This window comes from Micromonospora sp. AMSO31t (assembly GCF_008868175.1).
Classification (GTDB): domain Bacteria; phylum Actinomycetota; class Actinomycetes; order Mycobacteriales; family Micromonosporaceae; genus Micromonospora.
This window is the reverse complement of sequence record NZ_WBKT01000022.1, coordinates 1-52,875: the sequence shown is the minus strand read 5'-3', so window position 1 is coordinate 52,875 and position 52,875 is coordinate 1. Positions and strand designations below refer to the sequence as shown.

Below are 52,875 nucleotides of genomic sequence, written 5' to 3'. Positions count from 1 at the left end.
TGACGGCCGGCGCGGCGATGCCGCCGCTGCTGCTGGAGGACGACGAGGCGGTCGCCGTGGCCATCGGGTTGCGCACGGCGGCGGCGCAGCCGGTGACCGGCGTGGACGAGGCGGCGGTGCGGGCGATGGGCAAGCTGCTCCAGGTCCTGCCGGCCCGTCTGCGCCGTCGCGTCGACACCCTGACGTCCGCCACGGTGTCCCACCCGTTCTTCGTGGCCGGGGAGGCGGTGGACCCCGACGCGCTGGTCGTCGCCGCCGCGACGATCGCCAACCACGAGCGGCTGCGGTTGCGGTACCGCGACGAGGGCCGGCACGTCGAGCCGCGCGCCCTGGTGACGGCCGGGCGGCGCTGGTACCTGCTCGCGTTCGACCTCGACCGCGACGACTGGCGCACCTTCCGGCTGGACCGGGTCACGAAGCTCGCCGCGACGGGCGCCCGGGCGGCCACGAGGGAGGTACCCGGGGGAGACGTCGCCGCCTTCGTCGCCAGCCGGACCATGCGGATGGCCCCGACGTGTCCGGCCGACATCGTGATCCACGCGCCGGCCGCCCAGGTGGTGGACCGCCTGGGCGGGCCGCCGCCGGGCACCCTGACCGACCGGCCCGACGGCACCTGCCGGTGGCTCGCGCCGCCGGACACCCCCGAATGGCATGCCCTCCGGTTGGCGTCGATCGGGCTGCCGTTCGACGTCAGCGGCCCGGCGGAGCTGGCCGATCACCTCAGGTCGACGGCTGCGCTGTTCCAGGCGGCCACGGCCGGCCCCGGCCGGTCCGGGTAACGCGCCGGGTCGGTCCGGCGCCGGGTAGCTTTCTGGCATGAGTGAGGACACCGCCCGCTCGGTGGAGATCGAGCGCACCAGCGTGGGTCAGTACGTCGTGCGGAACGCCCGCGGCGGATCGATGTCGATGGGCACGGGGGAGGACGGCAGCTTCACGCCGGTGGAACTGCTGCTGGCGGCCATCGGCGGCTGCACCGCGGTCGACGTGGACCACATCACCAGCCGCCGCGCCGAGCCGACCCGGTTCGCCGTCGAGGTCACCGGCGACAAGATCCGGGACGAGACCGGAGGAAACCGGATGCGGAACCTGAAGGTCGAGTTCGCCGTGACGTTCCCGGCGGGTGCCGACGGCGACAAGGCCCGCGAGGCGCTGCCCCGGTCCCTGCGGCAGTCGCACGACCGGCTCTGCACCGTCTCCCGTACCGTCGAGAGCGGGACCCCCATCTCGATCATCGAGGCCGGTCGTTCCATCGGAGACTGAGGCCCCCCGGGGGTCAGCGGTGCCGACGGATGCGGTCCCAGGTGCCGGGGGGTTCGAGCCGTACGCCGGACTGGAGCGGGGTCGTGACCGGCTTGCCGCCGCCGGCGACGGCGCTGACCCGGCCGTGTGCGGCATTGGCGGGTAGCGCGGCCGGCACGGCCGGGATGTCGGTGGCCAGCTTGACGCGGAGGCCGGGCCAGCCGACCACGGAGAGGTCCTTCGCGGCGGTCAGCGTGGTCTCGGCGCCGAACGGCCCACGGACCGTGGCGACCGGGTCGCCGGCCCGGACGGCCGGGTGCAGCCTGATCGCGGCGTTGACGCTGCGGATCAGCGAGCGCGTCACCCGGAAGACCCGTTCCAGCTGGACCGGGGTGTCCGCGCCGGGCTGCCCGAGGACCGCGCCGACGACGGTGATCTTCCGGCCGCCCACGGTGACGACGAACGCGAAGGACAGGCACCCGCCGGCCTCGTCCGTGGACCCCGTCTTGATCCCCACGACGCCGTTCCTGCCGACGAGCGAGTTGTAGTTCTGCACCTCGCCGGCGACGGGCAGGGTCGCCTTCTTCTGGGCCACGATCTCCGCGAAGGCGGGCAGCGCCATCGCCTTGCGGGCGACGATCACCTGGTCGGCGGCCGTGCTGACGGTCTCGGGACTGAGCCCGGACGGGTCGGTGTAGCGGGTGTTCTTCATGCCGAGTTCGGCGGCGGTGTCGTTCATCTTGTCGACGAACGCGTCGATGCTGCCGGCGTCCCAGGCGGCGAGGATCCGGGCCATGTTGTTCGCCGACGGCAGCAGCACCGCCTGGAGGGCCTGGCGCTCGGTGTAGACGGCGCCCGCGGCGACCCGGATGAGGGACTCGCCGCGGGCGAGTTCGCTCGGGTAGGCGGCCGCCTGCGCCGCGCTGACCGTGAGCTTCGGCCCGTGCTCGCCCCGGTCGAGGGGATGCTCGGTCAGGATGACGTAGGCCGTCATCACCTTGGCCACGCTGCCGATCGGCAGCGGCTCGCTGCCGCCCGAGGTGCCCATGGACCCGACGCCCTCCACGAAGAGGGCGGCCTGCCCGGACTCCGGCCACGGCACCTTCAGCGCCGCGCCGGGGATGACCGTCGACGCGGCCAGCGTCCGCGTGACGGTCGGCGCCGGCAGCGGGTGGCGCAGCGGTTCGACCGCCACCAGCACGACGGCGGCCAGGAGCAGGGTCATCAGGAGGCTGACCAGCACCGGGAGTCGCCGCCGCCGACGGCGGGGCGGTGGCGGGACCGCGGGGATCACCTGCGTCGTCGCAGAGTCGAGCATGTTGATGTTCCCCCCGTGGGTGCTCCGAGCGGCTGGGCAGCCGCCGGCGTGCTGAACTCGGTATCACCAGCACGGTCACCCGGTCAAGGCGCCGACCTCACCCGGTCGACCGCCGTCACCGGCGGCGCGGCGTGATCAGCCCCGACTCGTACGCCCAGACGACCAGCTGGGCGCGGTCGCGGCAGTGCAGCTTGGTCATCGCCCGGTTGACGTGGGTCTTGGCGGTCAACGGGCTGATCACCATGCCCTCGGCGATCTCGTCGTTGCTCAGCCCCCGGGCGACGAGCGCGACGATCTCCTGCTCGCGGGCGGTCAGCACCTCGCGGCCGGCTGCCGGGTCGGCCGGCCGCGGGCCGGCGACGAACTCGCTGATGAGCGAACGCGTGACCGCCGGGGCGAGCAGCGCGTCGCCGCGCGCCACGACGTCGACGGCCTGCAGCAGGTCGGCGGGGTCGGCGTCCTTGAGGAGGAACCCGCTGGCGCCCGCGCGCAGGGCGGCGAAGACGTAGGAGTCGAGCCCGTAGTTGGTGAGGATGAGGACGCGGACCGCGGTGAGGTCGGGGTCGGCGGCGAGGCGCCGGGTGGCTTCGATGCCGTCGAGTCCCGGCATCTGGACGTCCATCAGTACGACGTCCGGCCGCAGGCGGCGCGCCAGCTGGACGGCCGAGGCGCCGTCGGCGGCCTCGCCGACGACCTCCAGGCCCTCCTCGGCGTCGAGCAACGCCCGGAATCCGGCCCGCATCAGGGCCTGGTCGTCGGCGAGCAGGACCCGGATCGGGCCGGCTGGATCGGTGGCGGACTGCGCCGCCGGAACCTCGCGGGAGCGCTCGGTCATGCCGGCTGCGCCCTCCGGTCGGCGCCGGCACGATCGGTGGCGGACCGCGCCGGCGGGACCGGTCCGCCCAGCGGGAAGGTGGCCCGGACCGCGAACCCGCCGCCGTCGCGGGCGGCGGCCCGCAGCGTGCCGCCCAGCCCGGTGACCCGTTCCCGCATGCCGCGCAGGCCCACACCCGGTGTCACGGGCCGGGCCGGCGACGCCTGACCGTCGTCGGTCACCGAGACGGTGAGCTGGGCCGGGGCGTACTCGACGTGGATCTCGGCGGTGGCCGGGCCGGCGTGGCGGGCCACGTTGGTCAGGGCCTCCTGGACGACGCGGTACCCGGCCTGGTCGACCTCGTCGGGCAGGTCCCCGGGCCGGCCGGTGACGGTCAGCCGCACCGGTACGCCGGCCGCGCGGGTCCGCCGGGCGAGCTCGTCCACCCGGGCCAGCCCGACGGGGTCGCCGTCGGAGGGTGCGCGCAGGACGTCCAGTGTCGCCCGCAGTTCCCGCATCGCGGCGCTGCTGGCCTCCTGGATGGCCAGGAGCGTGGCCGACGGTTCGTCGCCGTGTTTGCGGGCCAGGTGCACGGCGATGCCGGCCTGCACCTTGATCACCGAAATGTTGTGCGTCAGCGTGTCGTGCAGATCGCGGGCGATGCGCAGGCGCTCCTCGCCGGCGCGGCGCAACGCCACCTCCTCGCGGGTGCGTTCCGCCTCGACGGCCCGCTGCTCGACCTGTTCCAGGTACGCCCGGCGCTGCCGCGCGACGAGCCCGGCGACGTTGGCGGCGACGAACCAGCCCAGCAGCAGGGCGGTCCGCTCCGCGATGAGCTGGCTGGGCCGCCCGGCGGGCGCGACCGAGACGTCGCGGGCCAGGAAGCCGCCGAGGAAGACGAGGCTGGCCAGGGCGGCGGCCGCCCGGTGCCCCCGCCAGGCGGCGACGTAGACCACGCCGAGGACGGGGAACGCGGCGGACACCCCGGAGTGGACCCGGACGTGCAGGGCCAGCATGGCGGCGGTCACCAGGCCCACCGCCACCACGGGGTGCCGCCGGCACACGGCCAGGGCCGCCGCCATGACCAGGACCAGGGCGACGTCGGCCACCCCCACCGTCGCGGCGTCCGGCGCGAACGCGGCGTTGCCGAGCAGGAGGGCACCGAGGGCGAGTCCGCTGAGGGCGTACGGCAGGTCGCGGCGCATGGTCGCACTGTAGAACGGCGGTCCTCGGGGGAGCATCCCGCTTCCGTGGTAGCTGCGGCGTACCGCGGGCGTGGTATCGGCGGCCGCTCAAGTGCCTGCGCCGGCACGACGCTTTCCCAGCCCGCCGAGGCCAGCATCGAACCCATGACATACCGCTTCTTCACCCCCGCGAAAGCGTCGGCGGCGACGGGTCTCACCGCGGAGGTCTACCGCCAGCTGCGCGACGAGTTCCTCGGGCCGGTGCCCACCTTCCAGGCGCTGTCGGTCGCGCCGGACGTGCTGGCCGCGACCTGGGCGCTGATGCGCGAGGCCCTGCTCGCCGGCGACGCGTCCCGGGCCGACCGTGAGCTCGTGGCGTCGTCGGTGTCCCGGGCCAACCGCTGCCGGTTCTGCGTCGACGCGCACGTGATGCTGCTGCACGCGCTGGGCGAGCACGCGCTCGCCGAGGTCGTCGCCCGGGGCGGCACGCCACCGGAGCCGCGGCACGCCGAACTCGCCCGTTGGGCCGAGGCCAGCCGCCGTCCCGCGGCCGCCGACTGGACCGGCCGGTACCGTCCCGAGCTCACCGGCACCCTGCTCGCCTTCCACTTCGTCAACCGGGTGGTGTCGGCGCTGCTCGACCCGGATCTGCTGCCCGGCGGCCTGCAACGCTCCCCGGTGGTGCGGTCGGTCGGGGGCCGGCTCTACGCCCGGACGGCCCGCGCGGCGCGCGAGCCCGGCCGCGGTCTCCCGCTCGTCGACGCCGGCACGGCGGCGCCACCGGCCTGGGCCGGGGACAGCCCGGTCGGCGTGGCGTACGCGGCCCTGCGGAACGCCGCCCTGCGCGGCGGGGACCTCCTGGGGGACGTGGCCCGCCAGACCGTCGCGGCGACCGTGCGCTGGGAGGACGGGAGGTTCCCGGACCGGCCGGCGGACTGGGCCGTCGACCTGGTCCGGGACGTGCCCGGAGCGGACCGCGTCGGGACGCGGATCGCGCTGCTCACGGCGTTCGCGCCCAGCGCCGTCAGCCTGGGCGACGTCGCCCTCTGGCGGCTGTCCCATCCGGGCGACGCCGACCTCGTGCGGCTGGTCGCGTACGGCGCGATGACGGCCACCGACCACGTCGCCCGGTCACTGACCTCGGCTCGTCTTCAGGGGGATCACCATGCGTAAGGCCTTCGTCGTCACCAGCAGTCTGTTGCTCGTCGCGTTCGCCCTGCAGTTCGTCTTCGCCGCGGTGGGCGCGTTCACGAAACCCGGCGGTGAGGGCGCCTACGTGCTGCACAGCGTCACCGGGATGGCGGTCATCCCGCTGCTCACCCTGCTCACCATCCTGTTCGCGGTGCTGGCGAGGGCGCCGGGCCGGCTCGTCGGGTTGACGGTGCTGCCGCTCGGCCTCGTCCTCCTGCAGGCGCTCCTCGCCGGGCTCGCGAACGGCATCACCGACGCCGCGGGCGTCAGCAGGCCGTTCGGCCTGACCGTCGCCGGGCTGCACGCGGTCAACGGGATCGTCGCGGTGCACGTCGTCGTCGGCGTGGTCCGGGCGGCGCGACGGTTGGCCGGCCCGGCGCCGGCCGAGGTCGCCCCGGTGACCGTCCGGGAAGGGGAGCCGGCATGACCGTCGGCTCGTTGCTCGCGGCGGACCTCGTGATCGCGGTCCTCGCGGCCGCCGGGTGGCTGGGCGGCGGGGCCGCGTCGGCCGCCCGGCGCCGCCCGCTCGCCCTCGGGCTGGCGGCCGCCGGCCTGCTCGCCACGCTCGCCCGGGCCGTCACGATCACCGCGCTCGCCCGCGCCGGCTGGTGGTTCGCGGCGGAGAAGGTCCTCATCGCCGCGCCGCTGTCGCTCGCGGGGGTGGTCGTCGCCGGGCCCCGGCTGCTGCGCCTCCCGGGCGACATCCGCGCCGTCGCGGTCCCGCTCCTCTTCGCCGGGTACGCCGACAGCGCCGCCCTGCTCGTGACGGTCCTGCACGGCTATCCCGCGTCGGCCGGCGTGGGGCTGCTCGCGGTCGCCGGGGTCGTCGCGGCGACCGCGGTCTCGTGGCGTTTCCTCGGCGCACCCCCGTCGCGGACGGTCTCCCGGGTGGCCGTCGTGGTGGCGGTCGCGGCGCTGCTGACCGGAACCGGGCTGGCCGCCGCCCCGGGCGCCGCTCCCGCCGTACCCCATGATCACGGACCCGGGGATGCGCGGGCGGTGGGGGAACCGACCCGGCGGTTCACCCTGACGGCCGGGACGGCGACGGTGCGCGTGAGCGGTCGCGACGTCGCGGCGTGGGCGTTCGACGGGCAGGTGCCGGGGCCGGAGTTGACCGCCGTCGTCGGCGACGTGCTGGAGGTGACGCTGCGGAACCGGGACATCGCGCGCGGCGTCACGCTGCACTGGCACGGGTACGACGTGCCGAACAGCCAGGACGGGGTGCCCGGCGTGACGCAGGCGGCGGTGCTGCCCGGGCAGGAGTTCGTCTACCGGTTCCGCGCCGACCAGGCCGGGACCTACTGGTACCACACCCATGCGGTGTCCGACGTCGGCGTGCGGATGGGGCTCTACGGTGTCCTGGTGGTGCGCCCGGCGCCGGTGACCGGCGTGGACGTCACCGTGCCGGTGCACACCCTCTCCGGCCGTCCGCTGCCCGCGCCGAGGACGGAGTCGGTCCGGGCGGGGACGCCCGTGCGGCTGCGGTTGATCAACACCGACAGCACGACCCACCGGTACGCCCTGGCCGGCACCCCGTTCCGGGTCGCCGCCATCGACGGGTTCGACCTGCGGGGCCCGACGTCCCTCGTGGACACCGCCGTGCTGATCCCGGCCGGGGGCCGCTACGACCTGGTGTTCACCGCGCCCGCCACGCCGGTGGCGCTGTTCGTCGACGGGCGGGCCGTCTACTCGACCGGCGCGGTGCCGACGGCGACCGGCGCGTGGCCGGTGCTGGACCCGCTCGGCTACGGCGCGAGCGCCCCGGCGCCGTGGTCCCGCTTCGATCGGTCGTTCACCCTCGTGCTCGACCGTGGCCTGGACCTGCGCGGGCTGCTCCCGCGCTACGCCCACACCGTCAACGGCGCGGCCGACCCGGACATCCCGCCCCAGGTCGTCCGCCTCGGCGACACCGTCCGGTTCACCATCGTGAACCGGTCCCAGACCGTGCACCCGTGGCACCTGCACGGCCACCACGTCCTGGTGCTGTCCCGCAACGGTCGGCCGGCGACCGGGAGCCCGTTGTGGCTGGACTCCTTCGACGTGCGCCCCGGCGAAGTCTGGACGGTGGCGTTCCGGGCCGACAACCCCGGCATGTGGGCCAACCACTGCCACAACCTGGCGCACGCCGACGCCGGGATGACGCTGCACCTGATGTACGCGTGATCCGCCGCCGCGACGACCACGGCTCCCGCCGTGCGCCGGGGCGTACACTGGCGCTGGTTTCGCGACGGGTGGGCCCCGGTGCCGCGCCCGGGGCTGCCGGGGCATGCGGTCGGGGGCCTGCGGGAAGGGTGAGTGCCGTGCGTGGTCCCGCGATGACCGATGTGGCCCGCCTCGCGGGGGTTTCCCACCAGACCGTGTCGCGGGTGCTGAACGGGCACCCGAACGTGCGTGAGCAGACGCGCCTGCGGGTGCAGGCGGCGATCGCGGAGTTGGGCTACCGGCCGAACCGCGCGGCGCGCGCCCTGGTGACCGGCCGGTCGCAGGTGATCGGGGTGGTCGCCCAGAACACCACGCTGTACGGCCCGGCGTCGCTGCTGGCGGCACTGGAGCAGACCGCCGCCGAGGAGGGCTTCGCGGTCACCGTGGGCAGCGTGCGGGACCTCGACCGGGTCTCGATCTCGGCGGCCGTGGAGCGGCACCTGGCACACCGGGTGGCGGGCATCGTGGTGATCGCGCCGGTGGAGTCGGCCGGGGAGGCGTTGGAGCACCTGCCCAAGGACGTGCCGCTGGTGACCGTCGACGGTGACCCGCGCCGGCCGGTGCCGCTCGTGACCGTGGACCAGGTGGCCGGTGCGCGGGCGGCGACGCGGCACCTGCTGGACGCGGGCCACCGGACGGTCTGGCACGTCTCGGGGCCGGCCGACTGGTTCGACAGCGCCGGGCGCATCGAGGGGTGGCGGGACGCCCTGCGGGCGGCCGGCGCCGAGGTGCCGCCGCTGATCCCGGGGGACTGGTCGGCCGCCTCGGGCTACCGGTGCGGGCAGATGCTGGCGCGGATGCCCGAGGTGACGGCGGTCTTCACCGCCAACGACCACCTGGCGCTGGGTGTCCTGCGGGCGCTGCACGAGCACGGCCGCCGGGTGCCGGACGAGATCAGCGTGGTGGGCTTCGACGACGTGCCGGAGGCGGCGTACTTCATCCCGCCGCTGACCACCGTGCGGCCGGACTTCGTGGCGGTGGCCCGGGCCAGCCTGGACCTGCTGCTGGCGCAACTGGAGTCGGACCGCGGCGGTGAGCTGCGGCAGACCATCGCACCGACCCTGATCTCCCGGCAGAGCGTCGCCGGCCCGCCGGACTGACCGACCGCCGTGGGCCGGGCTCCGGTCAGCCGGCGCTGTTGGTGTGACCGCTAACAGACCTGACTCCGGTGGCAGTTGATCGCTCCTATCCGTCGTTCGGACATCTTGACCGTCCCCAATGTGAGCGTTAACAATGTGGGCCACGACACACGCGGGTGGAGGTGGTCGGAGTGGCCGGACCGGGGGACCGGTACGTCATCGGGGTCGACTTCGGAACGCTGTCGGGCCGGGCCCTGGTGGTCCGGGTCGGAGACGGCGCGGAGCTCGGCACCGCGGTCCACGAGTACCGGCACGGGGTGATCGAGTCCGCGCTCCCGGACGGGACGCCGCTCCCGCCGGACTGGGCGCTGCAGGACCCGCAGGACTACCGGGACGTGCTGCGGCGGGCGGTGCCGGCCGCCGTGGCCGCCGCCGGGATCGACCCGGGCCGCGTGATCGGGATCGCCACCGACTTCACCGCCTGCACCGTCCTGCCGACGCTCGACGACGGCACCCCGCTCTGCGAGGTGCCGGAGCTGCGCAGCCGGCCGCACGCCTGGGTGAAGCTGTGGAAGCACCACGCCGCCCAGCCGCACGCCGACCGGATCAACGCCCTCGCGCACGAGCGCCGCGAGCCCTGGCTCCACCGGTACGGCGGGAAGATCTCCGCCGAGTGGCAGTTCGCCAAGGGCCTGCAGATCCTCGACGAGGACCCGGAGATCTACCGTCGCGCCGCGCGGCTCGTCGAGGCCGCCGACTGGATCGTCTGGCAGCTCTGCGGCGCGGAGACCCGCAACATCTGCACGGCCGGCTACAAGGGCATCCGCCAGGACGGCCGGTACCCGTCCCGGGACTTCCTGGCGGCCCTCGACCCGGGGTTCGCGGGCTTCGTGGCCAAGCTGGACGGGCCGCTGCTTCCCCTGGGCGCCCGGGCCGGCGCCCTCACCGCCGAGGCCGCCGGCTGGACCGGCCTGCCCGAGGGCATCGCGGTCGCCGCCGGCAACGTCGACGCCCACGTCACGGCCGCCTCCGCCCGGGCGCTGGCGCCCGGCCACCTGGTCGCCATCATGGGCACCTCCACCTGCCACGTGGTCAACGGCGCCGAGCTGGCCGAGGTGCCGGGCATGTGCGGCGTCGTCGAGGGTGGACTCAGCCCCGGCGCGTGGGGCTACGAGGCCGGCCAGAGCGGCGTCGGCGACATCTTCGGCTGGTTCGTCGACCACGCCGCGCCGGCGGGCGCCGATTCGCACGAGCGGCTCTGCGAGCTGGCCGCGGCGCAGCCGGTCGGCGCCCACGGGCTCATCGCGCTGGACTGGTGGAACGGCAACCGGTCGCTGCTGGTCAACCACGACCTGAGCGGCCTCGTCCTGGGGCTGACCCTGGCCACCCGGCCCGCGGACGTCTACCGGGCGCTGCTGGAGTCCACCGCCTACGGCACCCGCATGATCATCGAGGCGTTCGTCGCGGCGGGGGTGCCGATCCGGCAGCTCGTGGTGGCCGGCGGCCTGACCGCCAACCCGCTGCTCATGCAGATCTACAGCGACGTCACCAACCGGCCGCTGAGCCTCATCGGTTCGGCGCAGGGGCCCGCGCTGGGCTCGGCGATCCACGCGGCGGTCGCCGCCGGCGCGTACCCGGACGTGCACGCGGCCTCGGCCGCGATGGGCCGGGTCGACCGCGACGCCTACCGGCCGGATCCCGAGCGGGCGCGGGCCTACGACGCGCTCTACGCCGAGTACCGGACCCTGCACGACCACTTCGGACGCGGCGGCAACGACGTCATGTCCCGCCTGCGCGCCATCCGCAACGCCGCCGTCGAACGACCGGCGGCGCAGGTCGGCACGCCGCTGGAGGTGGTCGCATGAGCGCCGAGATCCAACGGCTGCGCGAGAGCGTCGCCCGGCTGCACGCCGAACTCACCCGCTACGGGCTGGTCGCGTGGACGGCCGGGAACGCTTCGGCCCGGGTGCCCGGCCAGAACCTCATGGTGATCAAGCCGAGCGGCGTCGACTACGACGACCTCGCCCCGGAGAACATGGTCGTGTGCGACCTCGACGGCGTCGTGGTCGAGGGCGAGTTCGCGCCGTCGAGCGACACCGCCGCACACGCCTACGTCTACCGCGCCCTGCCCGAGGTGGGCGGGGTGGTGCACACCCACAGCGCGTACGCGACCGCCTGGGCGGCCCGCGGCGAGCCGATCCCGTGCCACCTCACCGCCCAGGCCGACGAGTTCGGCGGTGAGATCCCGATCGGCCCGTTCGCCCTGATCGGCGGCGACGACATCGGCAAGGGGATCGTGGCGACCCTCGCCGGGCACCGCTCGCCGGCCGTGCTCATGCGCAACCACGGCGTGTTCACCATCGGCCGGGACGCCCGCGCCGCGGTGAAGGCCGCGGTCATGTGTGAGGACGTCGCCCGTACGGCGCACCTGGCCCGGGCGCTCGGCGCGCCGCTGCCGATGGCGGCGGCCGACGTCGACGCCCTGCACGACCGCTACCAGACCGTCTACGGGCAGCGGCCCCCCTCACCGGCGAGCCCCTGAGGGCCCGCCCCGATCGCGCGGCCGTTCCCCGGACCGTCCGCGTCGCACCACCCACCACCCACCACCAGCGCAGGCCGTGCACCCACGGGGGCGCACGGCCTCCCGGAACGCTTACCCCGAGGAGATTTGCGGTGAAGAGAATGAGGACCCACCCGCCGTCCCGCAAGGTCATCGCGGTGCTCGCCGCCGCGCTGCTCGCCACCGGCGTGGCAGCCTGCGGCAACAGCGACACGGGCGGCAGCAGCGGCGCCGACGACGGCACGATCACGCTCGGCTTCTCCCAGGTCGGCGCGGAGAGCGGCTGGCGTACGGCGAACACCACCTCGATCAAGGAGGCCGCGACCGAGGCCGGGATCGACCTGAAGTTCGACGACGCGCAGCAGAAGCAGGAGAACCAGATCAAGGCCATCCGGAACTTCGTCCAGCAGAAGGTCGACGTGATCGCCTTCTCGCCGGTGGTGGAGTCCGGGTGGGACACCGTCCTCAAGGAGGCCCGGGACGCCAAGATCCCGGTCATCCTCACCGACCGGTCGGTCGACTCGGCCGACAAGTCCCTCTACAAGACCTTCCTCGGCTCGGACTTCGTGAAGGAAGGCCGGCTCGCGGGGGAGTGGCTGGTGGAGCAGAAGAAGGCCGCCACCGGCCCGGTCACCATCGTCGAGCTGCAGGGCACGACCGGCTCGGCGCCGGCCAACGACCGGAAGAAGGGCTTCGCGGAGGCGATCGCCGCCAACCCGAACCTCAAGATCGTCGCCTCCCAGTCCGGTGACTTCACGCGCGCCGGCGGCAAGCAGGTGATGGAGCAGTTCCTGAAGGCCAACCCGAAGATCGACGTGCTGTTCGCCCACAACGACGACATGGGCCTGGGCGCGCTCGAGGCGATCACCGCGGCCGGGAAGGTGCCCGGCAAGGACATCACCATCATCACCGTCGACGCGGTCAAGGACGGGATGCAGGCCCTGGCCGACGGCAAGTTCAACTTCATCGCCGAGTGCAGCCCGCTGCTGGGTCCCCAGCTGATGGACCTGGTCGAGAAGGTGCACAACGGCGAGGAGGTGCCGGCCCGGATCGAGACCCAGGAGACCACCTTCACCCAGGAGCAGGCGAAGGAAGCGCTGCCCAACCGCAAGTACTGACCGGACCACGGGGTCGCGACCCCGCATCCGACAGCGGCGGCCGGGCCTCGGGCCCGGCCGCCGCGCCCACCCCGCGCACCGCCTCATCGACCAGGAAAGGACCCGGTGGCATGACGGGTAGCCATCCAGTGCTGACAATGACCGGGATCAGCAAGTCCTTCCCGGGGGTACGGGCGCTCGACGGCGTGGACTTCCGCCTCCTCCCCGGCGAGGTGCACGCCCTGATGGGCGAGAACGGCGCCGGCAAGTCGACCCTCATCAAGGTGCTGACCGGCGTCTACAGCGCCGACCACGGCACCGTCACGCTCGGCGGCGAGGCGGTGTCCTTCACCGGCCCGATGCAGGCCACCGCCGCCGGGGTGAGCACCGTCTACCAGGAGGTCAACCTCTGCACCAACCTCTCGGTGGCGGAGAACATCTTCATCGGCCGGGAGCCCCGCCGGCTCGGCGCGGTGCGGTGGGCGGAGATGCGCCGCCGCGCCCGCTCTCTCCTGGCCCGGCTGGACCTCGACATCGACGTCAACGCGCAGCTCGGCAGCTACTCGCTGGCCGTGCAGCAGATGGTGGCGATCGCCCGCGCCATCGACATCGAGGCGCGGGTGCTGGTCCTCGACGAGCCCACCTCCAGCCTCGACGCCGTTGAGGTCGCCCAGCTGTTCCGGGTCATGCGGCAGCTGCGCGACGACGGCCTCGCGATCCTGTTCGTCACCCACTTCCTGGACCAGGTCTACGAGATCGCCGACCGGATCACGGTGCTGCGCAACGGCCAGCTCGTCGGCGAGTACCCGACGAGCCAGCTTCCCCAGCTCGGCCTGGTGGAGAAGATGATCGGCAAGGAACTGCGGGTGCTGGAGCGACTCGACGAGCAGTCCCGGCACGACGCCGCGCCGGCGGAGGGCGCACCGCTGCTGGACGTACGCGAGCTGGGGCGCCGCTCGGCGGTCGCGCGGTTCGACCTCACCATCCACGAGGGCGAGGTGGTCGGCCTCGCCGGGCTGCTCGGCTCGGGCCGTACCGAGGTGGCGCGGCTGCTGTTCGGCGCCGACCGTGCCGACCACGGCACCGTCCGGGTGCACGGCACACCCACGACACTGCGTACCCCGGTGACCGCCATCGGCCACGGCATCGGCTTCTGTTCCGAGAACCGGCGGGCCGAGGGCATCGTCGCCGAGCTGTCCGTGCGGGAGAACATCATCCTGGCCCTGCAGGCCGCCCGGGGCTGGCTCCGGCCCGTGCCCCGGCGCCGGCAGGACGAGCTGGTCGAACGGTACGTGCGGGCCCTGAGCATCCGCCCGGCCGACCCCGACATCCCGGTGGGCAACCTGTCCGGCGGCAACCAGCAGAAGGTCCTGCTCGCGCGCTGGCTCATCACGGAGCCGCGCCTGCTGATCCTCGACGAGCCGACGCGGGGCATCGACATCGGCGCCAAGACCGAGATCCAGCGGCTGGTCGCGCAGCTCTCCGACGGCGGTATGGCGGTGCTGTTCGTCTCCGCCGAGCTGGAGGAGGTGCTCCGCCTCAGCCACACCATCGCCGTCATGCGCGACCTGGAGATGGTCGCGCGACTCACCAACGACCCGAGCGTCGACGCCGACCGGATCATGCAGACCATCGCGGCCGGCACCGGGCACGAGGAGGTGCCGTCATGAGCAACCGCACGGCCGGCTACCGGGGGCTGACGACACACCGGCTCTTCTGGCCGGTCGTCGTCCTCGTCGGCATGCTGGCCGCCAACACCGTCTACCGTCCCGGCTTCCTGTCGGTGCAGATGCGCGACGGTCACCTGTACGGCAGCCTGATCGACATCCTCCGGCTGAGCGCGCCGCTGATCCTGGTCGCCCTCGGCATGACGCTGGTGATCGCCACCGGCGGCATCGACCTCTCGGTCGGCTCGCTCTGTGCCATCAGCGGCGCCATCGCCTGCCTGCACATCAGCCAGCAGCCCGACCAGAACAGCCTCGGCGCCGTGCTGACCGCCCTGGCCCTGGGTCTGGGGGTGGCCCTCGTGCTCGGCGCCTGGAACGGCGTGCTGGTCGCGGTCATCGGCATCCAGCCGATCATCGCCACCCTCATCCTCATGGTCGCCGGCCGGGGCCTGGCCCAGCTGATCACCGAGGGGCAGATCCTGACCATCAACTCGGACCCGTACAAGGCGATCGGCGTCGGTCACCTGCTGACCCTGCCGCTGGCCATCTTCCTCGCCCTCGCCGCGGCTCTCCTGGTCGCCGCGGTGACCCGGCGCACCGCCCTCGGCCTGATCATCGAGTCGGTCGGGGGCAACGCGCAGGCCAGCCGCCTGGCCGGCATCCGGTCCGCGCGGATCACGTTCCTCGTCTACGTGATCAGCGCGGCCTGCGCCGCGGTCGCCGGCTTCATGATGACGGCCAACGTGTCCAGCGCCGACGGCAACGCGGCGGGCCTCTGGGTCGAGCTGGACGCGATCCTCGCCGTGGTCATCGGCGGCACCTCCCTGGCGGGCGGCCGGTTCTCCCTCGGCGGCACCATCCTCGGCGCCCTGCTCATCCAGACCCTCACCACCACGGTGTACGCCATGAACATCTCGCCCCAGACCTCCCTGCTGTTCAAGGCGGTCGTGGTCATCGCGGTCTGCCTCATCCAGGCGCCCGGCTTCCGCGCCCGCTTCACCCGACGCCGAGCCCCGGCGGCCGGGCCCACCTCCGTCACCGAGCAGCCGAAGGAGCAGGTGCCGGCATGACGACGCTCTCCCTGCTGGCCGCCCGCACCCGGGCACGCCTTCCCCGGCGGCACGTCCCGGTGCTGGCCACCCTCGCCCTGCTGCTGGTCCTGTACGGCGTCGGCGTGTCCCAGTACCGCGCGTTCTCGAACGTCCAGGTCGTCTTCAACGTCTTCATCGACAACGGCTTCCTGCTCGTCGTCGCCGTCGGGATGACCTTCGTGATCCTCACCGGGGGGATCGACCTCTCCGTCGGCTCGGTCGTCGCGATGACCGCGATGGTGTCGGCGTTCCTGCTGCGCGAGGGCCTGCCGGCGGCGCTGGTGCTGCTCGTGGCGCTGCTCATCGGGCCGACGCTCGGCTTCCTCATGGGCTGTGTGATCCACTTCTTCGACATCCAGCCGTTCATCGTCACCCTCGCCGGGATGTTCTTCGCCCGCGGCATGTGCACCTTCATCAGCGGCTCGTCGATCCCGATCACCGACGGGTTCTGGACCCGGATGTCCCAGCAACGCATCGGCGACCCCGGCGGCAACTTCGTCTCGATCAGCGTGCTCATCGCCTTCGCCGTGGTCGCCGTCGCCGCGTACACGCTGGCCTACACCCGGTTGGGCCGCAACGTGTACGCCGTCGGCGGCAACGCGCAGTCGGCGCTGCTCATGGGCCTGCCGGTGGGCCGGACCCGGATCGCCGTCTACACGATCAGCGGCCTCTGCGCGGCGATCGGCGGGATCCTGCTGTCCTTCTACACGCTCTCCGGCGCCCCGCTGATCGGCGTCGGCATGGAACTCGACGTCATCGCCGCCGTCGTCATCGGCGGGACGGTGCTGACCGGCGGCGCCGGCTACGTCTTCGGCACCGTGCTCGGGGTGCTGGTCCTCGGGGTCATCCAGACCTTGATCACCTTCGACGGCAGCCTCAACTCGTGGTGGACCAAGATCGTGATCGGCGGCCTGCTCTTCGCGTTCATCCTGCTCCAACGTCTGATCGGAATCCGCTACAAGTGACCGACCATCTCGCGGAAGGCAACCCCATGGCATCGCACGCTGAGCCTGAGATCTGGTTCCTGACCGGCAGCCAGGCCATGTACGGCGAGGACACCCTGCGCCAGGTGGCCGACCAGTCGCGGCAGATCGCGGCGGCGCTCGACGGCTCGCCGCACATCCCCGCCCGGGTCGTCTGGAAACCGGTCCTGACCACCAGCGGCGACATCCTGCGGGTGTGCCGGGACGCCGCCGCACAGGGGGCCGTCGGCGTGATCGCCTGGATGCACACCTTCTCACCGGCGAAGATGTGGATCGCCGGCCTGGACGCGCTGCGGACGCCGCTGCTGCACCTGCACACCCAGGCCAACGTCCTGCTGCCGTGGGACGAGATCGACATGGACTTCATGAACCTCAACCAGGCCGCGCACGGCGACCGGGAGTTCGGGTTCATCCAGACCCGCCTCGGTGTGGCCCGCAAGACCGTCGCGGGGCACGTCAGCGACCCGCGCGTGGTGGCCCGGGTGGGCGCCTGGTCGCGGGCGGCGATCGGCTGGTCGGCCATGCGGTCGCTGCGGCTGGCCCGCTTCGGCGACAACATGCGCGACGTCGCGGTGACCGAGGGGGACAAGGTGGAGGCGGAGCTGCGCTTCGGTGTCTCCGTCAACACCTACGGGGTGAACGACCTCGTCCAGGTGGTCGACGAGGTCGCCGACGCGCGGGTGGACGACCTGGTCAAGGAGTACGACGACAGCTACCGGCTGGTGGCCGAGCTGCGCCCCGGCGGCGACCGCCACCGGTCCCTGCGCTACGCCGCCCGGCTGGAGCTGGGGCTGCGCGCCTTCCTCGAAGCCGGCGGATTCGGCGCCTTCACCACCAACTTCGAGGACCTCGGCGGGCTGCGCCAACTGCCGGGCATCGCGGTGCAACGCCTGATGGCCGACGGATACGGCTTCGGCGGCGAGGGCGACTGGAAGACGTCCGTCCTGGTGCACACCGTCAAGGCGATGGCGGTCGGGGTCGACGGCGGCACCTCGTTCATGGAGGACTACACCTACGACCTCACCCCGGGCCGGGAACTGGTCCTCGGCGCGCACATGCTCGAGGTGTGCCCGAGCATCGCCGCGGGCACCCCCTCCGTCGAGATCCACCCGCTGAGCATCGGTGGGCGGGAGGACCCGGTACGGCTGGTCTTCGACGCCGCGCCCGGTCCCGCCGTCGTGCTGGGCCTGGCCGACATGGGGGAGCGGTTCCGGCTCGTCGCCAACGAGGTCGACGTGGTGGCGCCGCCACACCCGCTGCGCCGGCTGCCGGTCGCCCGGGCCGTCTGGCGCCCCCGCCCGCACCTGGCCGGCTCCGCCGAGGCGTGGATCACCGCCGGGGCCCCGCACCACACCGTGCTGTCGCAGGCCGTGGGGGTGGAGGAGCTGCACGACCTGGCCGAGATGAGCCGCACCGAGCTGGTCGTCATCGACGCCGACACCGAACCGCGCCGCTTCGCCGAGGAGATCCGCTGGAACCAGGCGTACTACCGGCTCGCCCGGGGGCTCTGACCCGGCCGGCGGCCGCGATCCGACGGCTGAACGACGACGGCCTCGTCCGCCGCTCGACCGGTCCAGCGGCGCGCGGTCACGCGCGGCGGGAGGCGAGGGTGCTCTCGGCGTACGCCCAGAGCCGGTCGGCGGCGGTGACGTCCACCGCGTGCTCGGCCACCCCGGTCATCGGGTCCGGGCCGCCGGGAACCACCTCCGACTCCTGGTTGTCCTCGAAGTAGCGGCCGGTGACGCCTTCGACCAGCGGCGACGCGGCCAGCAGCACGGTGGTGGCGGCGCCCTGGGCCGGGGTCTTGTAGTGGTCCGGCACCGTCACGGTGCCCGCCTCGTCGGTCGTCACCCCGAAGGTGCGCAGGGTGTCCGCGCCGAGGTGGCGTTGCAGGTTGGTGATGATGACGCCCGGGGCCAGGGCGTTGGCGGTGATCCCGTCGGCGGCCCAGCGCCGGGCGATGCCGACGGCGAGCAGGACGTCGGCGGTCTTGGACTGGCTGTACGCGGTCCACGGGTCGTACGGGCGGCGGGCGAAGTGGGGGTCGTCGAAGTCGACGCCGGCCCGGAGCTGTGCGCCCGAGCTGACCACGACGACCCGCGCGGAGCCGGCGGACCGGAGGTGGTCGTGCAGGCCCCGGGCGAGCGCGAAGTGCCCGAGGTGGTTGGTGGCCAGCTGCAGTTCCCAGCCTTCCGGGGTCAGCCGGCGGTCCGGCAGCGCCATGATTCCGGCGTTCGCGATCAGGACGTGCAACGGCCCGGTCCAGCCGGCGACGAAGGCGTCGACGGAGTCGAGGTCGGCCAGGTCGAGCGCGGCGGCCCGGACCGTGCCCGGCCCGGGGCCGGCGAACTCGGCCACCAGGTCGTCGGCGCGGGCGGGGTCGCGCGTCGCCACGGTGACCTCCGCGCCGGCACGGGCGAGGGCGCGGACCGTCTCCAGGCCGATGCCGGAGGCGCCGCCGGTGACGATCATGCGACGCCCGGTGAGGTCGACGCCGTCGATGATCTCCTCGGCGGTGGCGCGGGCGGTGAATGGGGTGGTCAGGCGTGTGCTCTCTGTCATGACGGCAACGCTACGACCTGCGGACCTGGACGGCCTATAGTTTGCCGTCCGGGAAAGTTTAGCCAGCGTCCGAGGGAGGTCGCGTGGATCCGCTGGAGGATGTTCTCTCGCTGATCGGGGCGACGAGCCACCTTTCCGCCAGTATGTCCGCCGGCGGATCGTGGGCCGTCCGGTTCCCGCCGCCCGCGGGCGTGAAGTTCAACGTCGTACGCCGGGGCGCCTGCTGGCTTCGGGTGGACGGGGTGCCGGAACCCCTCCGGCTCCGCGCGGGTGACTGCTTCCTGCTGACCCGGCCGGTCGCGTTCACGCTGGCAAGTGACCTGAGCCTGCCGACCGAACCGGCGGTGCCCCTGTTCACCGTGGCCGCCGACGGCGTGGCCCGTGCCGGCACCGGCGACGAGGTGTTCCTCATCGGCGGCGCGTTCTCCTTCACCGACCGCGCCCAGGCCCTGCTGCTCGACGGCCTGCCGCCGGTCATCCGGGTGGCGGCCGAGACGCCGGAGGCCGCGACCGTGCGACGGGCGGTCGACGAGATCGACGCGGAACTGCGGCAGGACGCGGCGGGGGCGCGACTTGTCGCCGAGCACCTGGCGGTCGTCATGCTCGTGCGGATCCTGCGCCTGTCCCTCACCCGGGACACCGGGCACACCTCGGGCTGGCTGGCCGGCCTGAGCGATCCCACCGTGGCGACCGTCCTGCGGCGGATGCACGCCCGGCCCGCCCACCCCTGGACGGTCGCCGAGCTGGCCCGCAGCGCGGCGGTCTCCCGCTCCACCCTGGCGGCCCGGTTCAAGCAGGTGGTCGGCCAGGGCCCGCTGGAGTACCTCACCGCGTGGCGCATCGAACTCGCGGCCGACCGCATCCGCCGCGGTGACGGCACCGTCGCCACCATCGCCCGCGACGTCGGGTACGGCTCGGAGAGCGCCTTCAGCGTCGCCTTCAAACGCGCCGTCGGTCTCTCGCCGCGGGCGTACCGCGCGGCCGCGGCACCGGCGGGCTAGGGGTGCGGCTCAGTCCACGAGCACCCCGGGGTTGAGGATCCCGTGCGGATCGAGCGCGGCCTTCGCGGCGCGCAGGGCCAGGGCGAACGGTTCGGGGCGCTGTCGGTCATAGCCGGGGCGGTGGTCGCGGCCGACGGCGTGGTGGTGGGTGATGGTGGCGTGATGGCGGTGCAGGACGTCGGTCGCGACGTCCTTGAGGTGGTCCCAGACGGCGACCTCGTCGCCGGGCCGGCCGCCGGCGAGCACGGTGAAGTAGGGCGCCGCCCCGTCCGGATAGACGTGGGTGAGGCGGCAGTTGATCATGGCGGGATGGCCGGTGGCCCGCCGTGCGGCGGCGCCGACCTCGTCCCGGACGGCGTCGATCAGCGCGGGTAGCCGGTTCCAGGTGGCGGCCGTCTCGAACGTCTCGACGACCGCACCCATCCGGGCGAGGCCGTCGCGCAGGTACGGCATCCGGAGGAACGCCGAGCGCCAGGCGCCGACCGCCTCGTCGCCCCGACGGCGGGGGCCCGAGGAGGGCGTGCCACCGTGTGCGCGGGCCAGGTCCAGCGCCTGGGCGAGAGCGGCGTCCACCGGCACGGCGGCCGACTCGAAGCCGAGGACGAGGACGGACGAGCCGTCCGGAGCGGCGCCGGACAGCGCGGCCTCGCCGGCATCGAGCAGGCGGCAGTTGGCCGGGGAGAGGCCGGACCGGGCGATCGCACGAACCCCGCGCAGCGCGGCGGCGAAGTCGGCGAAACGGACCGACGCGGAAGCCTTGTGCCGGGGGCGCTCCTGCAGGCGCATCCACGCCTCGGTGATCACGCCCAGGGCGCCCTCGGAGCCGAGGAACAGCCGGTCGGGAGACGGTCCGGCGCCCGAGGCGGGCACCTGCCACGACGTGCCGGCGCCGGCCGGGCTGACCACCCGCAGCGACTGCACGAAGTCGTCGATGTGCGTGTGGACCGTGGCGTAGTGACCGCCCGCCCGGGTGGCGAGCCAGCCGCCGAGGGTGGAGAACTCGAAACTCTGCGGGAAGTGCCGCAGCGTCAGGCCGTGCGGCCGGAGCTGGTTCTCCAGCGCCGGGCCGAGGACGCCGGCCTGGATGCGCGCGGCCTGGCTGTCGGTGTCGACCTCCACCACCTGGTCCATCGCGGTCAGGTCGAGCGACACCACCGCCCGGTGCGCGTCGCCGCGGTACTCCACGCCGCCGGTCACCGAGGAGCCCCCGCCGTAGGGGATCACGGCCACGCCGCGGTCGCCGGCCCACTCCAGCAGGTCGGCCACGTCCCGGTCGCCCGCCGGCCGGGCGACCAGGTCGGGTATCCGCCCGGGGCGGCCGCGCAGGGCGCGGATGACATCCCGGTACGCCTTGCCCATGGCGTGCGCGGCGCGCGCCTCGGGGTCGGCGGTGACGAGGTGCGCGAGGCTGCGCGGCGGCTCGACGGCCGGCCGGGGAATCCGCAGGTCGGGGACCCGAGGGACGGGCAGCGGGCGCGGGAGCGTACCGGGGAGGAGTGCTCCCAGTGCCGCGCATTCGGCGTCGTCGGGGTGTTCGTCCGCCCAGCCCCAGCCCCACCAGGAGCGGGCGCGGGCGGTCGCAGCGTCGGCCATGGCCATGACGGTATCCATCGATCACCGCGATCGCCCGTCCTTGATCGCCCCTCGGGGTGCCGGCGACTAGGATGACGGGCATGGCCGAGACCCTCGCGTTGACGTTGGCGCTGGAGCGGCGCGGTCCGGCGGGAGCGTTCGTCCTGTCCGACGAGCAGGTGTCCGTCGTGGGGGAGGGGCGCAAGGCGTTCCCCGTGCGGGTGAGTGTCAACGGGGTGACGCTCCCGCTGCGCCTGGCCCGGATGGGCGGGGAGAACCTGATCGGGTTGTCCCGCGCGGCGCGGGAACAGGCGGGGGTGAGCATCGGGGCGACGTACGCGGTCGCCATCGCCCTCGACGAGCAGGCCCGCAGCGTCGAGGTGCCCGAGGACCTGGCCGCCGCTCTCGCCGGTGACGGCGAGGCGCAGGCGGCGTTCGCGGCGCTGGCCCCCTCGCACCGCAAGGAGTTCGTCCGCTGGGTCACCGAGGCCAAGCGGGAGGCCACCCGGGCGCAGCGCGTCACGAAGACCATCGAGATGCTCCGCGCCGGCCAGCACCGCTGAGCACGCCGGCACCGCCGGCAGCGGTCCGGGCGGGACGGGTCGCGCGACGCGTCCCGCCCGGACCGCCACGCCTACCGGCGCGGCCGCTGCGGGGCGCGCGGCAGGACGTACGGCGGTCCGCTGTAGATCAGGTCGGCCTTCATGAGCTGGTACGCCCGCTTGGGCTGGTAGTTCTCGTCGTAGATGGTGGCCAGCCCCTCCGGCGGGTCGGAGAACCAGCCGGGCACCCAGGAGTGCTTGTCGGTGAATCCCCAGACGGTGAACGACAGGCAGCGCCGCTCGGCCAGGCAGGCCTGCAGCAGCACGCTGAAGTTCGCCGCCGAGGCCTGCAGCCGCGGGTTGATCTCGTTCGAGTCGCCCGCCTGGACTCCCTCGGTGAGCTGGCTGCGCACGTCGACCTCGGTGAACGCGGTGGCCAGCCCCAACCCGGCGAACCTCCGCAGCGCCTCGGCGACCTGGAGGGTGTCGAAGTTGCCGTACTGGGTGCCGAGGTGGCCCTGGCTGCCGATGCCGTCGATCGGCACGCGCTGGGCCAGCAGGCTCTTGGCCATGTCGTACACGAACTGGGTCTTGTCGTTCGCCGGGTCGCGCGAGCCGAAGGCCTCGATGTTGTAGTCGTTGTAGAACAGCAGGGCGTGCGGATCGGCGGCGCGGGCCCAGCGGAAGGCGTCGGCGATGTAGCCGGGGCCGAGGTGCTGGGCCCAGAACCCCTTGTAGTGCAGGGTCGACGGGGTGTCCCAGGGGTCGCTGACCGCCTCGTTGACCACGTCCCACTGCCAGATCCGGCCCTTGAAGTGGGTGACCACGGCGGTGATGTGCCGGCGCAGGATGTCCCGCAGCTCGGTGTCGCTGATGGAGCCGTCGGCCACGCCGGCGGTCAGCCAGCCGGGCAGCTGGTTGTGCCAGACCAGGACGTGCCCGCGTACGCGCTGGTTGTTCTGCTTGGCGAAGGCGAGGAGCCGGTCGGCCGGCGCCCAGTTGTAGGTGCCGCGGGTCGGCTCCAGGCTCTCCCACTTCATCACGTTCTCCGCGGTGACCGTGGAGAACTCCGACGCCGCGAGCTGGCGGTACCGCGGGTCGGCGGGGTCGTCGAGGGCGGCCATGTCGACGGCCGTGCCGATGGCCAGCCCGTGGCGCAGCGCGAGGTTGCGCAGGCTCTGGTCGGCCGGGTCGTACGGCCGGCCGGCCGTCGCCGGCGGGCTGCTGAGAGTGGCGGCGGCGGCCACGGCGACCGCGCCGGCGGCTATCCATCGTCGCAGTTTCATGGGCTTCTCCGGTGTGCAACGGGTCGACCGGGACGTCGACCGAGAGGGCGCGGGGGTGTGAGCAGGTGACGCGCCGGACGCCGATGAGAGGGACGGTGCGGGGAGCTGTGTTCGAGCCGGCCCGGTCGATACTTCCGGGCAAATTCCCGGTAACTGGCCGGAACAATACGAGCGTCGATCCCCGTCGTCAACCGTCGTCCGAGACCGCCCGGACCGGCCGGGCGTCAGGGCCGCGGTGGCCGCCGAGCAGGCCTGGCAGGGCCTTGACCCGACACGCGGCAGGTTCTACCTTGCCCTCAAGCGATCGAAAAGTACCGGCACCCGACCGGAAGTCGATGACGAAGGGGCGACAGGTGGCCTCGGACGAGCCCCGGAAAGTCACCATCGCCGCGATCGCGCGGCTGGCCGGCGTGTCGGTGCCCACGGTGTCGCGGGTTGTCAACGGCCGCTCCGACGTCGCGCCGCGCACCCGGGAACGGGTCGAGGAGCTGTTGACCCGGCACGGCTACCGCCGCCGCAGGCCGAGCGCGCGGCCCAGCTCCGGCCTGATCGACCTGGTCTTCAACGACCTGGACAGCCCCTGGGCGGTCGAGATCATCCGTGGGGTCGAGGACGTCGCGCACGCGGCCGGCATCGGCACCGTGGTCTCCGCGATCCACCGGCGCAGCTCCTCGGCCAGGCAGTGGCTGAACAACCTGCGCACCCGCTCCACCCAGGGCGTCATCTTCGTGACCTCCACCCTGGAGCCGCCGCTGCAGGCCGAGCTGCGCCGCCTCAACATCCCCGTCGTCATCGTCGACCCGGTGGGGGTGCCCCCGCAGGAGGCGCACACGATCGGCGCGACCAACTGGGTGGGCAGCCTGCGCGCGACCGAATACCTGCTCGGTCTCGGCCACCGGCGGATCGGCTTCGTCGCCGGGCCGCCGCAGCTGATGTGCAGCCGGGCGCGGCTCGACGGCTACCGGGCGGCACTGGAGACCGCCGGCCTCCGCGTCGACGAGGAGCTGATCCACCCGGGCAACTTCTACCACGAGGGCGGGTTCGCCGCCGGTAACCACCTGCTGCGCCTGCCCGACCCGCCCACCGCGATCTTCGCCGCCAGTGACCAGATGGCCCTCGGCGTCTACGAGGCCGTCCGACGGCGGGGCCTGCGGGTGCCCGACGACGTCAGCGTCGTCGGCTTCGACGACCTGCCGGAGGTCCGGTGGTGCTCTCCGCCGTTGACCACCATCCGGCAGCCCCTCGCGAAGATGGGTCTGCTCGCCGCCCGCACGGTCCTGCGCCTGGCTCAGGGTGAGCGGATCGAGAGCCCGCGGGTGGAGCTGGCCACCCAACTCGTCGTCCGGGACAGCGCAGCCCCGCTGGCCGCCCGGCCGTCAGATCCGGCGCGAGTGGCTACGAGTGCACCGCGGCATCACCGGTAGGGACGGCACGAGGCCCGGACGACCAGCTCGGTGGGGAGCCGGATGTGTGTGTCCCGCTCGACGCCGGCGATCAGGTCGATGAGCAGGCGCAGCGCCTCGGCCCCCATGCGCTGCAGCGGTTGCATGATCGTGGTCAGCGGGGGGTTCACCAGCGCCGACTCCGGGACGTTGTCGAAGCCGATGACGGACAGGTCGTCGGGCACCGTGAGGCCCATGCTCCGCGCGACGTCCATCGTGGAGATCGCCGAGAGGTCGTTTCCGGCGAAGATCGCCGTCGGTCGGTCCGGGAGCGAGAGCAGTGCCGCGGCCGTACCGGCGGCGCTCTCGGTCCGGAACCCGCCGACGCGCACGATCCTCTCGTCCACCGCCACGTCGGCGTCGGCCATGGCCTTGCGGAAGCCCGCCTCGCGCAGGCGCGCCGACTCGAGGTCGGGGCGTCCGCTGATGTGGCCGATGCGGCGGTGGCCGAGCGACAGCAGGTAGTTGGTGGCGAGCACGGCGCCGGCGAAGTTGTCCGAGTCGACGGTGGGCAGGCCGGACGGGCCGGTGTGGGGGTCGACGGCCACGACGTGGAAGCCCTGCTTGGTCTCGATCACGGTCGGCGTGACGATCACGGCGCCGTCGATGAGGGTCCCGGAGAGGCGGGCCAGCGAGCGCCGCTCCCAGCCGATGGCGGCGCCCTCGCCGTCGCCGCTGGAGTAGGCGAGCAGCTGGTATCCGCTGCCGGCGACCTCCCGGGACGCCCCCTTGAGCAGTTCGGTCGAGAACGGCTCGAACTCGGCGACCAGGATGCCCAGCACGTTCGTGCGGTGGCTGCGCAGGCTCTGCGCCCCCAGGCTGGCCTCGTAGCCGAGCTCGTGGATGACCTGTTGGACGCGCTCCACGGTCGCCTGGGCCACGCCGTACCGACCATTGACAACCTTCGATACCGTCGCCACCGAGACGCCGGCGGTACGTGCCACATCCGACATCTTGACGCGCTCCGGGAACACCACCCGACGATGATAGAGCCGCTGCGCAGACCCCGTCACGAGTGACTCGAAAACGTTATCGATACCGATTGACACTCTGTTTCACGGCTGTAAAACTCCCCCGCAGGCCGAGTACCGCGACTGCCTGACGGAGGAGACATCGATGGCGACGAAGCGCCGTGCGGGTGCCGCTCTGGCACTGCTTATGACAAGCGCTCTCGTCGCCGCTGGTTGCAACAGCGGCGGCGACGACGAGGCGTCCAGCGAGACCGAGCTGTACAAGAACCCCGTGACCCTGACCTGGTGGCACAACGCCCCCCAGGACGGGCCCGGCAAGGTTTACTGGGAGAAGGTCGCCAAGGACTTCTCCGCGCTCCACCCGACCGTCAAGATCGAGATCGAGGCGATCGAGACCAACCAGCTGCAACGCACCCGCATCCCCGCCGCGCTGCTGAGCAACGACCCGCCGGACATCTTCATGTCGTGGGGTGGCGGCGAGATGGTCGAGCAGGTCGAGGCCGAATACCTCAAGGACATCACCGACCAGGTCAAGACCGAGGTCGCCAACATCGGCAGTGCGGCCGAGATCTGGCAGGTGGACGGCAAGCAGTACGGCCTGCCGTTCCGGATGGGCATCGAGGGCATCTGGTACAACAAGGACATGTTCGCGCAGGCGGGCATCAGTGCTCCGCCGACCACGTTCGAAGAGCTCAACGCCGCGGTCGCGAAGCTCAAGGCCATCAACGTCACCCCGATCGCCGTGGGCGCCGGTGACAAGTGGCCCGCCGCGCACTGGTGGTACAACTTCGCGCTGCGCGCCTGCTCGGTCGACACGCTGAAGAAGGCGTCCAAGGAGAAGGTCTTCGACGACCCGTGCTTCGTGAAGGCCGGCCAGGACCTGAAGGCCTTCATCGACACCAAGCCGTTCCAGAACAACTTCATCGCCACGCCGGGCCAGAACGACCCGACCAGCGCCAACGGTCTGCTCGCCAACGGCAAGGCCGCGATGGAGCTGATGGGCGACTGGAACCGGGGCACGCTGGACAACGTCGCCACGGACAAGGCCAAGCTCGCGAAGTTCCTCGGCTGGTTCCCCGTGCCGGCGATCTCCGGTTCCGCCGGTGACCCCAAGGCGGCGCTCGGCGGCGGCGACGGGTTCGCCTGCGCCAAGAAGGCCCCGGCCGAGTGCGTCGAGTTCCTCAAGTACATCGCCAGCCCCGAGGTGCAGAAGGGCTACGCCGAGACCGGGACCGGGCTCCCGGTCGCCAAGGGAGCGGAGGCCGGCATCACGGACCCCGCGCTGAAGTCCATCCTGCAGGCCACGTCGGAGGCGAGCTACGTCCAGCTCTGGTTGGACACGGCCTACGGCAGCACCGTGGGCACCGCGATGAACGACGGGATCGTCGGCATCTTCTCGGGCAAGGGCACGCCGGAGCAGGTCGTCGCAGGGATGAAGGCAGCCGCGAGCAAGTGACCTCCACCGACCAAACCCGGTTCCCCGCCGGCGGCGTCTCCGCGCCGCCGGCGGGTCGCCGGCCCGCCGGGCGCCCGTCGTCCCGCCGGGCCGAGACTCGCCGCAAGTGGTACGAGATCATCGGGCTCACGACGCCGGCGCTCGTGGTCTACGTGATGTTCGTGCTGGTGCCGATGGGCTTCGCGGTCTACTACAGCCTGTTCCGGTGGCGTGGCGTCGGGCCACCCACCGAGTACGTCGGCTTCAGGAACTACGCCCTCGCCTTCCAGGACCCGATCTTCCTCGACGCGCTGCGCAACAACGCCGTCATCGTGTTCGGTTCGCTGCTGATCCAGGGCCCGGTCGCCCTGGGCATCGCGCTGCTGCTCAACCGTCGCTTCCGCGGGCGCGCCGTGTTCCGCCTGCTGGTGTTCGTGCCCTACGTGCTCGCCGAGGTCACCGTCGGGATCATGTGGAAGCTGATCCTGGCCGAGGACGGCACGGTCGACGCGCTGCTGCGGTCCCTGGGACTGGACAGCCTGGTGCAGGCATGGCTCGCCGACCTCGACGTCGTCATCTGGACGCTGCTCTTCGTCCTCACCTGGAAGTACGTCGGCTTCGCGATCATCCTCCTGCTCGCCGGCCTGTCGAACGTGCCGCACGAGCTGACCGAGGCCGCCGCGATCGACGGCGCGAGCTGGTGGCAGACCCAGCGCCACGTCACCCTCCCGCTGCTGGGGCCGACGATCCGGATCTGGATGTTCCTGTCGATGATCGGTTCGCTGCAGGTCTTCGACGTGATCTGGGTGACCTCGGTGCCCGCGATCCGGTCACTCGGGGCCTCCGGGACCATGGCGACGTACATGGTGGACAACGGGTTCTTCGCCCGGCTGTGGGGCTACGGCAACGCGGTGGCCGTGATCCTCTTCGTCATCTCGTTCGTCGCGGCGCTGCTGTTCCAGCGCTTCCTCCTCCGTCGGGACATCGAGGGCGCCATCACCAGAAGGGCGAACTGACCGTGGCCACGAACCCCGTCCATTCCCCGTCCGCCGGGCGCCGGCCGGTGTCGTGGGGCACCCCGCTCACGTACGCGCTCGCGCTCGCGGTCGCGGCCGTGTCGATCGCGCCGATCCTCTACGTGATCGTCGGCGGTTTCCGCACCACCCCGCAGATCGTCGCCGACCCGGGCGGCCTGCCCGACCCGTGGGTCTTCGACAACTACACCCGGGTGCTGACGCAGAGCAAGTTCTGGCAGCAGGCGTTCAACAGCGGGGTGATCGCCCTCGGCACCACGCTCGGCGTCGTGGTGCTCGGCATGGCCGCCGCCTTCGTGCTGGCCCGCTACACCTTCCGGGGGCGTGAGGGGCTCTACACCTTCTTCACGCTCGGGCTGCTCTTCCCGGCCGGGGCGGCGATCCTGCCGCTCTACCTGATGCTGCGGGACCTGGGCCTGGTCAACTCCTACTACGCGGTGATCCTCCCGCAGGTCGCCTTCCAGTTGCCGCTGACGATCGTGATCCTGCGGCCCTTCCTGTCCGCCATCCCCCGGGAGTTGGAGGACGCCGCCGCGATCGACGGCGCGGGCCGGCTCGGCTTCCTCTGGCGCATCGCGCTGCCGCTGTCGCGGCCCGCGATCGTCACCGTCGGCGTCCTCGCGTTCGTGGCCAGTTGGAACGCGTTCCTGCTGCCGCTGCTCGTCCTCGGCGACGTCAGCCTGCACACCCTCCCGCTGGGAGTGCAGAACTTCTCGAGCCAGTTCTCCACCGACACGGCCGGCGTCCTCGCCTTCACGTCGCTGGCGATGCTGCCGGCGCTGTTCTTCTTCACGCTCGCCGAGAAGCAGATCGTCGGTGGCCTGCAGGGCGCGGTCAAGGGCTGAGCGGCAGCGGTACAAGCACAACCAGAGGAAAGGCACAGCATGACTGAGGTCCACGCGGTGGTGGACGGGCCGGTACCGGCCCAGGCTGCTCCCGACCACGACCGGCCCGACGGGCACGCCGGCGAGGCGCGCATCCGTGAGCTGCTCGGCCGGATGACGATCGAGGAGAAGATCGCCCAGCTCGTCGGCTTCTGGGAGAAGGAGGACGGGGAGGCGGTCGCACCCCTGCAGGGCGAGTTCGGCGACGCCGTCAAGCTCGAGGACTTCGCCCGGCACGGACTGGGCCATCTCACCCGGGCCTACGGCACCCGCCCGGTCGACGCCGCGGACCGCGCGGCCTGGCTGTGGAAGTTCCAGCGGGAATTGGTGACGGGCACCAGACTGGGGATCCCGGCGATCGTCCACGAGGAGTGCCTGACCGGGCTCTCGGCCTGGAAGGCGGCGACCTTTCCCACCCCGCTGAGCTGGGGCGCGGCCTTCGATCCCGAGCTCGTCACCGAGATGGCCGTGGCGATCGGGGCCTCGATGCGGGCGCTGGGCATCCACCAGGGACTCGCCCCGGTGCTCGACGTCATCCGGGACCCGCGCTGGGGCCGGGTCGACGAGTGCATCGCCGAGGACCCCTACCTGGTCGGCACCATCGGCACGTCGTACGTGCGGGGCCTCCAGTCGCAGGGCGTGCACGCCACGCTGAAGCACTTCGCCGGCTATTCCGCGTCGCGCGCCGGACGCAACTTCGCCCCGGTGCACGCCGGCCCCCGGGAGCTCGCCGACGTGCTGTTCCTCCCGTTCGAGATGGCGGTTCTCGACGGGAACGCCCGCAGCATCATGCACTCCTACACCGAGATCGACGGCGTTCCCGTCGCGGCCGATCCGACGATGCTCACCGGCGTGCTGCGGGACGCCTGGGGCTTCGACGGCACGGTCGTGTCCGACTACTACGGCGTGGCCTTCCTGAACCTGCTGCACCACGTCGCGGCCGACCACGCGGAGGCGGCCGCGCAGGCGCTGGCCGCCGGTGTCGACGTCGAACTCCCGACGGGCGACGCCTATCTGTCCCTGGGGGAGCGGGTGCGGGCCGGCGAGCTCGACGAGGCGCTCATCGACCGGGCGGTCCTGCGGGTCCTGCGCGAGAAGCAGGAACTCGGGCTGCTCGACGCCACGTTCACCGACGAGGCGCCCCGGGCGGTCGACCTCGACTCACCGGAGCACCGGTCGATCGCCCGCCGCCTCGCCGAGGAGTCGGTCGTCCTGGTCGCCAACCAGGGTGTCCTACCGCTGCCCGCCGGCCGGCGCGTGGCGGTCATCGGTCCGAACGCGGACCGGCAGGCCGCGCTCTTCGGGTGCTACTCCTTCCTCAACCACGTCCTCGTCCAGCATCCCGGCGTGGAGACCGGCATCGAGGTCTCGACCGCCCTCGACGCGATGCGCGTCGAGTTCGGCGCCGACCTCGTCACCTGGGCGAGTGGCTGCGACGTGGACACCGACGACCGCTCCGGTTTCGCGGAGGCCGTGGCCACGGCATCCGCCGCGGAGGTCGCCGTCCTGGTCGTCGGGGATCACGCCGGCCTCTTCGGGCGCGGCACGGTCGGCGAGGGCTGCGACCGGGAGGACCTGGAGCTGCCCGGAGTCCAGCGCGAGCTCGTGGAGGCCGTGCTGACCACCGGCACGCCGGTCGTCCTCGTGCTGCTCACCGGGCGCCCGTACGCGGTCGGCTGGGCACTGTCGCGCTGCGCGGCGGTGGTGCAGGCGTTCTTCCCCGGTGAGGAGGGGGCCGGAGCGATCGCGGGCGTGCTCTCCGGGCGGGTCAACCCGTCGGGCCGGCTGCCGGTGAGCCTGCCCCGTTCGGCGGGGGCGCAGCCGTACTCCTACCTGCACCCCACGCTCGGCGAGGGCAGCGAGGTGACAAACCTGCCGGCGACCCCCGCGGCGGCGTTCGGTCACGGACTGTCCTACACGACGTTCGCGTACGACGGGCTCAGTGCCCCGGCGACGGCGCCGACCGACGGCGCGCTGCACGTGACCGTGCGCGTGACCAACACCGGCGCGGTGGCCGGCGACGACGTGGTCCAGCTCTACGGCCGCGACCTGGTGGCCTCGGTGACCCGGCCGGTGGCGCAGCTGCTCGGCTACCGGCGCGTCCACCTGGGCCCGGGCCAGTCGGTCACCGTCGAGCTGACGGTCCCCACCACCCGCCTGGCTTTCTCCGACCGCACGCTCACCCGGGTCGTGGAGCCCGGCGAGGTCGAACTCTGGATCGGCACGAGCGCGCGGCGGGACACGCAGGCCCTGACCACCCTGGTCGGTGACACCGTGGCGGTCACCACCGACTCTCCGCGCTGGACGACCACCGAGATCAGGTGAGACCGGTCCGCCGGGCGTCCACGCGGACGCCCGGCGGACCGGCACACCCTCAGTGCAGGGGACGTCCTCGGGCGTCCGGGACCCCGGACTTGCGGAAGAAGTAGGCGTTGACCTGTTCCCGCCACTCCTCCGCGGAGCGCAGCTGTTCGTCGAGGCGTTCGCGCACCCGGTCGTACACCGCCGGGTCGAGCCGTGCAGCGCGGGCGCGGAACGCCTCCGGCGGCAACCAGGCGGCGTGCACGTCGTCCGGCTGGGCGGTGACCGGGAGGCTCACGCGGTGAACTCGTTCCGGATCATGGCGACCATCGGGTCGCTGCCAGCGGGTCCGCCGCACCCCGTCCTACGTCGACGGGTCGCCTTCGCCCGCCGGGCGGCCGCGCCCGCGCACTTCGGGATCGGCCTGCGGGACCGGGTCTGTCCACCGAGCACCGGGTTCGCCGCCTACCACCAGTACGGCGCCGCCACCGGCCGGCCGGCGCCCGTGGACCGGGAGATCCACGGCTACCCGTTCAACCAGCACGAGGGCGGTGAGGCCGTGCAGGTGCGGCGACAGCTGCGCTGGCTGGCCCGGGTGCTCGGCGCGCCGGCCGGTGCCGGACGGCCGGTTGACGACAGGGCCGGGCGGTCCTAGCGTGCCGGGAGATCGCGGCACTGTTCCGGAAACTCTCGGCCCGCTCCGGCCGGCTGACCCGCGCACCCCGACGAGCTGAGAGGCGGCCGTGTACACCGACCTGCCCGAGGCGGAGCTGCGCGCCCACCGCAGCGACCTGCGCGAGCCGCCGGATTTCGACGCGTTCTGGGCCGACACCCTCGCCGACGCCCGGTCCTGCGGCGACCCGGTCGAGGTGACCGCGGTGGCCACCCCGCTGGCCGCGCTGGACGTCTTCGACGTCACCTTCCCGGGCTTCGCCGGGCAGCAGGTGAAGGCGTGGCTGCGGGTGCCCCGGGACGCGCCCGGGCCGCTGCCGACGATCGTGCAGTACGTCGGCTACGGAGGCGGACGCGGCCACCCGTTGGAGAACCTGCTCTGGGCCGCCGCCGGCTTCGCGCACCTCCAGATGGACACGCGGGGACAGGGTTCCGGCTGGAGCCGGGGCGACACCCCGGACATCGCCGGGGCCGGCCCGCAGGCCCCCGGGATGACCACCCGCGGCGTCGAGGACCCCCGCCGGTACTACTACCGCCGCTTCCTCACCGACGCCGTGCGGGCCGTCGACGCGGCGCGCCGCCTGCCGGCCGTCGACGCCGCCCGGGTCGCCGTGCTCGGTCACAGCCAGGGCGGCGGGGCCGCGCTCGCGGCCGCCGCCCTGGTGCCGGACCTGCGCGCGGCGGTCGCGTACGTGCCGTTCCTCTGCGACATGCCGCGCGCCGTGACGATCACCGACGCCGCGCCCTACCGGGAGATCCGGGACTACCTGGCCGTGCACCGGGACCGGGAGAAGCAGGTGCTGCGCACCCTCGGCTACGTCGACGGGGTCGCCTTCGCCCGCCGGGCCACCGTGCCGGCGCGGTTCTCCGTGGCGCTGATGGACGAGATCGTGCCCCCGTCCACGGTCTTCGCCGCGGTCAACGCCTACCGGGGACCGGCCGAGCTGGCCGTGTGGCGGTACAACGGCCACGAGGCGGGCGGGATCGACGACGACGCCGCGGCCCTCGACTTCCTGCGTACCGCCCTCGCCGGCTGAGCGCCCGGAAGTTCCGGACTCGCTGCGGCGGTTCGTGACCTTCGCATCCGCCGCCCGGATCGTCATCCGCGGGTCGCGACCGCCGCTGATCGTCCGTGAGCAGCGGTGATGCCTTCGGGTCGAGGTCCCAGATGACCGCGGGGTCACCGCAACATTTCCGGAAGTTGTTGACAGTGTGACGACGTGCGGTCGATGCTTTCGCCATCGAAATCCATCCATCCCTGCCGCTGCGGACCGCCCGCCACCTGCCCCGCCGCCGGCCGTCGAGAGAGGAAGCACGCACATGACCGACGCCCCCGCCCGCGCGAGGACACCCCGACGCGGACGCCTCCGAATGCTCATCGGCGGCGCCTGCGCCGCCGTCCTGGTCACCGCCGGCGCCACGGCCCTGCTGTCGAGCCCCGCGCAGGCCGAGACCGTGACGTCGAACTCGACCGGGACGAACAACGGCTACTTCTACTCCTTCTGGAAGGACAGCGGCAACGTCTCCATGAACATGGGTAGCGGCGGCCAGTACAGCACCCAGTGGAGCAACGTCAACAACTTCGTCGCCGGCAAGGGCTGGAACCCCGGCGCACGCCGGACGGTGACCTACTCCGGCACTTTCAACCCGTCCGGCAACGCCTACCTGACCCTCTACGGGTGGACGAGGAACCCGCTCGTCGAGTACTACATCGTCGACAGCTGGGGCACCTACCGGCCCCCGGGTGGCCAGGGGTTCATGGGCACGGTCACCAGCGACGGCGGCACGTACGACATCTACCGGACCCAGCGGGTCAACGCGCCCTCCATCGAGGGCACCCGGACCTTCTACCAGTACTGGAGCGTGCGGCAGTCCAAGCGGGTGGGCGGCACCATCTCCGCCGGCAACCACTTCGACGCGTGGGCCCGGTACGGCATGAACCTGGGCAGCCACGACTACCAGATCCTGGCCACCGAGGGCTACCAGAGCAGCGGCAGCTCCAACATCACGGTGGGCGGCGCCGCCCCCGGCCCGACCACCCCGCCGCCCGGCGGTGGCGGCTGCTCGGTCAGCGTCAGCCGCGCCGACGAGTGGAGCGACCGGTTCAACGTGAACCTCTCGGTCAGCGGCAGCAGCAACTGGGTCGTCACCATCCGGACCAACGGCGGTCAGACCCTGCAGAACAGCTGGAACGCCTCGATCAGCGGCACCAGCGGCACCCTCACGGCCCGGCCCAACGGCAACGGCAACAACTTCGGCATCACGCTCTACAAGAACGGCAACAACACGACGCCCACCGCGAGCTGCGCGACCGGCTGACCCGATGCGGGGGTGGGGTGCCGGCGGTGGGCCGGCACCCCACCCGCCACCTGACCAGGGCCGGCCGGGCGACCATGGCCGGTCGTTTGCCAGGAGGGCGGACGGGTAGGCCCCGCCATGGCAGCCGCGCCGGTCACGCACCGCACCGTCGACGTGGACGGCATTGCGACGTTCTACCGGGAGGCCGGCGCGGCCGACGCCCCGGTCGTGCTCCTGCCGCACGGCTACCCGTCGTCGTCCTTCCAGTTCCGCCACCTGCTGCCGGCGCTCGGCGACCGGTGGCGGCTCCTCGCCCCCGACCTGCCCGGATTCGGCTACACGCGAGCGGACGAGGGACGGTTCGCCTACACCTTCGACGCGTACGCCGGCTTCCTGCGCCGGTTCACCGAGGTCCTCGGCCTGCGGCGGTACGCCATCTACCTCCAGGACTACGGCTCCCAGTTCGGTTTGCGCCTGGCCCTGGGCGCGCCGGAGCGGGTCGCGGCCCTCGTCATCCAGAACGGCGACATCTATCCCGACCAGCACGGACCGAAGTACGCGCCGCTCAGGAAGATGTGGGCCGAGCCGTATCCGCAGGCCCTGGCGACGGTGGCACCCACCGTCTCGGAACGGGGATTCCGCGACGAGTTCGTCGGTGACCTGCCGGAGGAGATCGCCGGCCGGGTCAGCCCGGACCTGTGGGTCCTGTCCTGGGCGCAGGTGGGCCGACCGCCCGGCCCGCAGCACCTCGCCCGCCTGCTCGCCGACCAGCGCACCACTGTCGACTGGTTCCCCCGCCAGCAGGCGTACCTGCGTCGGCACCGGCCGCCCACGCTCATCGTCTGGGGGCCGCACGACGGCTACATGCCCGCCGGCGCGGCGCGGGCGTACCTCCGGGACCTCCCCGACGCGGAGCTGCACCTGCTCGACGGGGGCCACTGGCTGCTGGAGACCCACCTCGACGAGGTGGTGGCGCTGATGCGCGACTTCCTGGGGCGTGTGCACCGCTAGCGCCCTGCCGCCTCCGGTGCCCGGCCCGGCCCGGGGGATAGGGTGCGGCGGTGGAGGAACCGAGTTCCCTGTTCCGGCGGGCCGCCGAGCACGCCGCAGACTACCGGCGGTCGTTGCCGGATCGGCCGGTCGGCGTGCCGGCCGACCACGCCGCGTTGACCGACGCGTTCTCCGGCCCGCTGCCCGCCGCTCCCTGCCCGCCCGAGCGGGTGCTCGCCGAACTGGTCGCCGCGGCCGAGCCCGGCCTGGTCGCCAGCGCCGGCCCCCGGTACTTCGGGTTCGTGGTCGGCGGCGCGTTGCCGGCGGCGACCGCGGCCGACATCCTCGCCGCCGGGTGGGACCAGCTCGCGTTCAACGCGGTCACGTCGCCGGCCGCCGTCGCCGCCGAGACGGCCGCCGGCGGCTGGCTGAAGGAGCTGCTGGGGATCCCGGCAGCGTCGTCGGTCGGGTTCGTCACCGGCGCCCAGGCGGCGAACACCGCCGGGCTCGCCGCCGCCCGGCACCAGGTGCTCGCCGACGTGGGCTGGGACGCGGAACGGCGGGGGCTGCTGGGGGCGCCGCCGATCCGGGTGATCGCGGGGGACGAGCGGCACGGCACCATCGACCGGTCACTGCGCCTGCTCGGCCTCGGGACGGACGTGGTGGAGCCGGTGGCCACCGGCGCGAACGGCGCCGTCGACCTCGAATCGCTGCGGGCCGTGCTGCGAGCCGACGGCCCGGGCCCCACCATCGTGTGCCTGCAGGCCGGCAACGTGAACACCGGCGCCTGCGACGAGCTGCGCGAGGCGTGCGAGCTGGTCCACCGGCACGGCGGGTGGGCGCATGTGGACGGCGCGTTCGGACTGTGGGCCGCGGCGAGCCCGACCACCCGGCATCTCGTGGACGGGCTGGAGCTGGCCGACTCGTGGGCCTGCGACGGCCACAAGTGGCTGAACCTCCCGTACGACTCGGCCTTCGCGTTCTGCGCCCGTCCGGACGTGCACGCGGCGGCCATGTCGTACGCCGCCGCGTACCTGGTGGGTTCCGGCGGCGCGCCGGCGGGCGCGGATCTCACCGCCGAGTCCTCGCGCCGGGCGCGGGGGTTCGCCGTCTGGGCGGGCCTGCGGGAACTCGGCCGTGACGGCGTCGCCGCGCTGGTGGACCGCTGCTGCGCGCTGGCCCGCCGGTTCGCCGAGGGGCTGACCGCGGCCGGATTCGAGGTGGCGAACGAGGTGGTCCTCAACCAGGTGCTGGTCGGCTTCGGCGACGACGCGCGCACCGACCGCGTGGTGGCCGCCGTGCAGGCGGACGGCACCTGCTGGGCGGGCGGCACGACGTGGCGGGGGCGGCGCCTCATGCGCCTGTCGGTGTCGAACGCCGCCACGACCGAGGCGGACGTGGACCGCTCGATCGCCGCGATCGTCCGCCTCGCCGCCTGACACCGATGTCGGCCGCACCGGTCACCGGTCAGGTCCTGCCGGTGGCCGGCCCCGGCGCGTGGATCGGCGGGTCGGCCTGCGCGGCGCAGCCGCCCGAGCATGCCGGCGAGGTCCTGGACGAACAGCTCGTGGCGGAAGTAGTGGCCTCCGGGGACCCCCCGCCATTCGTGCGGGATGCCGGCCTGCCCGAGGGCCGCCCGGAACTCGCGCTGGCCGGCCAGGAAGATCCGCTTGTTGCGATAGCTGCCGATGCACTGGACCGGGTTGTCGGCGCTGACCCGTGCCTCGTCCGGATCGCGTCGGTGGCGAAGCGGTAGTACTGCAGGCGGCCGCCGTTCTCGTTGCGGTCCACGATGCGCAGGCCGTAGCCGTCGCCGGCCGCGCTGGCCATGGACGGCCCGGTGAGGGTGCCGGCGAGGGCCCCGGCCGCGGCGACACCCGCGGTGCCGGTCAGGAGACGCCGACGGCTGACCGGTCGACCGCCGTTGCGGGCCTTGTGCATGGTTCCTCCAAGCGTCGGGGTGGGTTCACAGGGTGGTCTCACCGGCGAAACCACCCTCTGAGGGAGGACCTGAGCGCTAGTACCAGTACGTGTTGAGCGCCGTCACGGCGGCGGCGGGTCCGCCGAGGTCGTACCGGTCGACCGCCACGTAGTTCGGCTTCTTCCGGGCGGCCGGCTGGCAGAACCGGCCCGCCCGGTTGAGCACGCCGGCGTTGTCGGCCGCGGCGGTCACCGGCACCGGGGCGTCCCGGAAGTGGTTCATCACGAACAGCGGCCGGAACGCCGACTCGCCGCCGTCGGTCAGCGGCCGGTCCGGCCACCGGCTCACGCACGTCCAGTCGCTGGCGCCGACGCCCCGGCCCATGGACCAGTAGTTCTCCACCGTCCACTCGCGCTGGTAGAGCACCCCGAAGGTGTCCCGGGTGAGCCCGCCGGCCTGGTCGTCCTCGCGGCGGCGGTCCGTGAAGATCAGCAGTCGCCGGTCGCGTTCGCGCAGCTCGCGCAGGCGGGGCCAGCCGGTGGCCGGCACCCCGTCGAGGTCCGGCCGGTATAACAGGTCGGTCAGGCCCTGGACGCGGGCCAGCTCGGCGCGGAGCACCGGCGCGCTGACGTAGTCCTCCAGGAAGACGGTGACGAACTCGCGCGGGTTGCCCCGCAGGAAGTCCACGATCCGTTGCAGGTCGACCCACAGCGCCACCGGCCGGAACACCAGGAAGCAGCTGTTGTGGCACAGGATGGCGCCGTCGCGGGTCTGGTGGATGTCCAGCTGGAATCCGCGTACGCCGCCGGCGAGCTGCCGTTCGACACCCCGCACCTGGTTGGGGAGCAGGTCGAGCACGGGCGGGGCGAAGCCGCCGTCGACGCCGTTGGCGTAGGCGTTGTGCGCGGTCAGGAAGGTCACCTGGTCGAGGCGGCGCTCGTCCTCGGCCGGCAGCGGGCGGGTCACCGGCTCGACGGGGGTGAGATACCAGGTCGCTCCGGCCGGCTCCAGGCTCAGCTCCGCCCGCCCGGGTACGGCGGTGAGGACGCGGCCGGCGCCGGGCTCGGCGAGCGTGAACCGCTCGGGTCCGGCGGCGGTGACGACCCACCGGGCCGCCGGGTCGGCGCAGCCCACAGCCACCACCGCGCCGTCCCGGCGGCCCAGGCACCACCCGGGCGTGACCGTGTTCTCCAGCAGGTGCCCGTCGCCGCCGGTGCGCAGCCGCCACTGCTGCCGGTCCTCGTCGCCGCGCGGGGACCGCTGGAGGATTACGCCGTCGCGCTCCGCCGCGTTCAGGCCGGTGCGGACACTCTGCAGGTAGTACGTCCCGTCGGGCGCGGCGGCGTCGTCCGCCCGGGCGGGCGCACCCGTGGCGATCAGGCCGGCCACGACCACCAGGACCACGCCCCGTTCGCGACGTCCGACCACCGCAGCCTCCCGCAGCCCGCTGCGCCGACCGCCGACCGATCGGCTCGCGTCTATGCTAAGCGCGGCTTGTGAACGGATGTCGATCCCCTGTGGAGCGAGGACGGCTGGCATGACGGGACCCCGCCTGCACTCCCGCTACCCCTCGGTCGCGCCCCGGCTGCCGTTCCTGCCGCTGGGCACGGGCCCGAGCCCGGTCCGCCGGATCGAGCCGCACGAGCTGTGGATCAAGGACGACAGCCGGTACGGCGACCGGTACGGCGGCAACAAGGTCCGCAAACTCGAGTGGAGCCTGGCGGACCTGTTACGACGACGGTGCGGTGTCGTGGTGACCGGTGGTGGCACCGGAAGTCACCACGCCGTGGCGGTGGCCCGCTACGCCGCGGACACCGGGATCCAGGCCCACGTTGTCGCGGTCGAGCAGCCGTACGACGCGCACGTGGGGGAGCAGCTGGCCGCCGTCCGCGCGGCCGGCGCCACGATGCACCGGGTGGACACGGTGGCCGGGGCGTACGCGACGGCGGGCCGGCTGCTCGTCGGCGCGGCCCTGCGCGGGCGACGTCCCGGCCTGCTGCCGGTCGGCGGGTCCAACACGCACGGCTGCCTGGGTTTCGTCGAGGCCGCCCTCGAACTCGCCGAGCAGGTCTCCGCCGGGGAGCTGCCCCCGCCCCGGCGGGTGGTCGTTGCGGTCGGCTCGGGTGGCACGGCCGCCGGGCTGATCCTCGGCCTGGCCCTCGCCGGGCTCGACAGCGAGGTGGTGGGCATCCTCGTCAACGACCGGACCCGCGTGGGTCCGGCCCAGGTCCGCCGCCTGGCCGGGGCGACCGCGCGACTGCTGCGCCGGCACGGCGCGCCGGTGCCCGACCCGGTGCCCCTCGCGCCGTTCGACCTGCGCCGCGAGTGGCTCGGGCCCGGGTACGGGAAACCGTCCGGGGCGAGTGTCGAGGCCGCGGGATGGCTCCGTGAACATGCCGGCCTGGTCGCCGACCCGGTCTACACGGCCAAGGCGGCAGCGGCGATCCGTGACCTGCGCGAGGAACGGGACGCTTCCGGACCCACGCTCTACTGGCACACCGCGCCCGGCGCCATCGCTGGCGGTAACCGCTGACCGGCGCGGCGCCCCGCAGCCCGGGACCGGCGGGTGCCGGGCCGCCGTCAGCGTGGTGACCGGTCAGCTGTCCTGGCCGGCGGGGATGAGCCGGTCGGGCGCGGGCGGAACGTCGTGGCGACCGGCGTCCAGGTCGGTGAGGTCGCCGGCCGCGTTGATGAGGCCGATGTGCGACAGCGCCTGAGGAAAGTTGCCCAGGGCCTCCCCGCTGTACGGGTCGATCTCCTCGGAGAACAGGCCCAGGTCGTTGGTCCGGGCGGCGAGCCGCTCGAAGAGCCGCCCGGCCCGCTCGCGCTCGCCGGCCAGCGCCAGGCAGCTGACCAGCCAGAAGGAGCAGATGAGGAAGCCGGCCGGGTCGCCGTCCCAGCGGCGCAGCAGGCCGTCGTGGGACAGCCTCCCCTCGATGGCGCGGATGGTCGAGCGCATCCTCGGATCGTCGGCGGGAAGGAAGCCGACGAGCGGCATGAGCAGCACCGAGGCATCCAGCTCCTCGGCGTCGAAGGCCGCCGTGAAGGCCGTCAGCCGCTCGCTCCAGCCCTGGGTCAACACGGCTCGTCGCACCGCGTCCCGGGCGGCCGCCCACCTGGCCACGTCCGCCGCGGAGCCCAGGTGGGACCCGAAACGGACGGCGCGGTCCAACGCCGTCCAGCATGCACCTTGGAGGACACGTAGTGGCGTTCGGCGTCCCGCGCCTCCCACATCCCGGCGTCGGGCAGGTGCCAGTCCCGCGCGGCCCGCTCCGTCATCGCGCGCAGCAGTTGGCGGAGGTCCGGTGGCATCGGGTGGAGGTACTCCCGCATCAGCCAGGCGGCGCTGAGCGGTTCACCGTGCACGTCGTTCTGCCGTTGCCGCCACGCGTCGTTGCCCACCAGCACCGGACGGCTGCCGGCGAACCCGGCCAGGTGGTCGAGGTGGTGTTCGGTGAGGTCCCGTTCCCCCTCCACCCCGTACATGATCGGCACGATGCCCTCGTTCATGCCCATCGACCGGGTCAACCAGCCGACGTGCAGGTTGAGCTCGTCGGTGCAGGTCACGCGCCAGAGCGCCTCCAACGTGAAGCTGAAGTCACGCACCCAGGCGTAGCGGTAGTCGTAGTTGCGTTCGCCGCCCAGCTCCTCGGGCAGCGACATCGTCGGTGCGGCCACCACCGCGCCACTGGGCCGGTAGGTCAGGCCCTGCATCACCAGCGTGCTGCGTCGCACCTGCTCCGGGTAGCGCCCGCGGTAGTCGTGCTGGCCCATCCAGGAGCGCCAGCCCGCGACGGCGTCGTCGATCACCTGCTGGGCGTCGAGCACCGCGGGCGGGTTGGCGTCGTAGGCCGGCGCGTACCCCAGGGTGAAGTGACAGGTCTCGCCGGCCCGCACCGTGAACGACCCGGACGCCTCCCCGACCTCGCACGTCAGGGGGACGGTCGACCGCAGGTCCAGCCGGGCCGAGGCGGCACTCACGACCAGCGCGCCGTCCTGCCGCTTCAGCAGGGGGACCATCCGGCCGTACTCGAAGCGTGGCCGGTAGCGCAGGCGCAGCGGAACCTCGCCGGAGAGCCCCCGCACCACCCGGGCCAGCAGCCTCGGGGAGTGCAGGCCGACGTCGTGGCCCCGCGCTCCCGGTTCGAGGGCCAGCGCGTCGATCAGGGCCACGCTGCCGGTCGCGGTGGTGAAGACGGTACGAAGCACGAGCGTATCGGTCAGATAGGCACGGCTCGTGCTGAAGCTACCTCGGGACGGATCACCCAGTGGCCGGCGTCGTCGAGCAGGCGGGCGAACACCGACGGAGCGTCGAACCGCGCGGGGCACCACCAGTTCACCGATCCGGCGCTGTCCACCAGCACCGCGCTACGGCCATCGGCCAGGAACCCGTGGTCCGCGATCCGTCCGCACCCCATGCGACGGACTACCCGAGCGGCCCACGGGTACGCCGGGCACGACTTCAGTCGGCGCGCAGGCTCACCAGTGTCCCGGTCAGCTGAGGGCGAGTCCGAGTCCCGCCGCGCCGGCCGGTGGGACGGCGCTCGTCGCGGCACCGAATGACGCCAGGTTGGCACCGGCGTGAGCCATCATGGCTTGCGCGTGTGCCATACCTGTGCCAGACTGGCACCATGGACTTGACCTCGTATGTGAACAACCTCGGACGGGAGTTCGCCACGCTCGCCGAAGCCGGCGGCGAGGAGGCGCGTGCGCTGGTCGAGCGCCTGACCGGGCCGCTCGAGTCGGCGATCCGGATGACGCTGCTGGACGCGCTGTCGACCGCTGCCGACGAGATCACCCGGGACCTGGCTCCCGGTTCGGTGGAGCTGCGCCTCCGGGGACGCGATCCGCAGTTCGTCGTGACCGCACCACCCGCCGAGCCGATCGGGCCGGCGCGCGAGGATGCTGCCGAGGCGGCCGGCGCGCCCGCCAGTGAGCTGCTCGTCGCCGAGGACGGCCCCTCCGCACGGATCAACGTACGCCTGCCCGAGCAGCTCAAGGCCGCGGTCGAGGAGGCCGCGGCCAAGGAAGGGCGTTCGGTCAACGCCTGGCTGGTCCGGGCGGCCGCCGCCGGCCTGCAGCGCTCCGACCGCGATCAGCGCCCGGCGCTACCCGGCGGCGGAAAGCGCGCCAAGCAGCACTTCACCGGCTGGGTGCGCTAGCCGCACCGCACGCTCACCTGACACCACGTCCCCGACCTCCGGGGACGGCTCACCTACCCATGATGCGGGGACCACCATGCCCAAATTCGAGACTCCCGAACCGATTTCCGTCACGCTCGAACTCGGCGTCGGCGACCTGCGGATCGCCGCGAGCGACCGGACCGACACCGTCGTCGAGATCCGCCCGAGCGACGAGACCGACGAGTCCGACGTGAAGGCCGCTCAGCAGGTCCGCGTCGACTACACCAACGGCACGCTCCGGATCACCGGTCCGAAGGCCCGTGCCTTCGACTTCTCCCGCAAGACCAGGTCGGTCGACGTGTCGATCGAACTGCCCAGCGGTTCCCAGGTGTCCGCCGAGATGCAGGTCGGCGACTACCGCTGCGCGGGCCGGCTCGGGCAGTGCCGCCTCAAGACCTCCGTCGGCAAGATCTGGCTCGAGCAGACCGGCCCGCTGCACGTGAGCACGTCGGCCGGCCACGTCACCGCCGACACCATCGCGGGCAACGCCGAGATCTCCACCGGCTCCGGCAAGGTCCGCGTCGGCCAGATCCAGGGCACCGCGGTGGTCAAGAACTCCAACGGAGACACCACGGTGGACGCGGTCGCCGGCGACGTGCGGGTGCGCGCGGCCAACGGCGACATCCACATCCACCGGGCCGGCGCGGGCGTCGACGCGAAGACCTCCAACGGCAGCATCCGCCTCGGCGAGGTGGTCCGTGGCGCGGTCGTCCTCGGCACCGCCCTGGGCGACCTGGACGTCGGCATCGCCGCCGGCACCGCCGCCTGGCTGGAGGTGAACACCGGATTCGGGCAGGTGCGCAACCAGCTGGACGACACCACCGGACCCGACCACGCCGACGAGACCGTCGAGGTACGCGGCCGCACCTCCTGCGGCGACATCATCATCCACCGCTCCTGATCCGCATCCGGCCCCCGGGAAAGGGAAACCATGACCAGCACGCAACCCCCGCCGGCGATCGTCGCGACCGGGCTACGGAGATCGTTCGGTGACCACGTCGTGCTTGACGGTCTCGATCTGCACGTGCCACGGGGCACGGTCTTCTCGCTGCTCGGCGCCAACGGCGCCGGGAAGACCACCACCGTCAAGATCCTCTCCACCCTGCTCCGTGCCGACGCCGGCGACGCCCGGGTCGCCGGGCACGACCTCGCCCGCGAACCGGACGCGGTGCGCGCCGCCATCGGGGTCACCGGTCAGTTCTCCGCGGTGGACAAGCTGCTCACCGGCGAGGAGAACCTGCGGCTCATGGCGGATCTGCACCAGCTCACCCGGCGTGACGGCCGGCGGCGCGCGGCCCAGCTGCTGGAGCAGTTCGACCTGACCGAGGCGGCCGGCAAGCCGGCGGCCACCTACTCCGGGGGCATGCTGCGGCGGCTCGACCTGGCGATGACCCTGGTCGGCAGCCCGCAAGTGATCTTCCTCGACGAGCCGACCACCGGGCTCGACCCGCGCAGCCGCCGGGCCATGTGGCAGATCGTCCGGGACCTGGTGGCCGGCGGCGTCACCATCTTCCTGACCACCCAGTACCTGGAGGAGGCCGACGAGCTGGCCGACCGCATCGCGGTCCTCGACCGCGGCCGGGTGGTCGCCGAGGGAACCGCGGAGGAGTTGAAGCGGCGCATCCCCGGTGGGCACGTCCGCCTGCGGTTCGCCGACCCGCAGTGCCTCGACGCGGCCATGCGCGTCCTGAACCAGGCCTCCCGCGACAACGACGCGCTCGCCCTGCGGGTGCCCAGCGACGGCAGCCTGCGCTCGCTGCGGACCCTGATCGGCCGGCTCGACGACCAGGCCATCGAGGTCGACGAGCTGTCCGTGCACACCCCCGACCTCGACGACGTCTTCCTCGCCCTCACCGGCGACTCCGCCAACGAGAAGGTGACCACGCGATGACGACCACCGCCGCCCTCACCGGCCCGCGTCCGGCCGACCTCCGCTTCCACCCGCTGCGCGACTCGGCGACGATGCTGCGCCGCAACCTCAAGCGCATGCTGCGGTATCCGTCGATGACCGTGATGCTCGTCGGCATGCCCGTCGTCTTCCTGCTGCTGTTCGTCTACGTGCTCGGCGGCACGCTGGGCGCCGGGCTCGGCGGAACGGTGCCCGGCGGCGCGGCCGGCGGTCGAGCGGCGTACGCCAACTACGTCGCGCCCGCGATCATCCTCATGACCGTGGCGGCCACGGTCCAGGGAACCGCGATCTCGATCGCCATGGACATGACCGAAGGCATCATCACCCGGTTCCGCACCATGCACATCGCCCGCGTCTCGGTGCTGACCGGGCACGTCCTGGGCAGCGTCATCCAGACGGTGTTCAGCCTGGCCATCGTGATCGGCGTGGCGGTGCTGGTCGGCTTCCGTCCCACCGCCGGGCTCGGCGGGTGGCTGGCCACCGCCGGTTTCCTGCTGGCGGTGACCTTCGCGCTCGTGTGGCTGTCCGTCGCGCTCGGCCAGGTGAGCAAGAGCGTCGAGACCGCGAGCAACCTGCCCATGCCCCTGGTCCTGCTGCCCTTCCTCGGCAGCGGGTTCGTCCCCACCGACTCCATGCCGGCCGGTCTGCGCTGGTTCGCCGAGTACCAGCCGTTCACGCCGATCATCGAGACCCTGCGTGGCCTGCTCATGGACGAGCCGATCGGCAACCACGCGTGGATCGCGCTCGCCTGGTGCGCCGTGATCGCGCTGGGCGGATACCTCTGGTCGAAGCGCCTGTTCAACCGCGAGTCCTGACTCCCGTTCGGCGGGCATCGAGGACCGCGCAGCCCGGGCGCCGCCGGCGAGCAGCCGACGGCGCCCGGTCCGTGCGGGTCAGTCGTTGTCGTGCGGCGGGGAAGGGTCGCCCTTCCCTGAGTCCCTGACGAACACGATCCCGTCGGTGCTGGCCACGTGGGCCGGGTCGAGCGGGGCGTAGCCGAACCAGGGGGACACCCGGGCCGCAGGCGTCAGCTCGGCCAGGACGGCGGCCAGGCGGCGGGCGTCGACGAGGTGACGGTCCTCCGGCAGCGCGTACAGCAGCCCCTCGACGGTGTCCGGGGGAGGGGTGTCGACTCCCTGGTGGCGGATGGTGCCGAGGGCCGTGGCGAGGAACGCGTACCGGTCGCCCAGGTGGGCGTCCACGATCGCGCCGGCGCTCCACCAGTCCACCGGCCGGCCGCCCATCCGCATCGTGCTCCTGGTCCGTTGGAGATGGCCGTTGTGGGCGTTCACCAGCGTCGGCCCGCGTTCGGCGAGGGCGAGCAGGTTGGCGGCCATCATGGAGTCCCGCACGCCGAGCAGCCACGCCATGCGGCTCGGTGACGTGTCCGCCATCCAGTGGTGGTAACGCAGCAGCCCGGTGGCGGTACGCGCGTACAGGCGGGCCCGGTCCCAGTCCTCCCGCCGGGAGGTCGCGACCAGGTGTGGTGTCTGCGCGTCGAGCAGGGCCACCAGGTCGTCGGCGAGCAGCCGTAGCCGCGTGGCCTCGGGCGTCCGCCCCACGGACCGGGACGGGTCCATCATGGCGGCGGGGTTCGTCCAGACGTCGTCGGCGCCGAGCAGCCGGTCGAGCGTGGCGGCGTCGCAGGGGAGCAGGTCAGGGTCGACCCAGGCGGTGAGGTAGGCGTGGAGTGCCGCGAGGGCCTGCCGGGGGCTCGCGGCGCCGGTGATCTCCAGCGGCCCGTCGAAACCGGCGAAGCGGACCTGCTGGGCCGCGGGCCGACCGTCGTTGTACGCCCGCATCCACCGCACCAGCTCACGGTTGGCCGGGAAGGCGCCCCACCCGTGGCTGAAGCCGCGCTCCATGACCTCGTCGAGGGTGCCGGCGCCCGAGGTGACGTGGTCGTCCACGAGCAGGCCCATCAGGCAGTCGCTCTCGATCGCGATCGTCCGGTAGCCCTCCTGCTCGACGAGCTGCCGGAACAGGTCGTTGCGCAGGTCGAGCAGGGCGTCCTCGCCGTGGGTGGGCTCGCCGAGCGCGAGCAGCCGCGGCCGGGCCGGGAGCAGGCGCATGGCGGCAGCGGCGTCAACGGGATGGGCGGTGTCTCTGATACCAGCAGTCATACCTCTCAACGCTATCGTTGAACCGACGGTGGAGACTTTTGCGCGATTCGAGCGGGACGATGCGGCGAAACCTTCAAGACGGTGGTCGGCTCAGGCCGGTCGACCTGGCGCGTGCGCACGGCCTGTCCACGCAGGCGGTCCGGAACTACGAGGCGGCCGGCATCCTCCCGAACGCCGAGCGCACCCCGCACGGTTACCGCACCTACACGCCGCGGCACGCGCAGGCCCTGCGCGTCTTCCTCGCCCTCGTGCCCGGACACGGCCAGCAGATGGCCACCTCGGTCATGCAGGCGATCAACCGGGACGCCACCGAGGACGCGCTCCGGCTCATCGACGAGAGCCACGCCCAGCTTCTCGACGACCGCCGCACCCTCCGGGCCGTCGAGGCCGCGCTGCGCGACCTGGAGCCGGTGCCGCCCGAGCGCGGCGACACGTTCGTCGGCCCCCTGGCGAGACGGCTCGGCCTCCGCCCGGCCACCCTCCGCAAGTGGGAACGCGCGGGCGTGGTCCAGCCGCGCCGCGACCCGCGGACGGGCTACCGGGTCTACCGCGCGGCCGACGTGCGCGACGCCCGGCTGGCCCATCAGCTCCGACGGGGGGGCTACCCGCTGGAACAGATCGCCCCGCTGATCGCCCAGGTCCGCACGGCCGGCGGTGTCGTGCCGCTCGCGTCGATGCTGGCCGACTGGCGCGCCCGGCTCTCGGCCCGGGGCCGTGCCATGCTCACCGGCGCCGCCGCACTCGACGCCTACCTCGAATGCCGGCCGGCCCCGCCCGGAAACCAGCCGACGGAGCGCTCCTCCGGTTCGACCCGCTGATCGCCGGAGGCCACGCGCCGGCGCCGCCGCTCACCCGGTCGGTCGATTCGCGCGGTGTGTTCCGGCAAGCCACCCGGCGTCGAGGTCGGGTGGGCCTACGCTGGAGACCGTTGCGAGGCGGGCTCCGGTCCGGGGCGCGCACACGACCTCGTGGGTACAGCCGGAAGGCATCGATGGCCGAGACAACCGCGCCGGGCCGCGTACGGAACGCCAGGGCGTGCCCCGGCGGCCGCCGCTGAGATGGACTGGGCCGGATGGGCAGTGTTCGGGTTGGTGGCCACCGCCGCGCTCACCGCGGCGATGATCACGGCGCAGATGGCGGGGTTCACCCGCCTGGACCTTCCCCTGGTGCTGGGGACCCTCGTGACCCCGGATCCCGACCGGGCGCGGGTCGTCGGCTTCTTCATCCACCTCGTCGCCGGTCAGGGCTTCGCCCTGGGATACGCGGCCGCGTTCGCCGTGCTGCACCGCGCCACCTGGTGGATCGGTGCGCTGTTCGGCGGGCTCCACGTCGCCATCGCGCTGACCGTGCTCCTACCCCTGCTTCCGGGTGTCCATCCGCGGATGGCCTCGCAGCGGGCCGGCCCGTCCAGCACGGCTGTGCTGGAGCCACCCGGCCTGTTCGCCCTCAACTACGGCGTCCAGACGCCGGCCGTCGCGGCCGTCGTCCACGTCATCTACGGGGTGGTCCTCGGACTGCTCCTCCGGGCCGGTTGAGCCCCCGGCGACCGGTGAGCCGGCCGTGACCGGGTCCCGTGCCCCGTCGCCGATCAGCGACTACGGCCTGCTGGGCGACACCCGCACCGCCGCCCTCGTCAGCGGCGACGGCGCCATCGACTGGCTCTGCGTACCCCGTTTCGACGGTGAGCCCCTGTTCGGACGCCTCGTGGGCGGCCCGGCGGCGGGAACCTTCCGGGTGGGCCCCGCCGCGCCCGCCACGGTCGTCGAGCGGCGCTACCGGCAGGACACCGCGACGCTCCAGACGACCTGGGCGGTGGGCGACCGCCGGCTCACCCTCACCGAGTCCATGGTGGCCGAGGTCTCGGGACGGCTGCTGCCCGCCACGCTGCTCGTGCGGCGTCTCTCGGCCGAGGGCGGAGCGCTGGACGCCGTCGTCGAGTTCGATCCCCGCCTCGGCGCACGGCACCGGCGGCCCCGCGTCCGCCGCCGCGGCGGGATCCTGGTCGGTGAGTGGGGGGCGCTGGCCGTGTCCCTGAGCTGCGCGCCCGACCTCGCGGTCGAGCCGGGCCGGCCCACCCCCGTCGAGGTGGCGCCGGGCCGCCCGGTCACCCTCGTGCTCGCCGTGGCCAACCGCGAACCGCTGATCCACGTCGAGCCCGAGGCGGCCTGGGGGCTCGTCCTCGCCGACGAGGCCCGCTGGCGGGCCTGGACGGCCGGGATCGACGGCGCGCTGCCGTTCCGCGAGGACGTCGTACGCAGTCTGCTGACCCTGCGGTTGTTGACGTACTCCCCGTCGCAGGCCCCGGTCGCCGCACCGACGACCTCGTTGCCCGAGGATCCCGGCGGGGCGCGGAACTGGGACTACCGCTACGTCTGGCCGCGCGACGCCAGCATCGGGGTCAACGCGTTCCTCGGCGTCGGCAAACTCGAGGAGGCCCAGGGTTTTCTCGCGTGGCTGCTGCACGCCAGCCGGCTGGACCGGCCCCGCCTGCCGGCGCTGTTCACCCTGACCGGCCGCCGCGTGCCACCGGAACGGGAACTGGCCGGCTGGCCCGGCTATCTCGACAGCGTGCCGGTGCGGTTCGGCAACGCCGCCGCCGAGCAGCACCAGCTCGACGGCTACGGCTGGGTAGTCGACGCCGCCTGGGTGTTCGTCCAGGCCGGGCACCCCCTCTACTCCGAGACGTGGCGGGCCGTGCGCGGCTTCGCCGACGTCGTCGCCGGCCGGTGGGGGGAGCCCGACGCCGGCATCTGGGAGGTCCGGGAGGCCGGTCAGCACGTGCACTCCAAGCTCATGGGCTGGCTCGCCCTCGACCGGGCCCTGCGCATCGCCGAGACCCACCGGGTTCCCGCCCGGCAACGCCGGCGCTGGCAGGAAGCCCGCGACGCCATCGCCACCGACGTGCGGACGCGCGGCTTCGACCCGACGCAGGCCAGCTACGTCCGCAGCTACGGCACCCAGGACCTGGACTCGGCTCTGCTCGTCCTTCCCCTGCTCGGCATCGACGGCATCGGGTCCGCCCGCGTGCGCGGCACCATCGACGCCATCCGCGAACAGCTCTCCGCCGGCGGTCCGCTGCTCTACCGCTACCCGCCGGGACGCGACGGTCTGCCCGGCGCCGAGGGCGCCTTCCTGCCCTGCTCGTTCTGGCTCGTCCAGGCCCTCGCGAGCACCGGGCGACGCCGCGAGGCCGAGGAGCTGTTCCGGGCGTTGCGCGACCACGCCAGCCCGCTCGGCCTCTACGCCGAGCAACTCGACCCCGCGACCGGCGCCCACCTCGGGAACTATCCGCAGACGCTGACCCACGCCGCACTCGTCCAGGCCGCGCTCGCGATCCGGGACAGCCCCGGCTGAGGTGGCCGCGCGGTCGTTCCCCTACCGGCGCCGGCGTCCGAGGAGCCGCCGGGCGGCCATGTAGGCGACCCCTCCGGCCAGCACCCAGGGCGCGGCGACGATCACCGGGTCGAGCGGGTGGTGCACGCGGCCGACGCGCCGGCCCCGCAGGCGCGAGGAGAGCCCGTGGTGCGTGAACTCGCTGACGACGCCCGTCTCGGTGACCGCCGCCGCAAGCGAGGGCTGGCGGCTGTCATCGCGGGCTGGAGGTTCACGGTGGGCGGTCGCCGTGCTCGCGCCCGCCGCGGCGGGTCAGCGGGCGGCGCAGATGTGGTGGTCCTCCCGGCCCCCGCAGTCCCCGAGCGCCGTTGCCCGTGGGCCCCGGGCTCGGCCGATCCGTCCTCCGAGCCCGACAGGTCGTGCCCGACCCGGAAGCGCCGGGGCTCGCCCCACGAGGGTGGTGACGCCCGGCGGCGGCGATCGTGGCGGCCGCGCGGACCGATACCGCAACCGGCGGCTCAACCCGGTCCGTCCGGGTGGCCACGTCGTGCCCGTGCCGCGCCCGCCGCAGCGGGGACAGCAGCAGTGGGACGGGCGCGAGGGTCAGGCCGACGCCGACGACCAGCAGGGTCGCGCGGATGCCGATGATCGAGCCGAGGGCGCCGCCGAGCAGGCCGCCGAGCGGCAGCGCGCCCATGACCAGGAACCGCATGGTGGCGTTGACCCGGCACTGGAGTCGCGCGGGCACGGTGGCCTGCCGGTAGGTGGTCTGGGCGATGCCGTAGACGACCTGGCCGATGCCGCTCCCGAGGAGGCCGACGACGAAGAAGGCCAGGCCCCAGCCGCGGGCGGTCAGCGGGACCAGCAGGTTGAACGGGCTGCTCACCACGGGGGCCAGCCAGATGGTGCGGGTCAGGCCGATCCGACGGGCGAGCCGGCCCGCCGTGACGGCGCCCAGCAGGGCCGCGGCGGGGGCGGCGGACAGCAGCACGCCGACGGCGCCGGGGGAGACGCCCACGGTGTCGACCAGGAACAGGACGATGAGGGCGGTGGCGGCGGTGAACAGCAGGTTCACGAGGGCGCTCGTGGCCGCGATGGCACGCAGCACCGGATCCCCGAGGACGTGGGCCAGGCCCTCCCGGGCCTCGTGCGCCGTGCCCGTCCCCGCGGGTCGGCGGTGCGCCGGCTCGCGGGCCCGGATCCGGGCCAGGCACACGGCGCTGACCAGGAAGCTCACGGCGTCGACCAGCAGGGTGTTCGTGGCGCCCAGCAGCTGGGTGAGCCAGCCGCCGAGGCTCGGGCCGGCGACCTGCCCGGAGGAGCGGACGGTCTCCAGCGTGCAGTTGCCCCGCAGCAAATCCGCCCGGTGCAGCAGCGTCGGCAGGTAGGACTGGTGGCCGATGTCGAACAGCACCCGCATGACGGCCATGACGGCGGCCGTCGCGATCAGCAGCGGCAGGGTGAGCCGGCCCAGCGCGGCCGTCACGGTGACCGCCACGAGCGCCGCACACCGGACCAGATCGGTGGTGATCAGCACCGGCCGGAGCGGTCGCCGGTCCAGCCAGACGCCGGCCGGCACCCCGAGCAGGAGGAACGCGCCGTTCTGCACGGCCACCAGGACACCCAGTTGCAGGGGTGTGGCGTGCAGGAGCAGCACGGCGATCAGCGGGAACGCGATCGCCGTGACGTCGGTGCCCAGCTGGGTGACCGTCTGCCCGGCGACGAGCAGCCGGAAGTCGGCGGACCGCCCGGGCGGCCCCGGAGGTCGAACTGTCATCTGTGCCCTCGCACGTGCGGTGACCCGGACCGGCGGCGGACACCGCCGCGGGGGAGCCGGCCACCGGCCCGCCGGTCGGCGGCGGGCGGGAGCGTGCGAAGAGCGGCTCGGGGCGTTGGGGGAGACCCACGGCCCTCGGTCCGAGGTTAGCCCAGCGGCCTCGGGGTGCGCGCCCGATCGCCCACGGCCAGGGCACCGGACGCGGGGCCCCGCGCGCCTGCGGGGCCCCGCGCGGCCTCAGCGGCCCTGGAGAGCCTTGACGTTGTCGCCGAAGGTCCAGCCCTTCGAGCCGTCCCAGTTGACCGACCAGGTCATCAGCCCCTTGAGGCCGCCCCGGTAGGTGTTCCAGGCCTGGGCCACCAGCGCCGGGCTCATGAAGCCGCCGCCGGCCCCGGTCTGCGCGGGCAGCCCGGGGACCTGCTTGTCGTACGGGACGCGGATGGTGGTGCCCTGCACGACCAGGCCGGTGTTGAGGCAGTCGGTCTGGACGACGAAGCCCTGCACGGTGCCGGCCGGGTACGAGTCGCCGGCGCAGCCGTACATCGAGCCGTTGTAGTACTGCATGTTCAGCCACCAGAGCCGGCCGTTGTCCGCGTACTTCTTGACGATCGGCAGGTACGCGCCCCAGATCGAGCCGTAGGTGACGCTGCCGCCGGTGACGTAGGCGGTCTCCGGGGCCATGGTGAGCCCGAAGCCGGCGGGCATCTGCGCCAGCACCCCGTCGATGATGCGTACGAGGTTGGCCTGCGAGGTGGAGAGCTGGTTGATGGTGCCGCTGCCGGTCAGCCCGGTCTCGATGTCGATGTCGATGCCGTCGAAGTTGTACCGCTTGAGGATCGGCACCACGGTGGCGACGAACCGGTCGGCGACCGCGCTGGAGCCGAGGTCGATGCCGGCGGTCGCGCCGCCGATCGACAGCAGGACGGTCAGGCCGGCGGCCTTGGCCTGGCACACCTCGGCGGGGGTGGGCACCTTCACGCCGGCGTCCATGCCGTTCTCCCAGAGCACCGTGCCGTCGGCGCGGATCACCGGGAACGCGGCGGTGATCACGTTGTAGCCGTGGGCGGTGATCCGGGAGTCGGTGACCGGGATCCAGCCCATGCCGGGGTGCACGCCGTTGGCGGCGCCGTCCCAGTTCTCCCAGTAGCCCTGGAGCACCTTGCCGGCGGGCCGGGACCGCAGGGCGCAGGTGGTGCCGCCGGCAAGGTGCTCCA

Annotated in this window: 45 protein-coding genes and 2 pseudogenes; 33 read left to right on the top strand and 14 right to left on the bottom strand. The window is 73.2% G+C overall.

The window, feature by feature from the left end; genetic code table 11:
- Both F8274_RS08115 and F8274_RS08110 read left to right on the top strand, forming a co-directional pair.
- The coding region (locus tag F8274_RS08115; protein ID WP_151461664.1) for a YafY family protein at positions 1-779 on the top strand (779 nt) is incomplete at its 5' end.
- A gap of 37 nt (positions 780-816) precedes the next feature.
- Positions 817-1,260 carry an OsmC family protein gene (locus F8274_RS08110; protein ID WP_151461663.1) on the top strand — a complete coding sequence of 148 codons (444 nt, stop codon included), beginning with the start codon at positions 817-819 and terminating at the stop codon, positions 1,258-1,260.
- A 13-nt stretch (positions 1,261-1,273) separates the two neighbouring features.
- Here F8274_RS08110 and F8274_RS08105 read toward each other — a convergent pair whose 3' ends face one another.
- From F8274_RS08105 to F8274_RS08095, 3 genes are all read right to left on the bottom strand, one after another.
- A complete protein-coding gene (locus F8274_RS08105; RefSeq protein ID WP_192579748.1) occupies positions 1,274-2,482 on the bottom strand; it encodes a D-alanyl-D-alanine carboxypeptidase family protein in 1,209 nt (402 codons plus the stop codon).
- A 190-nt stretch (positions 2,483-2,672) separates the two neighbouring features.
- Complete coding sequence (locus tag F8274_RS08100; protein WP_151461661.1) at positions 2,673-3,392, bottom strand: response regulator transcription factor; 720 nt, start codon at positions 3,390-3,392, stop codon at positions 2,673-2,675.
- Entirely contained in the window at positions 3,389-4,576 is a 1,188-nt protein-coding gene (locus F8274_RS08095) for a sensor histidine kinase (RefSeq protein ID WP_151461660.1), read from the bottom strand. The genes F8274_RS08100 and F8274_RS08095 overlap by 4 nt, the downstream gene beginning before the upstream one ends.
- Before the next feature lie 144 nt (positions 4,577-4,720).
- Between F8274_RS08095 and F8274_RS08090 the strand changes: the two genes are divergently transcribed.
- From F8274_RS08090 to araA, 11 genes are all read left to right on the top strand, one after another.
- Positions 4,721-5,728 carry a carboxymuconolactone decarboxylase family protein gene (locus tag F8274_RS08090; RefSeq protein WP_151461659.1) on the top strand — a complete coding sequence of 336 codons (1,008 nt, stop codon included), beginning with the start codon at positions 4,721-4,723 and terminating at the stop codon, positions 5,726-5,728.
- Complete coding sequence (locus tag F8274_RS08085; RefSeq protein WP_151461658.1) at positions 5,721-6,173, top strand: DUF6220 domain-containing protein; 453 nt, start codon at positions 5,721-5,723, stop codon at positions 6,171-6,173. Before F8274_RS08090 ends, F8274_RS08085 begins: the two co-directional genes overlap by 8 nt.
- Positions 6,170-7,909: a multicopper oxidase family protein gene (locus F8274_RS08080; RefSeq protein WP_151461657.1), complete on the top strand. Its 1,740-nt coding sequence runs from the start codon at positions 6,170-6,172 to the stop codon at positions 7,907-7,909. Before F8274_RS08085 ends, F8274_RS08080 begins: the two co-directional genes overlap by 4 nt.
- Positions 7,910-8,061: 152 nt before the next feature.
- Positions 8,062-9,048: a LacI family DNA-binding transcriptional regulator gene (locus F8274_RS08075; RefSeq protein ID WP_192579750.1), complete on the top strand. Its 987-nt coding sequence runs from the start codon at positions 8,062-8,064 to the stop codon at positions 9,046-9,048.
- Positions 9,049-9,209: 161 nt separating this feature from the next.
- Positions 9,210-10,892, top strand: a complete 1,683-nt coding sequence (araB, locus tag F8274_RS08070) for a ribulokinase (protein WP_370518205.1) — start codon at positions 9,210-9,212, stop codon at positions 10,890-10,892.
- Positions 10,889-11,569, top strand: a complete 681-nt coding sequence (locus tag F8274_RS08065) for an L-ribulose-5-phosphate 4-epimerase (RefSeq protein ID WP_151461654.1) — start codon at positions 10,889-10,891, stop codon at positions 11,567-11,569. The genes araB and F8274_RS08065 overlap by 4 nt, the downstream gene beginning before the upstream one ends.
- 140 nt (positions 11,570-11,709) lie before the next feature.
- A complete protein-coding gene (locus tag F8274_RS08060) occupies positions 11,710-12,705 on the top strand; it encodes an ABC transporter substrate-binding protein (protein WP_151461667.1) in 996 nt (331 codons plus the stop codon).
- A 110-nt stretch (positions 12,706-12,815) separates the two neighbouring features.
- Positions 12,816-14,354, top strand: a complete 1,539-nt coding sequence (locus tag F8274_RS08055) for a sugar ABC transporter ATP-binding protein (RefSeq protein WP_151461653.1) — start codon at positions 12,816-12,818, stop codon at positions 14,352-14,354.
- Positions 14,351-15,421 (top strand): ABC transporter permease, encoded by a 1,071-nt coding sequence (locus F8274_RS08050; RefSeq protein ID WP_151461652.1) that lies wholly within the window; start codon positions 14,351-14,353, stop codon positions 15,419-15,421. The genes F8274_RS08055 and F8274_RS08050 overlap by 4 nt, the downstream gene beginning before the upstream one ends.
- A complete protein-coding gene (yjfF, locus tag F8274_RS08045) occupies positions 15,418-16,407 on the top strand; it encodes a galactofuranose ABC transporter, permease protein YjfF (protein ID WP_151461651.1) in 990 nt (329 codons plus the stop codon). The genes F8274_RS08050 and yjfF overlap by 4 nt, the downstream gene beginning before the upstream one ends.
- Before the next feature lie 26 nt (positions 16,408-16,433).
- The gene (araA, locus tag F8274_RS08040; RefSeq protein ID WP_151461650.1) at positions 16,434-17,936 is read left to right on the top strand and encodes an L-arabinose isomerase; all 1,503 of its coding nucleotides are present in this window, start codon (positions 16,434-16,436) and stop codon (positions 17,934-17,936) included.
- A gap of 76 nt (positions 17,937-18,012) precedes the next feature.
- Here araA and F8274_RS08035 read toward each other — a convergent pair whose 3' ends face one another.
- A complete protein-coding gene (locus tag F8274_RS08035) occupies positions 18,013-18,987 on the bottom strand; it encodes an SDR family NAD(P)-dependent oxidoreductase (protein WP_151461649.1) in 975 nt (324 codons plus the stop codon).
- 83 nt (positions 18,988-19,070) lie between these two features.
- Here F8274_RS08035 and F8274_RS08030 point away from each other — a divergent pair, with 83 nt between their 5' ends.
- Complete coding sequence (locus tag F8274_RS08030; protein ID WP_151461648.1) at positions 19,071-19,988, top strand: AraC family transcriptional regulator; 918 nt, start codon at positions 19,071-19,073, stop codon at positions 19,986-19,988.
- 9 nt (positions 19,989-19,997) lie between these two features.
- On the opposite strand, the gene F8274_RS08025 is transcribed toward F8274_RS08030, so the two are convergent.
- A complete protein-coding gene (locus F8274_RS08025; RefSeq protein WP_225853662.1) occupies positions 19,998-21,581 on the bottom strand; it encodes an FAD-binding oxidoreductase in 1,584 nt (527 codons plus the stop codon).
- A gap of 80 nt (positions 21,582-21,661) precedes the next feature.
- On the opposite strand from F8274_RS08025, the gene F8274_RS08020 reads away from it, so the two are divergent.
- Entirely contained in the window at positions 21,662-22,123 is a 462-nt protein-coding gene (locus tag F8274_RS08020; RefSeq protein WP_151461646.1) for a YdeI/OmpD-associated family protein, read from the top strand.
- Positions 22,124-22,194: 71 nt separating this feature from the next.
- Here the strand turns inward: F8274_RS08020 and F8274_RS08015 are convergent, their stop codons facing one another.
- Positions 22,195-23,388: an endo-1,4-beta-xylanase gene (locus tag F8274_RS08015; RefSeq protein WP_151461645.1), complete on the bottom strand. Its 1,194-nt coding sequence runs from the start codon at positions 23,386-23,388 to the stop codon at positions 22,195-22,197.
- Positions 23,389-23,723: 335 nt separating this feature from the next.
- Here F8274_RS08015 and F8274_RS08010 point away from each other — a divergent pair, with 335 nt between their 5' ends.
- Positions 23,724-24,812, top strand: coding sequence for a LacI family DNA-binding transcriptional regulator (locus F8274_RS08010; protein WP_370518204.1), 1,089 nt, complete (start codon positions 23,724-23,726; stop codon positions 24,810-24,812).
- On the opposite strand, the gene F8274_RS08005 is transcribed toward F8274_RS08010, so the two are convergent.
- Positions 24,803-25,783, bottom strand: coding sequence for a LacI family DNA-binding transcriptional regulator (locus F8274_RS08005; protein ID WP_192579749.1), 981 nt, complete (start codon positions 25,781-25,783; stop codon positions 24,803-24,805). The two genes, F8274_RS08010 and F8274_RS08005, sit on opposite strands and share 10 nt — an antisense overlap.
- 205 nt (positions 25,784-25,988) lie before the next feature.
- On the opposite strand from F8274_RS08005, the gene F8274_RS08000 reads away from it, so the two are divergent.
- From F8274_RS08000 to F8274_RS07985, 4 genes are read left to right on the top strand one after another with little or no spacing between them, the layout of a single operon-like run.
- The gene (locus F8274_RS08000; RefSeq protein ID WP_225853661.1) at positions 25,989-27,257 is read left to right on the top strand and encodes an extracellular solute-binding protein; all 1,269 of its coding nucleotides are present in this window, start codon (positions 25,989-25,991) and stop codon (positions 27,255-27,257) included.
- A complete protein-coding gene (locus F8274_RS07995) occupies positions 27,254-28,252 on the top strand; it encodes a carbohydrate ABC transporter permease (RefSeq protein WP_151461641.1) in 999 nt (332 codons plus the stop codon). The genes F8274_RS08000 and F8274_RS07995 overlap by 4 nt, the downstream gene beginning before the upstream one ends.
- Positions 28,249-29,115: a carbohydrate ABC transporter permease gene (locus F8274_RS07990; RefSeq protein ID WP_151461666.1), complete on the top strand. Its 867-nt coding sequence runs from the start codon at positions 28,249-28,251 to the stop codon at positions 29,113-29,115. Before F8274_RS07995 ends, F8274_RS07990 begins: the two co-directional genes overlap by 4 nt.
- A gap of 39 nt (positions 29,116-29,154) precedes the next feature.
- Complete coding sequence (locus F8274_RS07985; RefSeq protein WP_151461640.1) at positions 29,155-31,479, top strand: beta-glucosidase; 2,325 nt, start codon at positions 29,155-29,157, stop codon at positions 31,477-31,479.
- 49 nt (positions 31,480-31,528) lie between these two features.
- Here F8274_RS07985 and F8274_RS07980 read toward each other — a convergent pair whose 3' ends face one another.
- Positions 31,529-31,753 (bottom strand): hypothetical protein, encoded by a 225-nt coding sequence (locus tag F8274_RS07980; RefSeq protein ID WP_225853660.1) that lies wholly within the window; start codon positions 31,751-31,753, stop codon positions 31,529-31,531.
- A gap of 3 nt (positions 31,754-31,756) precedes the next feature.
- Between F8274_RS07980 and F8274_RS07975 the strand changes: the two genes are divergently transcribed.
- From F8274_RS07975 to F8274_RS07955, 5 genes are all read left to right on the top strand, one after another.
- Positions 31,757-32,110, top strand: coding sequence for an acetylxylan esterase (locus F8274_RS07975; RefSeq protein WP_225853659.1), 354 nt, complete (start codon positions 31,757-31,759; stop codon positions 32,108-32,110).
- 88 nt (positions 32,111-32,198) lie between these two features.
- Positions 32,199-33,164: an acetylxylan esterase gene (locus tag F8274_RS07970; RefSeq protein WP_151461638.1), complete on the top strand. Its 966-nt coding sequence runs from the start codon at positions 32,199-32,201 to the stop codon at positions 33,162-33,164.
- Between the two features lie 283 nt (positions 33,165-33,447).
- On the top strand, positions 33,448-34,446 hold the full coding sequence (locus tag F8274_RS07965) for a glycoside hydrolase family 11 protein (RefSeq protein ID WP_370518203.1): 999 nt from the start codon (positions 33,448-33,450) through the stop codon (positions 34,444-34,446).
- Positions 34,447-34,563: 117 nt separating this feature from the next.
- Positions 34,564-35,436 (top strand): alpha/beta fold hydrolase, encoded by an 873-nt coding sequence (locus F8274_RS07960; protein WP_151461636.1) that lies wholly within the window; start codon positions 34,564-34,566, stop codon positions 35,434-35,436.
- 50 nt (positions 35,437-35,486) lie between these two features.
- Entirely contained in the window at positions 35,487-36,854 is a 1,368-nt protein-coding gene (locus tag F8274_RS07955; protein ID WP_151461635.1) for a pyridoxal-dependent decarboxylase, read from the top strand.
- Positions 36,855-36,928: 74 nt separating this feature from the next.
- Here the strand turns inward: F8274_RS07955 and F8274_RS32565 are convergent.
- Together F8274_RS32565 and F8274_RS07945 are read right to left on the bottom strand one after the other, a co-directional pair.
- Positions 36,929-37,144 (bottom strand): annotated as a pseudogene (locus F8274_RS32565) (esterase family protein); the annotation flags it as partial.
- Between the two features lie 288 nt (positions 37,145-37,432).
- Positions 37,433-38,764: a phospholipase gene (locus F8274_RS07945; protein WP_151461634.1), complete on the bottom strand. Its 1,332-nt coding sequence runs from the start codon at positions 38,762-38,764 to the stop codon at positions 37,433-37,435.
- Between the two features lie 109 nt (positions 38,765-38,873).
- Here F8274_RS07945 and F8274_RS07940 point away from each other — a divergent pair, with 109 nt between their 5' ends.
- Entirely contained in the window at positions 38,874-39,869 is a 996-nt protein-coding gene (locus tag F8274_RS07940; RefSeq protein ID WP_225853658.1) for a 1-aminocyclopropane-1-carboxylate deaminase/D-cysteine desulfhydrase, read from the top strand.
- 63 nt (positions 39,870-39,932) lie between these two features.
- Here F8274_RS07940 and F8274_RS07935 read toward each other — a convergent pair.
- Positions 39,933-41,754: pseudogene (locus F8274_RS07935) on the bottom strand (glycoside hydrolase family 15 protein).
- 213 nt (positions 41,755-41,967) lie between these two features.
- Between F8274_RS07935 and F8274_RS07930 the strand changes: the two are divergent.
- The 4 genes from F8274_RS07930 to F8274_RS07915 all read left to right on the top strand — a co-directional run bounded on the left by F8274_RS07930 (position 41,968) and on the right by F8274_RS07915 (position 45,243).
- The gene (locus F8274_RS07930) at positions 41,968-42,498 is read left to right on the top strand and encodes a YlcI/YnfO family protein (protein WP_151461633.1); all 531 of its coding nucleotides are present in this window, start codon (positions 41,968-41,970) and stop codon (positions 42,496-42,498) included.
- Between the two features lie 76 nt (positions 42,499-42,574).
- Positions 42,575-43,420: a DUF4097 family beta strand repeat-containing protein gene (locus F8274_RS07925; protein ID WP_151461632.1), complete on the top strand. Its 846-nt coding sequence runs from the start codon at positions 42,575-42,577 to the stop codon at positions 43,418-43,420.
- A 30-nt stretch (positions 43,421-43,450) separates the two neighbouring features.
- Positions 43,451-44,410: an ATP-binding cassette domain-containing protein gene (locus F8274_RS07920; protein ID WP_151461631.1), complete on the top strand. Its 960-nt coding sequence runs from the start codon at positions 43,451-43,453 to the stop codon at positions 44,408-44,410.
- Complete coding sequence (locus F8274_RS07915; protein ID WP_151461630.1) at positions 44,407-45,243, top strand: ABC transporter permease; 837 nt, start codon at positions 44,407-44,409, stop codon at positions 45,241-45,243. The genes F8274_RS07920 and F8274_RS07915 overlap by 4 nt, the downstream gene beginning before the upstream one ends.
- Before the next feature lie 78 nt (positions 45,244-45,321).
- Here F8274_RS07915 and F8274_RS07910 read toward each other — a convergent pair whose 3' ends face one another.
- Positions 45,322-46,500 (bottom strand): erythromycin esterase family protein, encoded by a 1,179-nt coding sequence (locus tag F8274_RS07910; protein WP_225853657.1) that lies wholly within the window; start codon positions 46,498-46,500, stop codon positions 45,322-45,324.
- Between the two features lie 110 nt (positions 46,501-46,610).
- Between F8274_RS07910 and F8274_RS07905 the strand changes: the two genes are divergently transcribed.
- The 3 genes from F8274_RS07905 (at position 46,611) to F8274_RS07895 (ending at position 49,905) form a co-directional block, all read left to right on the top strand.
- Positions 46,611-47,369, top strand: a complete 759-nt coding sequence (locus tag F8274_RS07905) for a TioE family transcriptional regulator (RefSeq protein WP_151461628.1) — start codon at positions 46,611-46,613, stop codon at positions 47,367-47,369.
- Between the two features lie 261 nt (positions 47,370-47,630).
- The gene (locus tag F8274_RS07900) at positions 47,631-48,086 is read left to right on the top strand and encodes a hypothetical protein (protein ID WP_225853656.1); all 456 of its coding nucleotides are present in this window, start codon (positions 47,631-47,633) and stop codon (positions 48,084-48,086) included.
- A 25-nt stretch (positions 48,087-48,111) separates the two neighbouring features.
- The gene (locus F8274_RS07895) at positions 48,112-49,905 is read left to right on the top strand and encodes a glycoside hydrolase family 15 protein (protein WP_151461626.1); all 1,794 of its coding nucleotides are present in this window, start codon (positions 48,112-48,114) and stop codon (positions 49,903-49,905) included.
- Between the two features lie 250 nt (positions 49,906-50,155).
- Here F8274_RS07895 and F8274_RS07890 read toward each other — a convergent pair whose 3' ends face one another.
- Both F8274_RS07890 and F8274_RS07885 read right to left on the bottom strand, forming a co-directional pair.
- Positions 50,156-51,661 carry an MFS transporter gene (locus tag F8274_RS07890; protein ID WP_151461625.1) on the bottom strand — a complete coding sequence of 502 codons (1,506 nt, stop codon included), beginning with the start codon at positions 51,659-51,661 and terminating at the stop codon, positions 50,156-50,158.
- A gap of 237 nt (positions 51,662-51,898) precedes the next feature.
- Positions 51,899-52,875 (bottom strand): chitinase (locus tag F8274_RS07885; protein ID WP_151461624.1); only part of this gene is annotated, 977 nt, incomplete at its 5' end.

Bases quoted from the DNA above. Each gene is read 5' to 3' on its own strand.
- F8274_RS08075 (WP_192579750.1), top strand. From the start codon at position 8,062: ATGACCGATGTGGCCCGCCTCGCGGGGGTTTCCCACCAGACCGTGTCG.
- araA (WP_151461650.1), top strand. From the start codon at position 16,434: ATGGCATCGCACGCTGAGCCTGAGATCTGGTTCCTGACCGGCAGCCAG.
- F8274_RS07905 (WP_151461628.1), top strand. From the start codon at position 46,611: ATGCGGCGAAACCTTCAAGACGGTGGTCGGCTCAGGCCGGTCGACCTG.
- F8274_RS07930 (WP_151461633.1), top strand. From the start codon at position 41,968: ATGGACTTGACCTCGTATGTGAACAACCTCGGACGGGAGTTCGCCACG.
- F8274_RS08055 (WP_151461653.1), top strand. From the start codon at position 12,816: ATGACGGGTAGCCATCCAGTGCTGACAATGACCGGGATCAGCAAGTCC.
- F8274_RS08035 (WP_151461649.1), bottom strand. From the start codon at position 18,987: ATGACAGAGAGCACACGCCTGACCACCCCATTCACCGCCCGCGCCACC.
- F8274_RS08005 (WP_192579749.1), bottom strand. From the start codon at position 25,783: ATGTCGGATGTGGCACGTACCGCCGGCGTCTCGGTGGCGACGGTATCG.
- F8274_RS08020 (WP_151461646.1), top strand. From the start codon at position 21,662: ATGGCCGAGACCCTCGCGTTGACGTTGGCGCTGGAGCGGCGCGGTCCG.
- F8274_RS08100 (WP_151461661.1), bottom strand. From the start codon at position 3,392: ATGACCGAGCGCTCCCGCGAGGTTCCGGCGGCGCAGTCCGCCACCGAT.
- F8274_RS08095 (WP_151461660.1), bottom strand. From the start codon at position 4,576: ATGCGCCGCGACCTGCCGTACGCCCTCAGCGGACTCGCCCTCGGTGCC.
- F8274_RS07920 (WP_151461631.1), top strand. From the start codon at position 43,451: ATGACCAGCACGCAACCCCCGCCGGCGATCGTCGCGACCGGGCTACGG.
- F8274_RS07890 (WP_151461625.1), bottom strand. From the start codon at position 51,661: ATGACAGTTCGACCTCCGGGGCCGCCCGGGCGGTCCGCCGACTTCCGG.
- F8274_RS08080 (WP_151461657.1), top strand. From the start codon at position 6,170: ATGACCGTCGGCTCGTTGCTCGCGGCGGACCTCGTGATCGCGGTCCTC.
- F8274_RS07915 (WP_151461630.1), top strand. From the start codon at position 44,407: ATGACGACCACCGCCGCCCTCACCGGCCCGCGTCCGGCCGACCTCCGC.
- F8274_RS07960 (WP_151461636.1), top strand. From the start codon at position 34,564: ATGGCAGCCGCGCCGGTCACGCACCGCACCGTCGACGTGGACGGCATT.
- F8274_RS08060 (WP_151461667.1), top strand. From the start codon at position 11,710: ATGAGGACCCACCCGCCGTCCCGCAAGGTCATCGCGGTGCTCGCCGCC.
- F8274_RS08010 (WP_370518204.1), top strand. From the start codon at position 23,724: ATGACGAAGGGGCGACAGGTGGCCTCGGACGAGCCCCGGAAAGTCACC.
- F8274_RS08090 (WP_151461659.1), top strand. From the start codon at position 4,721: ATGACATACCGCTTCTTCACCCCCGCGAAAGCGTCGGCGGCGACGGGT.
- F8274_RS07985 (WP_151461640.1), top strand. From the start codon at position 29,155: ATGACTGAGGTCCACGCGGTGGTGGACGGGCCGGTACCGGCCCAGGCT.
- F8274_RS07910 (WP_225853657.1), bottom strand. From the start codon at position 46,500: ATGCGCCTGCTCCCGGCCCGGCCGCGGCTGCTCGCGCTCGGCGAGCCC.
- F8274_RS08015 (WP_151461645.1), bottom strand. From the start codon at position 23,388: ATGAAACTGCGACGATGGATAGCCGCCGGCGCGGTCGCCGTGGCCGCC.
- F8274_RS08065 (WP_151461654.1), top strand. From the start codon at position 10,889: ATGAGCGCCGAGATCCAACGGCTGCGCGAGAGCGTCGCCCGGCTGCAC.
- F8274_RS08085 (WP_151461658.1), top strand. From the start codon at position 5,721: ATGCGTAAGGCCTTCGTCGTCACCAGCAGTCTGTTGCTCGTCGCGTTC.
- F8274_RS08025 (WP_225853662.1), bottom strand. From the start codon at position 21,581: ATGGCCGACGCTGCGACCGCCCGCGCCCGCTCCTGGTGGGGCTGGGGC.
- F8274_RS08000 (WP_225853661.1), top strand. From the start codon at position 25,989: ATGACAAGCGCTCTCGTCGCCGCTGGTTGCAACAGCGGCGGCGACGAC.
- F8274_RS08110 (WP_151461663.1), top strand. From the start codon at position 817: ATGAGTGAGGACACCGCCCGCTCGGTGGAGATCGAGCGCACCAGCGTG.
- F8274_RS07940 (WP_225853658.1), top strand. From the start codon at position 38,874: ATGACGGGACCCCGCCTGCACTCCCGCTACCCCTCGGTCGCGCCCCGG.
- F8274_RS08050 (WP_151461652.1), top strand. From the start codon at position 14,351: ATGAGCAACCGCACGGCCGGCTACCGGGGGCTGACGACACACCGGCTC.
- yjfF (WP_151461651.1), top strand. From the start codon at position 15,418: ATGACGACGCTCTCCCTGCTGGCCGCCCGCACCCGGGCACGCCTTCCC.
- F8274_RS07925 (WP_151461632.1), top strand. From the start codon at position 42,575: ATGCCCAAATTCGAGACTCCCGAACCGATTTCCGTCACGCTCGAACTC.
- F8274_RS07965 (WP_370518203.1), top strand. From the start codon at position 33,448: ATGACCGACGCCCCCGCCCGCGCGAGGACACCCCGACGCGGACGCCTC.